The organism is Xanthomonas sp. WCS2018Noco2-27 (assembly GCF_031843525.1).
Classification (GTDB): domain Bacteria; phylum Pseudomonadota; class Gammaproteobacteria; order Xanthomonadales; family Xanthomonadaceae; genus Xanthomonas.
Genome location: NZ_JAVTIK010000019.1, coordinates 1 through 57,671 on the forward strand (window position 1 = coordinate 1; position 57,671 = coordinate 57,671).

Sequence of the window (57,671 nt, forward strand, 5' to 3'; positions counted from 1 at the left end):
GCATTGCGATTGCAGGCGTCCTTCTCCCGTGTGCGTGGGAAGGTGCCCCGAAGGGGCGGATGAGGGTTGCGGGCCTGAGCCCTCACCCCCAGCCCCTCTCCCGCGCGCGGGATGAGGCGAGCAAAAACTCAGGCGGCGCGCCGCAGCGACTCGGTCAGCGACTCGATGCTGGCGGCCTTGGGTTTGACCAGCCAGAACTTGCCGATGTAGTCGCGGAACTCGTCCAGGATCTGCTGCGCCCAGATGCTGCCGGTCAGCTCGCGGTGGCGGCTGATCAGGGTGTGCAGATGCTGGCGATGGTTCTCGAAGCCCTCGGCAGAGACGCGGTGGATGTCGATCAGCTCGTGGTTGTAGCGATCCACGAAGTCGCGTTCGATATCCAGCACGTAGGCCAGGCCGCCGGTGAAGCCGGCGCCGAAGTTCAGGCCTACCTTGCCCAGCACCAGCACCACGCCGTCGGTCATGTATTCGCAGCAATGGTCGCCGGCGCCTTCCACCACCGCCAGTGCGCCGGAGTTACGCACCGCAAAGCGCTCGCCGGCGCGGCCTGCGGCGAACAACTCGCCGCCGGTGGCGCCGTACAGGCAGGTGTTGCCGACGATCGGGGTGCTGCGCGCTTCGAAGCGCGCGCCACGCGGCGGACGCACCACCAGCCGGCCGCCGGCCATGCCCTTGCCGACGTAATCGTTGGCTTCGCCTTCCAGCTCCAGCTGCAGGCCGCCGGCGTTGAACGCGCCGAAGCTCTGCCCGGCGGTGCCGCGGAAGCGCAGGTTCAACGGCGCATCGCTCATGCCGTGATTGCCGTGCGCCCGCGCTATCGTGCCGGACAGGCGCGCACCGATCGAACGGTCGGTGTTGTGGATCAAGAAGCGATGGTCGCCGCCGGTCTTGTTGGCGATGGCATCGGCGAGCAGGCCGTCCATCTGCGTGGCCAGGCTGTCCGGCGACTCGTACAGGCGTTGGGCGGCGCAATGGCTGCCGTCGTAGCGCGCATGGGTGAGCAGGCGCGACAGATCGACCTTGACCCCTGCGCGCGGGGAGACCTCCAGCTGTTCCAGCAGATCGGTGCGGCCGACGATTTCATCCAGTGAACGCACGCCCAGGTACGACAACCACTGCCGCACTTCTTCGGCCAGCAGGCGGAAGAAGTGCTCCACGCGCTCCGGCAGACCGGTGAAGTAGTTCGCACGCAGGCGCTCGTCCTGGGTGGCCACGCCGGTGGCGCAGTTGTTGAGGTGACAGATGCGCAGGTATTTGCAGCCCAGCACGATCATCGGCGCGGTGCCGAAGCCGAAGCTGTCGGCGCCCAGCAGCGCGGCCTTGACCACGTCCAGGCCGGTCTTCAGGCCGCCATCGGTCTGCAGGATGGTGCGCTCGCGCAGGTCGTTGGCCACCAGCGCCTGGTGCGACTCGGCCACGCCCAGTTCCCACGGCACGCCGGCATAGCGGATCGAGCTGACCGGGCTGGCGCCGGTGCCGCCGTCATGGCCGGACACGGTGATCAGATCGGCGCCGGCCTTGACCACGCCGGCGGCAATCGTGCCGACGCCGGCATGCGCGACCAGCTTCACCGACACCAGCGCGGTCGGGTTGACCTGCTTGAGGTCGTAGATCAGCTGGGCCAGGTCTTCGATCGAATAGATGTCGTGATGCGGCGGCGGGCTGATCAGGCCGATGCCGGGCTTGGCGTAGCGCAGGCGGGCGATCAGCTCGTTGACCTTGTGGCCGGGCAGCTGGCCGCCTTCGCCGGGCTTGGCGCCCTGGGCGACCTTGATCTGCAGCACTTCGGCGTTGACCAGGTATTCCGGGGTCACGCCAAAGCGGCCGGAGGCCACCTGCTTGATCTTAGAGCGCTTCTCGGTGCCATAGCGGGCCGGGTCTTCGCCGCCTTCGCCGGAATTGCTGCGCCCGCCCAGGCGGTTCATCGCAATGGCCAGCGCTTCGTGCGCTTCGGGCGACAACGCGCCCAGGCTGATCGCGGCGGTGTCGAAGCGGCGCAACACATCTTCGGCCGGGGCCACCTCGTCCAGCGGGGTGGGGGTGTCGGCACGCTTGAGCTGGACCAGATCGCGCAGCGTGGAGGCCGGGCGCGAGTGCACCGCGTCCACGTATTTTTGCCAGTCGTCGGCATCGCCGGTACGGGTGGCGCGCTGCAGCGTCATGACCACGTCCGGGTTGTACATGTGGTACTCGCCGCCGTGCACGTACTTGAGCAGGCCGCCCACTTCCGGCTTGAGCTGGTCGTTCCAGGCGCGTGCGGTGAGCTCGCGCGCCTCGGTGTCCAGCCGCCCCAGATTGACGCCACCGATGCGTGCGGGGGTGTCGGCAAAGCACAGCTCCACCACGTCCGGGTCCAGCCCGACGATCTCGAACAGCTGCGCGCCACGGTAGCTGGCGATGGTGCAGATGCCCATCTTGGAGATGATCTTGGACAGGCCCTTGTAGATGCCCTTGCGGTAGCGGCGGCCGATCTGCGACTGCTCACCGCCCTTGCTCAGCTGCAGGATGCCGCGCCGGCCCAGGTCGAACAGGGTCTGGTAGGCCAGATACGGGTACACCGCGGTGGCGCCGAAGCCGAGCAGGCAGGCCATGTGGTGCGCATCGCGCGCGGTGCCGGTTTCGATGATCAGGTTGACGTCGCAGCGCAGGCCCACCTTGCACAGGTGGTGATGCACCGCGCCGGTGGCCAGCAGCGCATGCGCCATCGGCCGGTCCGGCACCGGGTAACGGTCGGACAGCAGCAGCATCACCGCGCCGTCGCGGGCGGCGGCTTCCACTTCCTGGCAGATGCGTTCCAGGCCGGCCTTCAGGCCTTCTTCGACGCTGTAGGACAGGTCGATCAGGCGATTGCGCGCGACGTACTGCTCCATCTTCAGCAGCTGGCGCAGCTTGCGCTGGCTGAGCACCGGCGAATTCAGGATGACGTGGTTCACCGTCTCCGCACCGGCGTGGAAGATGTTGGTCTCCTTGCCAAGCTGGGTGGTGAGCGACATCGCGATGCCTTCGCGCAGCGGGTCGATCGGCGGGTTGGTGACCTGCGCGAACGCCTGGCGGAAGTAGTCGTACAGCGGCCGGGTCTGGCGGCTGAGCACCGCCATCGGGGTGTCGTCGCCCATCGAGCCGGTGGCTTCCTGCTCGGTCTCGGCCAGCGGGCGCAGGATCTGCTCCACTTCCTCGGTGCTGAGCTGGAACAGCTTGTGGTAGCTGCGCAGGGTCTGCTCGCTGAAGGGTTCTTCCACCAGCGAGGGGTCGATCAGCTCGGTCTGCAGATAGGTCACGCCCTGCTGCAGCCACTGCTTGTACGGCGCACGCGCACGGTTGATGCGGTCGATGGCATCGGAATCGAGCAGGTCGCCGCGCTTGAGATCGATCGCCATCATCTCGCCCGGGCCCAGCTTGCCCTTGCGGGTGATGCGCTCGGCCGGCAGCTCCCACACGCCGGCCTCGGAGGCCACCAGGAAGTGGCGGTCGGAGGTCAGCATCCAGCGCGCGGGGCGCAGGCCGTTGCGGTCGAGCATGCAGGCGGCATAGCGGCTGTCGCAGGCCACGATGCCGGCCGGGCCGTCCCACGGCTCGGTGTTGAGGCCGTAGAACTCGTAGAACGCAGCCAGGTCGGCGTCCTTGAACTCCAGCGATTGGGTCGCTGGCGGCACCAGGATGCGCAGCGCCTGCAGCAGGTCCATGCCACCGGCGATCAGCAGCTCCAGCATGTTATCCAGGCTCTGCGAGTCCGAACCGTGCATGGAGATCACTGGATCGAACTCGCCGATATCGAAGCGCGGGGTCTGCCACACCTTGCTGCGCGCCTGCGCCCAGCGGCGGTTGCCCTCGATGGTGTTGATCTCGCCGTTGTGCGCGAGCAGGCGGAACGGATGCGCCAGCGGCCAGCGTGGCAGCGTGTTGGTGGAAAAGCGCTGGTGAAACACGATCGCGCTGGACGACAGATCGCTGCGCTGCAGGTCCGGGTAGAACGTGCTCAGCTTGTCCGGCAGCACCATGCCCTTGTAGCTGATGCCATTGGGCGAGAGCGTGGTGACGTAGAAGTTCTCCACCTCACGCAGCGCCTGCTCGGCGCGCCGGCGCGCCAGAAACAGCGCCAGGGTGAAGCCGTCTTCGGTCTGTTCGGCACCGGCATCGACAAACACCTGCTCGATGCGTGGCAGCGTGTCGCGCGCCAGCTGGCCGCACACGCTGTCGTCGGTGGGCACCACGCGCCAGCCGCGGAACTGCACGCCGGCAGTGTGCAGCTGCGCTTCCAGTTCGGTGCGACAGCGCGCTGCCTCGGCCTCGTCCAGCGGCAGGAACACCACACCGGCCGCATAGCGCGTGCCCAGCGGGATGCCGGCATCGCGGGCCAGCCCGCGCAGGAATGCATCGGGTTTGCGGATCAGCAGGCCGCAGCCATCGCCGGTGAGCCCGTCGGCGGCCACACCGCCGCGGTGGGTCATGCGCGAGAGCGCCGCAATCGCGGTGTCTACCAGCGAACGGGAAGGTTGGTCGTCCAGCTGGGCGACCATGCCAAAACCACAGGCGTCGCGTTCGTCGCGCGCGCTGTTGTAGAGACCGTAGTCGTTGAGCCCTTGGCGAGTGCGGGGGGCCATGTCTGCCTCTTTGCGATCTTGGGAGAGCGGCGACGACGTTGCACCGCTCGATCCGTGGAGCGTTTCGAAGAGGTCACCGGATGATCGACTAGACCACAGTTGATGCGGTGCCGCAATACACCGTTACAGCTGCAACGAGGCCTGTCGCAATCCCTTGTGCCAGCTGGCTTGGCGCCTGTCGGGCGACAGGCGCCAAGCCAGCCTCAAAGTGGCTAACAAAACGTAGCGAGCAGTCGTCAGGTGGGTGTGGACGGCGCGCTCAGAACCGGCGTGTACGCGTGGACCATGCCGCACCGAGCACCACCCGCGCCCGCCTGGCGGTGCGCACAGTAGGGTTGTTAGCTGCTCTTAGCCGCAACGCACCGCGGTGATGACGTTCTTGGCGTCCACTTCGAAATTGAGCCGTTCGCCGTTGAATTCCATCGTCACCATCTGGCCGGGCTTGAGCACGCGCACCGACTTGGCGCCGGCGTCGCTGCGGGCCTGCTCGCCCACCGCATCGGTGATGGGCTGGCCAACCAGCGACTGCACCTGGGTGGCGTCGCAACTGCCGATCGGCGGCGCTTCCGGCGCTGCATCCGGCACCGGCGCGGACGCTTGCTCGGCCGCCTGTTGTGCGTTGGCCGCGACGGCTTCCTGCTCATCGGGTTGCGGTTTGTTGCAGGCAGTCAATGCAGTCAGCACGACCAAGGTGCAAGCCAGACGGGCAATAGGCAGGACAGCGCGCATCGATGACTCCAGCAAAGGGGGGATGCCCAAGCATAAGCACAAAGTTGCGCCGCGGGCATCGCTTGCCCACACGGCGTTGTCGTTGCGTTGACGCGGCCTAGCGCTGCGCGGCCCAACAATCGGTGCCAGTCCTTCGATCCGTGCGCAATGAAAGCCAAACGTGTTCTTCGCAATGTCGCCGCCACGGCCAGTGCGGCCGGCACGCTCGCCACCGCCGCCACCGGTGCGGTCGTCGCCACGGCCGCCGTCGCCACCGTTGCCGCGGTGGCACAGGCCAAGGCCACCGCGCGGGCAGCGGGGCTGACCTATGTCAACGATCAGCAGCCAGGCATCAGCCGGCGCAAGGCGGGCAAGAGCTTCAGCTACCGCAGTGCCGACGGGCAGCGCATCGCCGATGCCGACACCTTGCAGCGCATCCGCGCGTTGGCCATTCCGCCGGCCTATACAGAGGTGTGGATCTGCGCCAAACCCAACGGTCACCTGCAGGCCACCGGGCGCGACGCGCGGCGGCGCAAGCAGTACCGCTATCACGCCGATTGGGCGCAGGTGCGTGGCGAAGGCAAGTTCGAGCGCGTGATCGCCTTCGGCACGGCACTGCCCAAACTGCGGCGGCGCTTGCGACGCGATCTGGCACTGCCCGGCTTTCCGCGTGAGAAGGTGCTGGCGATTGTGGTCGCGCTGCTGGCCGACACCTTGGTGCGCGTGGGCAATGCCGAATATGCGCGCAGCAATCGCTCGTACGGGCTGACCACGTTACGCAACCGCCACATGGAATTTTTGAAAGGCGGGCGTGCACGGCTCAAATTCCGCGGCAAGAGCGGCCAGGATCACGACATCGAAGTGGACGACAAGCACCTGGTCAAACTGATCCGGCAATGTCAGCAGCTGCCAGGGCAATCGCTGTTTCAGTATCGCGACGACGACGGCACCCTGCAGCCCGTGGATTCGGGCGAGGTCAACGACTATCTGCGCGAAGCGATGGGTGAGGATTTCACCGCCAAGGATTTCCGCACCTGGGGCGGCACGCTGGCCGCATTGCAACGCCTGGCGCGTTTGCCGCTGCCCGAGCGCAGCAGCGAACGCGCGCTCATGCAGGTGCAGAACGATGTCATCCGCGAGGTGGCCGATGCGCTGGGCAACACGCCATCGGTGTGTCGCAAGGCCTACATCGACCCCTGCGTGTTCGAAGGCTGGCGCGCCGGGCAACTGCAGGCGATGGCCAGCGGCGTGCGCGGCGAGCGTCAGTGGGAAGCGGCCACGCTGCGCTTTTTGACCGACTCGCGCAGCAAGCAACGCAAGGCCACCAAGTCGGGCAAGGCGGCCGCGCCGAAGCCCAATCCCAAGCCCAGCCGCCGTAAGCGTGCTGCGTGATGCTGCGGATCTTTGCGAGAGCGCTGGTGAGATCGTTGGGAGCCACAGGCTGCTCGCTGTGACTGGCAAGCTGCTGATCCAGCGCGTGAACGCGTACGCTGAGTTACCGCGCACGCATCGCGTTGGCGGCGATCAGTCGTCTGCAATCTGCTTTTCACGGCGTTGCGCCCAGGCATCGCGCACGAAGGTGTAATCGTCCACGGCATCGCGTCGCAGCGCGTCCATCGGCAGCATCCGTGCGCGGCCGTCGGCTAATTGCAGGCCCATCAGCGAATTGGCTACGCGCGCATTGTCCAGATAGTTGATTGGCGTCAGCTGTTGGTCGGCGACGCGACCAAAGGTATCGCGTACCGTGCCTGGCCCCAGGATCGGCATTACGAAGTAGCGCGAGTTGTCCCAGCCCCATGTCGCAAATACTTGTCCGACATCCTCGTTGTATTTGGGCATGCCGAAGCGGGTGGCCGGATCGAACAGCCCGGCCAAGCCAAGCGTGCTGTTGACCACGAACCGACCCAGCGACTGCGTCGCCTTGACCGGGCGGCCCTGCAACACCTGACTGACCGCAGTGCCCGGCTGACCGAAATTGGAAAACATGTTGCGGATCCCGGTCTTGACCGGCTTGGGTGTGACCTTGTCGTAGGCGACTGCGACGGGACGGAACAGCACCTTGTCGGCACCGTTGTTGAATGCGTGGATCTTGCGGTTGTAACCCTCCCACGGGTCGCGCACCGGTGCGGCACTGTAGAGCGCTTGTGCATCCTGCTCGGCGGCGGTGATGGGAGCGGCCGCTGCAGACACGGCGGGAGCTGCAAGTGCTGCATCCGGTGATGCCGGCGCTGCGTCGCCAACATCGCTATCGATGGGGCGATCGCTCGCCACCAGCTGTTGATCGGACGGGCCAGGCAGCGGCTGCGCAGCGGGCGGCATCACCAATGTTGCCGTCGACGCCGGGCCGATCGAGGTCCGCATCGATGTCTGCGGCGCGGCGGGGCGGCTCGCGCAGGCCGATAGCAACAGCAGCGTGCCGGCAGCCACCAGGTAACGGGGAATCGTCATTGCAGGGTCCTTGTGGGGTAAGTGATGCAAGGGAGAAGGGCACGACACAACCGCGACCAGCTGCGTGATCGCCCTAGGTCAGCAGGCGGCACATGCATGACCACAGCAACGGGCCGGCCCACAACACGGCGACTGCGCCGCCGGCAATGCCGGCCATCCAACGCAGCTGCGTCAGCCGCTGACGCCTGGCGTGGTGATGCTGCAGATCTGGCAGGTCCTGCCATGCCTGCCGATTGCTGGTGGGCGACGGCCGCCGTGAAACGGTGGAGGGGCGTTGGGAAATCATGCTGCGCTCCGAAGAGATGAGGCTGCAGTCGCTCGACACCGCATCGGCCTCCGACGAGCGGCCAGATGGATGCGATGGCGAGGTGGCGGTGCTGCAGCGAGGTTGCTGGAAGTGATCCTATGGATTCGCTGCGGATCACGTTTTAAGAGTTTTTTGATCGCTTGCCATTGGTAGGCATGCGTTCACGAATGCCTTCTGCGAGCTTGCGCCGGACGACTCGATCGGCTCCGGCACAGACGTGGCAGGTAACGCGTGGCGTGGTGTCGCGCATACGCCTCGATCTCCCGGATAGCACATGCTGGACATGCAGCGATGCGGGTGGACGACATGCATCACTGCACGGCATGCGTGTCATAGGCTTCGTCCGGCGTGCTGCCGATACATTGCAATGCGCTTTGCCCATCCACGTCAGTGCTCGTGAGCGCCGTGCAGCGCTAAATCGCACCCTAAGTACGCATGGCCATCAATGTCGGAGCATGCAAGGACACCGCGCGCAACCAGCGAAGCGGGCCGATGTCATCACCGCGGCGGAAAACGCCAGCCGACTAGACGTTCACCGACTTGGCGCGCGACTTCTTGCGTATCGAAAAGAACACCACACATTCCAATGCGACCAGCGCTGCGGCGATGACCATGCCGGTGATCAGCGGATCATGTCCGGTTCCGCGCAGGCAGAAGCCGACCAACAGAAAGCACAGGTTGTAGCCGGCAATTCCAAGTGCTGCGGCGAGCAGGAAGGTCCAGAAGCGCACCCGGATCACGCCTGCCGGCAAGGCCAGATAGATCCGTGCCACCGGGATCGCCTGACCGGCCAGCGTGACCCGGAAATCGTTGCGTCGGTAAGACAGCGCAAGGCGGTCGTAAGTAGCGATGCGCAGAAACACAAAACGGCCGTAGTTGCGTACCAGGGCGCGCACGCGATCGTTACCGAGCGCACGGCCGATCTCGTACCAACTGACCGTCGCCAGTACCGATCCGGCCACGCTGATAGCCCACACCGCCAGCAGCGCCGGCACGCTCTCGGCAGTCATGCCGACAACCATCAGCATCAGATAGGAGGGGATCACCGGGATGAATTTTTCGAGGTAGGACATCGCCAGCACGCCTGGCAGGCCGAAGCTCAACACCAGCGTTAATACGTCGTTGGTCTGCATGGTGGCCTAGCCTGTGTACGCACGGCGCTGCAGACGATAGGTCGTCGCTGGCGGGACGTTCCAATACGTGCGCCCGACCTTGACGGCCTCCAGATCGAGCGCATCGAGAATGTGCGCTGGCACAGAGCATTTGAAGCCGTAGGTAAACAGATACATGCGGCCGCCGGGTTTGAGATGCAGGAAGGCGCCACGCACGATGGCGGCCACCTGATGTGCCGGCATGTTCAAGAAGCCAAGGCCGCAGACCACTGCATCGACGCAGGCTCCATCGAAGCGAGGTACCGATTCAAGATCGGTGACATCCATCTGCAGCACTGACGCGTGCGGGAAGCGCTGCGTGAGCAGCGATGCAAACGTCTGGTTGTATTCGAGCAGGATGAGGTTCTTTTCGCGCACGCCCTTGTCGATCATCGCCCGGGTAAACGCACCGGTACCCGGACCAAGTTCCAGGACCCGCCCGGTACGCTCCGAGAGTTCGGAGGTGATGATGGAGGACAGTGCACGTCCGGAAGGAAGGATTGCCGCAACGGAGCAGGGGGCCGTGATCCATTCGCGAAGAAACGAAGCCATATACGAACGTGCCATCTATCCTCACAGCGTTGAAAGAGTTAGGCCAATCTGCGAAATGCAACAGTCACCCGATCGATGGATGACACGCAGTCGGCATCACAAGGCTAGGGCATCAATCTGTCCGCAGTCTGTCGTTGATGCCGAGCCGTGATGGAAAGTTCAGCCACGCATCAGCATCGACTACAACTCGGCAGCGATGCATCGTCGCAACCTTGCGCGGTAACGAACACCTCGCACGACCGACGATGGCTGCCGTTGGCTGAATGCACTGGGTAACGGTGGACTAAACACGACAGCAGACAGGCTATCGACAGAGAGCGCTGCCAGCATGCGCTGCAACCGACTCCTGCCTGTGCTGTCGCACTGCCGCCTCGATACGCGCCACATGCGATGCACGTTACCGCTGCATAACGACGTTTGAGAACACGATGAGACTTTCAGCCAACATCGCCTATGCGATGGCGTTGCTGGCGCTGGGTGGCTGCGCCAACCTGGCGCCGCAGTACGTGCGGCCGCCGCCACGGATCCCGCAACAGCAAACGACCTCCGAACATGGTTTCGCACCCACGGCGCCGAGCGAGGTGTTCGCCAGCCCACGCCTGCGCGATACCGTCGCGCTTGCACTGGAGCGCAATCAGGACCTGGCGCTTGCGATGCTCAATGTGCAACGCGCCAGGGCGAGCTACCGGTTGCGTGACGCCGAGACGCTGCCGACAGTGACACTGGACGGTAACGGCGTCGATGCCAGTCGTCAGCAAGGTCAACTTTCGGTATCGCTCGGGTTTGCCAGCTATGAGCTGGACTTCTTTGGACGTGTGAAAAATCTCAAAGAAGCGGCCTTGCAGGATGTTCTTCAGAGCGATGAGAATCGACGCAGTGCCTCGCTCAGCCTGATCGCCGAAGTGGCGACTGCATGGCTGAGACTGGATGCAGATCAGCAACGCTTTGCGTTGGTGAACAAGACCGCAGGGAATCTGCAACGGGTGTACGAGTTGACGCTGGCCCGTTACAACCAGGGTGCGATCAGCGGGCTGGAGTTGGCGCAGTCGGACACCGCGTTGGCGCAGATCGGCACCGAGCAGGCTGGTCTGGAAGCGCAGCTGCAGCAAGATCGCAATGCGCTGACCTTGCTGGTTGGTGCCGAGGTACCCGAGACGCTGTTGCCCGATGCCGACGCGCGTGGTCATGCAGCACTGTCGCTCAACGGTCCGTTGCCGGCAGGGGTTCCGTCGTCACTGCTGCTGCGTCGCCCCGATGTCATGGCCGCAGAGCATGCGCTGATCGGCGCCAATGCCGATATCGGGGTTGCGCGCGCTAGATTCTTTCCCCGCATTGCCCTGACCGGCAGCTACGGCAACACCAGTACGGCGTTGTCCACGCTGCTTGGCGGAGGTGGCTGGAACATCGCTGCCTCCGCAGCGGTGCCACTGTTCGATCACGGCGCCAACCGCGCCAACCTGAAGGTGACCGAGCTCGATACCCAAATCGCCCAGGCGCAGTATCAGAAGACGCTGCAGATCGCGTTCCGCGATGTGGCCGATGCGTTGGCCATCGGCGGGAGCATCGCTGCGCGACTGCAGGCGCAGACGCAACTGATCGACGCCGCAAGCAAGCAGGCGCGCATTGCCGCCGCCAGATACGAGCGCGGGCAGACCGGATTGGTCGACCTGCTGAATGCCGAGCGTGCGTTGTATGCGGCGCAGCAGGCCTTGCTGGACACCACCCTGTTACGCGACAGCAACCTGGTGACCGCCTATCGCGTGCTGGGTGGCGAATGGATGCAGGCAACCACGCGGGGAGGCAGCGCGCTATGAGCCGTTCGATGCTGTGGTTGCAGCGCCTAGGGCGCTACCGTTGGTGGTCGATTGTGGTGCTGTCGTTGTTCGTCGGCTGGCTGGTGAAGGTGCAGTTTTTTTCTCCACCGGTTGCACCGCAGGTGGCCAGCTCGGCGGTGGTGCTGGGGGATATCGAAGAGACCGTGCTGGCGACCGGCAGGATCAACGCCTCGCAGTTGGTGAGCGTTGGCGCGCAGGTCACCGGCCAGGTAGTGGCCCTGCACGTCAAACTTGGAGACTCGGTCAAGAAAGGGCAGCCGATCGCCGAGATCGACGCGTTGCCGCAGCAGAACGCGCTGCGCACCGCACAGGCGCAAGTGCGCAGCGCCGACGCCAGGTTGACGGCACGGTTGGCCAGCCTGCGTCAGGCCACCCTGGCGGACCGTCGCCAGCGCGCCTTGATGGCAGATGATGCGGTGGCCAGGGTCGATGCCGAGGCGGCAGAGGCCACACTGGCGACGGTGCGGGCAGACATCCAGGCCTTACGCGCGGAGCGGGAGCAAGCCACGATCGCGGCAAGCACCGCCGAGCTCAATCTGAGCTACACACGCGTGGTGGCGCCAATGGATGGCGAAGTGGTGGCCATCGTCACCGAGCAGGGACAAACGGTGAATGCCAACCAGAGCGCGCCGACCATCATCAAGCTCGCACGTCTGGACACCATGACCGTCAAGGCGCAGATCTCCGAAGCCGATGTCATCCGGGTATCGGCCGGGATGGGCGTCTATTTCACCTTGCTGGGCGAGCCCGACACTCGCTATCGCGCGGTGCTGTCTGCGTTGGAGCCGGGTCCGACCACGATCGCTAGCGATGCCTCCGGCGTCGTGGCGGGTCAGGCGACCAGTGCCGCGTCCAATGCGGTGTACTTCAATGGCATCTTCGATGTGCCCAATCCGCATCGCACCTTGCGCATCGATATGACCGCGCAGACCACGATCGTGTTGGCACGCGCACGCGCTGCACGCCTCATCCCGAGTGGTGCGCTGGGCGAGCGCACCGCCGACGGAAGCTATGTGGTCCACGTGCTGACCGCCGATGGCGGGCGGCAGATGCGCCGCATCCGTGTGGGGCTCAATAACCGCATCAACGCACAGGTGATCGCAGGCCTTGAGCTGGGCGAGAGGGTGATCACCAGCGATCTCGATACGCCTGCGCAGACGCCTTGATGTGTCGTCGCGTTGTCACGGGCAGGCGCTCATGCACCGCCTGCCCACATCCATCATTGGAGCCTGCGTCATGCCCGCACTGTTGCAAGTGAGCGCGCTTTGCAAAGAGTTTCCGTCTGCCGACGGCAGCGTTGCGATCCTGCGCGATGTCACGCTGCGCATCCACGCCGGGGAAATGGTCGCCATCATGGGGCCATCGGGCTCGGGCAAATCCACCTTGATGAACATCCTGGGCTGCCTGGATCGCCCGACGCGCGGCAGCTACCAGGTCGCCGGGCAGGACATTGGTCAACTGGATCCGGACAGCCTGGCGCGTCTGCGGCGTGCCCACTTCGGCTTCATTTTCCAGCGCTATCAGCTGCTGGGGGAGCTGGACGCGATCGGCAATGTCGAAATCCCTGCGATCTATAACGGGACCGCGGCCAGTGCGCGCCGCGCGCGCGCGCAGGCCTTGCTGGAGCGTCTGGGGCTGGGCACACGGCTGCACCACCGGCCGGGGCAGCTGTCTGGCGGGCAGCAACAACGCGTGTCGATCGCCCGCGCGCTGATGAATGGCGGCGAGGTCATTCTGGCCGACGAGCCGACCGGCGCATTGGATCAAGCCAGCGGCAAGGAGGTCATGACGGTACTGCAGGAGCTGCACGCGGCAGGTCACACCATCATCCTGGTCACGCATGACCCCGAGGTGGCGGCGCATGCGCAACGCATCATCGAGATCCGCGACGGCCAGATCGTGGCCGACCGCCAGCTGCGTCCGGCGACCCCTCGCACCGCGATCAAGGACGCCGTGGTCGCCGATAGAGCGGGGCGCCTGGCAGACCTGCTGGGGCGCTTTGCCGAAGCCGGCCAGATGGCGCTGCGCTCGATGTTCAACCATCGCCTGCGGACCTTGTTGACCATGCTGGGCATCATCATCGGCATCTCGTCGGTGGTATCGGTGGTTGCGCTTGGCGAAGGGTCGCGGCGGTCGATCCTTTCCGACATTGATGCGCTGGGCACCAATACGATCGAAGTGATGCCGGGGGCGAGCATCGGCGATCGTGCGGCCGATACGGTGCATACGCTGAGTGCCGACGATGCGGTCGCCATCGCCGGGCTGGAGTACGTGGACAGCGCCACGCCCTCGATCTCCACCAGCGCCGGCCTGCGCTATGGGCGCCACGATGTCGCCGCCAGCATCACCGGCGTCGGCGATCAGTTTTTTCGGGTGCGTGGCTACGCATTCGCGCAGGGGCGCGGGTTCGACGCGCATGCGATCCAGGCCAGGGCGCCGGAGGCGGTCATCGACCAGGCGACCCAACGTGCGCTGTTTCCAGGCAGCGCATCGGCGCTGGGCAAGGTGATTCTGGTGGGATCGGTGCCGCTGCGGGTCGTTGGCGTCACTGCCAGGCCGACCTCGGGGTTTGCCGGCGACACCTCGCTCAACGTGTGGCTGCCCTACACCACGGTGATGGCGCGCGTCTCCGGCGATGCACGCGTGCGCAGCCTGACGGTGCGTGTCTCGACGCAGGTGCCAAGCGCGGTGGCTGAGCGTGGCATCGACACGCTGCTGCTGCAACGGCATGGGCGCCGGGATTTCTTTCTGTCCAATTCCGACAGCGTGCGCAAGACCGTCGAACAGACCACACGCACCATCACGCTGCTGATTTCCTCCATCGCGCTGATTTCGTTGCTGGTCGGCGGCATCGGGGTGATGAACATCATGCTGGTGTCGGTGACCGAGCGGATTCAGGAGATTGGCGTGCGGATGGCGGTGGGTGCGCGTCAGTCCGACATCCTGCGCCAGTTCCTGATCGAAGCGACGCTGGTCTGTCTGGTCGGCGGCACCTTGGGCGTGGCGCTGGCACTGGGTGCGGGCGTCCTCGTCGGTTGGGTGAGCCCGAGTTTCGGAATGGTGTTCTCACAGTGGTCGATCATCGGCGCGTTCACCGTGTCCACAGCGATCGGCGTGGTATTCGGTTTTCTGCCGGCACGGCGTGCGGCACGCCTGGATCCGATCAAGGCGCTTGCGCGCAGCTGATGTGCGGTGCGGAGACGTGGATGAACAAGCCCCGTGGCGGTCATGTCCAGGCAAGACAGCGTAGGGATGCCGGCACTACACCGCCGCAGGAAACACCAGCCGGAAGCAGGCACCCGCTGCGGTGTCCGGGACCAGCAGGACGCTGCCGCCATGGTGCCGCATGATGGTTTGCACCAGGTCCAGTCCCAGGCCGGCGCCACGGCCGTCCTTGCTGTCGCGATGAAACGCCTCGAAGATGCGTTCGCGCTCGGAATCCTTGACCCCGCGTCCTTCGTCGGCGACATCCACCGTGCCTGCTGCCGAGACCCGGATCGTGATCGTTCCCTGACGCCCGCCATAGCTGATCGCATTCTGGATCAGGTTGGTGAGTGCGCGCTCGATGGACACTTCATCGCCATCGACGGGCACCACCGCAGCATCGGTCTCGAACGCCACCTGGTAGCCTGCGGCGAATGCCAGCGGCGCCAGATCGAGTACCACGCGTTCTGCGATCGTGGCCAGATTCAGACGCGAAAACACGATGGTGTCGGAGTCGAGCCGCTGGATGTCCAGCAGCTGCCCGGTCAATGCGCCGAGGCGGACGGCATCTTCCATCAGCCGCGTCCGCAAGGGGCTGGCCGGCAGCGCGGACAGGCGCGTGGTCAGAATCGCCACGGGGGTGCGCAGTTCGTGCGCGGCATCGGCGATGAACCGCTTGTGCTTGGCCAACGCAGTGTCCAGGCGCGCCAGGGCGTCGTTGATGGCCTGCACGAAGGGCGCCACTTCGGCCGGTACCTGATCAAGGCCCAGGCGCATGCCGGTGCGATGAAAATCGATCGATCTGGCCTCTTGCGCGGCCTTGTCCAGCCCCTTGAGGCCGCGCTTCACCGCAAGCGGCATCACCAGCATGGTGGACACCGAGACCAGCGCAATGATCAACAGGGTTTGCCACAGCACCGGCAAGGCCAGCCGCAGCAGTTCCCACGTGCTCACCGGCCCGCGTGCCCAGAATGCGATCTGCACCTGCCCGGCATCCGACTCCACCCAGGCCACGCTTGCACGCGTGTCGGTGGTGCTGGCACCGCCCACATCGAAGCTTGCCGACTCCACCAACGGCAATGCGGACAGCGCCGGCCGGATGGCCGCTGGCGGCGTTCCCTCCACAAGGCGCTGCCCGTGTTTGTCGGTGACGATGAACCACAACGTGGTCGACTTGGCACGCAGCTCGGACATGTCTGCGCTCGGGCGCATGTACAGCCGACCCGTGCGGTCGTGCGCGACCGACCGCGTGAGCGTTTCCAGGGTCTGCAACTCGTAGGTCAGGTTGCCGTTGGGAAACTCCATCGTGGCCTGGATGACCAGGACGAAGATGACGACTCCGGCCAGCGCGATCATGGCGGTCTGCGCGGCGGCCAGGCCACGCACCAGACGCCATCGCAACGACGGCGGCTTGTAGGTCATGCGCTCACACTCAACATGTAGCCCACGCCGCGCACCACATTGATCGCAAGCGCGCTACCCGCATCGGACAGCTTGCGGCGCAACCGCGAGACGTGGGTGTCCAGCGCATTCGGTTGCACGTCGTCGTCCATCGAGAACACCGCCTGCATCAGCGTGCCGCGCGGCACCATGCGTCCGACGCGCTTGAGCAATGCTTCAAGCACCAACAACTCCCTGCGCTTGAGATCCAGCGCCTCGCCGCCGATGCTGGCGGTGCGATTGACGAAGTCGTAGGACAGGTTGCCGGCAGTGACAATATCGGTCTGCAAATGCGCCGGCCGGCGGACCAGTGCGCGCAGCCGGGCCATCAGTTCTTCCACCGCGAAGGGCTTGGCAAGGTAATCGTCTGCGCCGATGTCCAGGCCGACCACGCGTTCGGACAACTCGGCCAGCGCGGTGAGCACCAGCACGGGGGTGACATTGCCCTGCTCGCGCAGGGTCTTGAGAAACTGCAAGCCATCGCCGTCGGGCAATTGCCGATCGAGAATCATCACGTCGAACGCGCCCAGTGCGGCCGCGCTGGCCGCCGCTGCCAAGGTCGGGGCGTGATCCACGATCATGTTGTACGTTGCCAGGACGTCGCGGATGGCAGACGCCATCTCGGGCTCATCCTCGATCAAAAGCACCTTCATGGTTGCGCTCCTGCCCCGGTGGATCGGTCCTTCTACACCCGCGACCTGTCGTGAACATGTCCCGGCATGCGACGCCCCAGCCTACCGCAGGACTTGGCACCTGCAGCGGGCGGGGGGCATGGCTGACTGGAGCGCAAGGCGGTGCAGCCGATCGACCGCAGTGGCGGGTTGCGGCCGGCGTTTTCGCCTACCTGCCTGCATATGTCCGCGTTCCTGGCGCAAGCGTGTCGGTTGTCGAGCGACTGCGACGGCACCGACAGGCACATTGCCAGGACGCAACTGCCCTGCCCGCGCACGACGCTGCCCAATCCAGCCGCCATCGCCTGCCGCTTAATGCAGAATTAAACCCACTCCAGGATGCTGTGGCCCCCTAGTGCCTACCGACCAGCACCGAATGAAGCTGCTCCTTGTCGAAGACGACGCCATGTTGGGCGACACCATCTGCGATGGCGCACAGCAGGGCGGGTGGGAGGTGGACCATGTCATGGATGCCGCTGGGGCGCAGGTGGCGCTGATCGATCATCCCTATGCGGCGGTGCTGCTGGATCTGGGGCTTCCTGGCGAGTCGGGGCTGTCGGTGCTGCGCGGCATGCGCGCCCGGTGCGACCCCACTCCGGTGTTGATCCTGACCGCACGCGGGCAGCTGAGTGAGCGCATCGTCGGTCTGGACGCCGGTGCCGACGATTACCTGGTCAAGCCGTTCCAGTTCGACGAGTTGTGGGCGCGCGTGCGGTCGGTCATTCGGCGCAGCCAGGGCAGCGTGGTGCCGATCTTCAGCTTCGGCGACGTGAAGGTGGACCGGAGCCGCCGCGCTGTGAGCAAGGCCGGTGTCGATGTGGTGTTGAGCGCACACGAATACCGCACCCTGCTGGCGTTGATCGAACGCCCCGGCCATGTGCTGACCCGCGACCGTCTGCAGGACCTGGTGTACGGGCCGACCAGCGAGCTGGAGAGCAATACCATCGCGGTGTTCATCCATCAGTTGCGGCGCAAGCTGGGCGAGGACCTGATCAGAACCGTGCACGGCCTGGGTTACGTGGTGGGGCAGCCGACCGGATGAGACCGCAATCCATCACTGCGCAATTGTTCATGGTGATCGTCAGCGTCATCGCCTTGTGCTGGGTCGCGGTCATCGCGCTGGTGCTCACGCTGCTCTCGCTCAATCTGAAGAGTACGTGGGACGAAAAGCTCGAAGCCATCGCCACGCAGATGCTGATCACCATTCCGGCCAAGAGCAGGTTCGACCAGAGGGCCGGCCCGGGCCTGCAATTGCCGGACACCTTCACCGGTGCGCGCGAACAGTTGGTGTTCCAGGTCTGGATCGACCGCACAACGATGGTGGCACGCACGCCTGGCGCGCCCGATTCGGCGCTGCAGCCATCGTTTACCGATGGGGCGGCCACCACCCTCATCCAGGGCGAACACTGGCGGGTGTACTCGGTCACCGACAGAACCGGCCGTGTCAGCGTGCAGGTCGGCAACCCGCAGAGCGTGGTGGATGCGGACCTGCGCCACGAGGCGTGGCACGCGCTCGCCTTGGCCACGGTGTTGGTGGTGGTGGCGGGCGTGGTGATGTGGTGCGTGGTGCGCCGCTCGCTGCAGCCGGTCAGAGCGCTGGGCAAGGCGTTGCGGCGGCGCAAGAGCCTGGACCTCGCCCCGTTGCCGTTGTCCAAACTCCCGCGCGAAATACATGCGCTGGTGGCGTCGTTCAATCATCTGCTCGAGCGGCTGGATGCGGCGATCGAAGGCGAACGCCGTTTTATCGGCGACGCCGCGCATGAGCTGCGCACGCCGCTGTCGGCACTGCAGGCGCAGGCCGAAATCGCACTGGGCGCGCAAGACCTGCAAACCAAGAATCAAGCACTACTGAAGCTGCTGCGCGTGGCCAAGCGCAGCACCCGCTTATCCGAGCAATTGCTGGATCTGGCGCGGTTGAACGCGGGGCGGAGCGCATCGATGCATCAACCGACCGAACTGAGCATGCTGGTGCATCACATCGCACAGGAATTCGAGGTCAATGCGCTACAGAACGGGCGCGCGTTGTATCTGGATATCCACAGCTGTGTCGTTGCGTGCAACGTGGACGACATCGGCATCCTGCTACGCAACCTGGTGGATAACGCAATGCGTTACACGCCGGAGGGCGGCAACATCCTGATCAGCTGCGGCTATGTCGCCGATGCGACAAGCGAAGACGGTGCAGAGACCGTCAGCGAGGTGTTTCTGCAGGTTGCCGACGATGGGCCCGGCGTCCCCGAATCGGAACGTGAGGCGATCTTCGTCCGCTTCCATCGCGTGGCCGGCACTCCGGTCCGCGGCAGCGGCATCGGGTTGTCGTTGGTCGCCGGTATCGCGGATCTGCACCAGGCACGTATCGAGACCGGGCCTGGTCTGAGCGGGCGTGGGTTTAGCGTGCGCATCGTCTTTCCAGGCAGCGCGACGGGCTGAGCACCCGCCCCCGGGCCGTGGGGAGCACTGTGTGCAAAGCGTCGATGCGCGTGCCGGATGCGTTGCGCGTGCACGCAGCTGCGGCGGCCGTGCTGTCGGCCGATGCAGGCCCGCGCATCGTCGACCGTGGCGCAAATCGGCTGGACGGTCCGCGTATCTGAAGCTGAACCTTTCGCGCAGCGGACTCGGTGCGCTTAAAGAATTCTTCAACGGACTAAAAGTTCTTTAACGGCGACTTGAAACGATGTCACCTAACCAGGGTTCGCTGGTGTTTGAGACTCGCTAGTCGCTGCGTCGTCGGTGCCAACGTCATCGCGTTGGCAGAGAGTGCGCGCAATGCCACACCTGGCCTGCACCCGGCCGCCTCTTGGCGCGATACCGCCGCATACATGCAAGCGCGCAGATGCATGTGCCGCGTGCTGGTGTGGCCCTTTCCCCTTTTTCTCAGATCGCGTAACCACCATGACCCCAACCGATACAACGGCCAGCGTGCGCACCAACGCTGCGGCATCCAAGCGCAAACGGCGACGTTTCGCTTTGCCGCTGATGTGGTGTCTGCTGGCCAGTGGTGCCATTGCCGCAGGCTGGGGCTGGTCCACGCGCGCCCGGCCGCAGCTCCAGAATCTTCCAATCACCGCGTTGTCGGTCACGGCCATCACGCCACGCCAGGTGGAGTGGCCACGCACGCTGTCGGCGACCGGGATCGTGGCGCCCTGGCAGGAGGCGGTGATCGGTTCGCAAAGTAACGGACTGCGGCTGGTGACGCTCAACGTGGCGGTCGGCGATGTGGTGACGCGCGGGCAGCTGCTGGCACGTTTTGATACCGCCACTCTGCTTGCGGCACGCGCAGAACTGCGTGCGGGCCTGGCCAAAGCACAGGCGGCTGCACACCAGGCCGATACCAATCGCACACGTGCCGTGCGCGTACAGGCGGCCGGGGCGATGAGCGACCAGGAAGTGCAGCGCTACGTGACTGAAGCGGTGACCGCCACCACCCAGATTGCGGTGGCGCAGGCGCAGCTGGATGCCAACCGGCTGCAGCTGCAGCAAGCCGACATCACCGCCCCCGACGACGGGTTGATCAGCGCGCAGAGCGCCACGCTGGGCGCGGTGGCCAGTAGCGGCCAGGAACTGTTTCGGCTGGTGCGGCAGGGGCGCCTGGAATGGCGCGGAGAGTTCACACCCGAGCAGATTGCGCGGATCGCCGTAGGCCAGGACGTCCGGCTGCGGTTGCCCGACGGCAGTGCCGCCGTGGCACGCGTGCGCCAGATCGCGCCGCTGCTGGATGCGCGCTCCCGGCTTGGCGTGGTGTATGCGGATATCCAGCCCGACCGCCTGCTGCGCGGCGGCATGTACGTCGACGGTGCGGTGGCGTTGCCGGCCAGCAGTGCACTGGTGGTGCCGGCGTCGAGTGTGGTGGTGCGTGATGGCCGCAGCCTGGTGTTCCGCATCATCGACAGCGGCGCCGAATCCAGGGTGCGCGCGCAAGCGGTGACGGTGGGGCGACGGGTCGGGACCGACGTCGAACTGCTGCAGCCGTGGAGCGGCGGCGAGCGCATCGTGGCGCAGGGGGCCGGGTTGCTTGCCGATGGCGACACGGTGTTGGTCAAGACCACGCCGGCCGGCCCGCTGGTCGGCATGCAGCTGATTCCACGTACGCCACGATGAACTTTGCTACCTGGTCGCTGCGCAATCCCATTCCCGCGGTGTTGCTGTTCTTCCTGCTGACCCTGGCGGGCGTCTACGGCTTTCGCAATCTCTCCATCCAGGCGTTGCCGGATATGGACCTGCCCACCGTCACTGTCGCCTTGACGCAGCCGGGGGCGGCACCGGCGCAGCTGGAAACCGAGGTGGCGCGCAAGGTGGAAGACTCCATCGCCACCGTCAGCGGCCTGCGCCATCTGCGTACCACCATCAGCGATGGACAGGTGCAGATCGTTGCCGAATTCCATCTAGAAAAATCGCTGTCCGATGCGTTGATCGAAACCAAGGATGCGGTCGACCGGGTGCGTTCGTCGTTGCCGCCGGAACTGTTGCAGCCTGCCATCAGTGCGGTGACCGAAACCGGCACGCCGATCCTGACCTATGCGGTGACATCGACAACGCTGGATGAGACCGCGTTGTCCTGGTTTGTCGACGATACCGTAAGCAAGGCGCTGCTGAAGGTGCCTGGCGTGGGCCGCGTGCAACGCCTGGGCGGCGTGCAGCGCGAGATCCGGGTGGAGGTGGATCCGGTGCAGATGACCGCACTGGGCGTGACCACGTCCGATGTGTCGCGCGCGCTGCAACAGACCCAGCAGGATTCCTCCGGCGGACGCGTGCAACTGGGCGGCGCCGAGCAATCGGTACGCACGCTGGCCGGCGTGCAGCAGGCCGCGCAATTGCCTGGCATGTCGATTGCGCTCGCAGCCGGCGGCAGCGTGCGCCTGGAGCAGATCGCGCGCGTACGCGATGGCATCGCCGACCGTCGGCAGGCTGCGCTGCTCGACGGTAAGCCGGTGATCGGGCTCAGCCTGTATCGCACCAAGGGCTTCGACGAGACCAAAATCGCCGAAGGCGTTGCGCAGGCGCTGCAGCAGTTGCAACACACCGACCCCTCGCTGCGCATCACCCCGGTCTCCGGCACCGTGGCCTACACCCTGGAGCAATTCGAAGGCTCGATGTCGATGCTGTACGAGGGCGCACTGCTGGCGGTGCTGGTGGTGTGGCTGTTCCTGCGCGACTGGCGCGCGACCCTGATCGCCGCATCGGCGCTGCCGTTGTCCATCCTGCCGGCGTTTGCGGTGATGTGGTGGCTGGACTACTCGCTCAATACGCTGACCTTGCTGGCCCTGGCAGTGGTGGTCGGCATCCTGGTCGACGACGCCATCGTCGAGATCGAAAACATCGAACGTCATCGGCGCATGGGCAAATCCGCGTTTCAGGCAACCGCCGATGCGGTCAACGAAATCGCCTTGGTGGTCATGGCCACCACCGCGACGCTGGTGGTGGTGTTTGTGCCGACCACGTTGATGGGCGGCATCCCGGGATTGTTCTTCAAACAGTTCGGCTGGACTGCGGTGATTGCGGTGGTTGCCTCGTTGATGGTGGCGCGGCTGATCACCCCAATCATGGCGGCCACCTTTCTTGGCGCGCGGCACAGCGATCCATCCGAGCCGGCGACCGGTGCGGTGACCGCGCGCTACCTGCAGATGGTGCAGTGGAGCCTGCGGCATCGCGCGGCGACGTTGGGCGCTGCCGGCGTGTTTCTGCTGCTGTCGCTGGCGTTGTTGCCGTTGCTGTCCAAAGGCCTGGTGCCACCCAGCGACCGCGGCTTCATCACCGTTAGCGTCGAGCTGGGACCGGAAAGCGACATCGGGCAGACCCGTCAGGTCACCGAGCGGGTGCGCGCGGCGGTCGGCCGCATCGACGGTGTCGGCGCGGTGTTCACCAGCATCGGCGGCACTGCGGGCGGGGGCGGTGCGCAAGTGGCCGAGGTCCGCAAGGCCGAGATGACCCTGGTGTTGTCGCCGCGCAAGACGCGTGCGGCGCAGGCGCAGATCGAGCGCGCGGTGCGGCGGGTGGTGGTCAACATCACCGGCGCACGCGTCACCGTGAGCGGCGGTGGGCCGGGCGAACACCTGTCGATGATTCTGACCAGCGAATCGGAAGATGCCCTCAATGCCACCGTCGCTGCGTTCGCAAGCCAATTGCGCTCGGCCGGCCTGTCGGGTGTGCGTACCACCGCAGGCCTGCAACGCCCGGAGCTGGTGGCGCGGCCGATCCAGCGCCAGACCGCCCGCTATGGGGTGAGCAGCGCCGATATCGGCCAGACCCTGCGCACCGCGACCAGCGGCGATTTCGAACCGCAACTTGCCAAGCTCAATCTGGACAACCGGCAGATCAATATCCGCGTGCAGGTTCCCGACCGGGTCAGTGCCGATCTGGAGGCGTTGTCCAACCTGCGCGTGCAATCGCGCAATGGGCTGGTGCCGTTGTCCAGCGTGGCGGTGTTGGCGATGGAGAGCGGGCCGACCGAGATCAATCGCTACGATCGCCAACGCTACGTCACGGTGAGCGCCGACCTGGGCGACATGCCGTTGAGCAAGGCGATGGCCTTGGCCACCACGCGCGCCGCCATCCAGCACCTGCCTGCGAACGTGTCGCTGATCCAGTCCGGCGATGCCGAAGTGGCGGCGGAATTGTCGTCCGGATTGCTGCTGGCGATCGCGATCGCCACCTTGTGCATGCTGTGCGTGCTGATCCTGCTGTTCAACGATTTCTTCCAACCGTTGACGATCCTGTCGGCCATTCCGCTCTCGCTCGGCGGCGCCTTCATTGCGCTGTTGTTGTGCGGCAGCGAGCTTGATGTGCCGTCGATGATCGGCCTGGTGATGCTGATGGGCATCGTCACCAAGAACTCGATTCTGTTGGTGGAATACGCGGTGATCGCGATCCGCGATGGCGCAGTGTCGGTCGACGTCGCCTTGCTCGATGCGTGCCACAAGCGCGCGCGCCCGATCGTGATGACCACCGTGGCCATGATCGCCGGCATGCTGCCGATTGCGTTGGGTTTTGGTGCCGATGCCAGTTTCCGCCAGCCGATGGCCATCGCGGTGATCGGGGGATTGATCAGTTCGACCCTGCTGTGCCTGGTGGTGGTGCCTGCGGTTTTCAGCTGCATCCACGATGGTCGAACATGGCTGCATCGGCGTTGGCGCGGCGCGTTTAGGCGGGTGGATGATGATCCGGGCGGCCAAGCGCGTGCGGCAGACTAAGCGCGGCTAACAAAACGACGGCGCGCTCCGCAGGTGGGCACAACCAGCGCTCGGTACGGCATGGACCACCCGTGCACTGCGGTTTCGGGCGCGCCACCCACGCCTAGCTGACGACTGCTTGCCAGCTTGCGTTTACCGCTCCAAGAAGCAACCGACGACGCAGCCGCCAGGCGGCCGCAGCCGGTGCGCGGAATCTGGTTGCCGTGTGCGTTGGCTGCGGTTGCTCAATGCCGTCCATCTCCGATCTGGCGGCCGTTCGCGCCGCTGTGTCAGCCACGCTGAAACGCGTCGCCACCCGTTTGGGTGACCAGCAGGCGGCCAGCGCTCGGCATCTGTGCGCTGGCGCCCGTACAAAGCAGCAACGTGAGGGCGGTGCGTCAACGGCCACCGACACCTCTCACGTCAGAGCCCAGGTGCTGCGCGGTGCGCTCCGCCAAGCGATGCGCACCGCCCGTGCTACGGCCAACCGATGCGCAGCGGGCGCGTTGCCCTCAGCCGCAATACACCGCAGTGATGTTGTTGGTCGGGCCGGTTTCGATGCTCAGGTGATCGCCGCCGCTTTCGCTGGCGCCCTGTGCGGGGTCGGCCAGACCGCTGGCGGTGGTGCCGCCGGTGGCGCGCTCGCCGCGCCGCACGCTGACCTGCAGGCTGTCGCTATCGACGCGCGCGCGCTCCACCGTCTGCGCCGCTGCGGCCAGACCCACGATGCCGCGGACCTTTTCGATATGGCATTGGCCGGAGATCGCGCCATCGATGGGTTGCACCTGCGCCACCTGATTGGAAGCGCAGGCCGAGAGCAACAGGACGGCAGCGAGCGGGGCGAGGGTGCGGATCATCGGGCGTCTCCAGCGAAAGAATGGCGCAAGCGTGAAGAACCCGTTGTTGGTGTGGCATGAAGGCCGCCCGCTGGGGCGCGGCGCCACAACGCAGGGCCGTGCGCTCCTGGACTGGCGGTTGGCGCCCAGCCTCCGGCTCGCTGAGCGAAGACACCCAGACCGCGTGACCGCCCCACTCGGAGCAGGCAGCCCAGGCGGTATGCCGGCCGCCATTTCGTCCGCGCGTACCAACGAGGCAAAGTTGTGCAGGCTGGATTACTTCGATTTTTGGACGATTCCACTCCAAATCTTCCGACTAGTCGATCAATAGGCGCATCTCTACGCTTTGCATCACCGGAGCAGCTGGCTCCACCACCGCAAAGGGATCTGTCATGAACGCACAACTGGCCACCACCTACGCCGATCAACCGCAGCACGAGACAAGCGTGCAGGCCACAACGCGTCCGGTGGTATTTCGCACCCGCGGCACCACCCGCGGCCCGATCACCCGGCTGATGAGCCCGGGCGATCTGGGGCAGCTGGTCAAGCCGTTCGTGTTCCTGGACCTGTTCACCGTCAAACCGTCGGTGGGAGGGGCACCGATGGGCATGCATCCGCATTCGGGCATTGCCACGCTCACCTACCTGATGGAGGGCGAGGTCGGCTACGAGGACAGCACCGGCAAGCAGGGCACGCTGCCTACCGGCGGTGTGGAATGGATGCGTGCCGGCAATGGCGTGTGGCACGACGGTGTGCCGGTCGGTCAGTCCTCGGCCAAGGGCTTCCAGCTTTGGGTCGCATTGCCTGCAGCCGAAGAAAACGCTCCGGCGCAAAGCCTGTATCTGTCGCCGGCCGATGTGCCGGTGGCCGGGCCGGTGCGTGTGCTGCTGGGTCGCTACGGCGAGCTGGAAAGCAAGATTCCGGCGCCGGCCGACATGACCTATCTGAGCGTGCAACTACAGGACGGGGAGCGCTGGCGTTACGTGCCGCCGGCCGGCCACAGCGTGGCCTGGATCGCGGTGCACACCGGGCAGCTGGACGCGGCCGAGAGCATCGGCAGCGGCCAGATAGCGGTGTTCAAGGATGCCGAGCAGGCCATCGATGTGGTGTCGGTCGGTGCGAGCTCCTTCGTGCTGGGGTCGGCGGTCAAGCACCCGCACGACCTGGTCATGGGCCACTACTCGGTGCACACCAGCACCGCCGCACTGGCGCAGGGCGAGGCGGAGATCCGCCGCATCGGCGAGCAATTGCGCGCCAAAGGCCGCCTGGCCTGAGTCGCGCGCATGCCGGGCAGCCGAGACGTGGCTGCCCGGCATGCGGCGTCAAACACGCAGCGCTTGCCAGGCAATACAGCGCATTACCGATCGTGCGGAAGGCAATGCGCCTTCAAAACCGCACGCCCGAGCCTTGGCGACAGGTCTTCAACGATGGCCTGCACCGCCCAACCGTCGATGTGTGCGCACCTCAGCCATGCATCGCCACCCATCACACCCCCACCTATCCAGCAAAGGCATTCCAATGGAACTGCTTCATCTCGATTCCAGCATCCTCGGCGACTATTCGGCGAGCCGTCAGCTCAGCGCACGCATCGTTGCCAAGCTGCAACAGCGCAACGGCGATGTCACCGTCACCCATCGCGATCTGGCCGCCAACCCGATCGCGCATCTGTCCGGCGCGCATCTGGCTGCGCAGCAGAATCCCACGGCCGATCAGACGCCGGAACTGGCCGCCGACCTGGCTAATGGTGCTGCGGTGCTGCAGGAATTTCTGGATGCCGACACCGTGGTGATCGGGGTGGCGCTGTACAACTTCAGCGTGCCGACCCAGCTCAAGGCCTGGATCGATCGCGTGCTGGTGGCCGGCAAGACCTTCCGCTATACGTCCGAAGGAGTGCTCGAAGGGCTAGCCGGCGACAAGCGGGTGATCCTGGCGGTGGCGCGCGGTGGGTTCTATGGCGCCGGCTCGCCGCTGGCGTCGTTGGAGCATGCCGAAACCTACATGCGCACCGCGCTGGGCTTCGTCGGCCTGCATCACCCGGAGGTCATCGTTGCCGAGGGTCTGGCCACCGGCAAGGAGGGACGTGAAGCGGGTCTTGCCGTTGCCCATCAGCAGATCGATGGGCTTGCTGCCTGAGCTGGCGCGACGCCGCAAGCGGCGTCGCTACTGCCCATGCGCCTACAGCGCATTCAATCGCACGGTCACGGCCTGGATAAACGCCGAGACCGCACGCGGCAGATGCCGTCGGCTTGGGTAGAGCGCGTGCAGGCCCTGACCGCGGCGTTGGAAATCCGGCAGCACCACGCTCAGGTGGCCCTGTTCGATATCCGGGCGCGTCAGTGCCTGCGGCAGTAGCGCGATGCCGAGCCCGGCCACGGCGGCCAGGCGCAAGGCGCGCGCGGTGGTGGCAGCAAACCGCGCCTGCACCTGCACCTGCTCGGCAAGCCCGGACGGCCCCATCAGCGTCCAGGTCATCTGCCCACTTGGGTGCGGGAAGCCGATGCCGTCGTGCTGCCGCAAGTCGTCCACCTGCAGCGGCCTGCCGCGCGCCTGCAGATAGTTTGGGCTGGCGACCAGCAGGTCGCTGTTGTCGGCCAGGATCTGGCGGCCGACATACCCCAGGTCCGGCAATGTGCCGCCACGGAAGGCCACATCGATGCGTTCGGCGATCAGGTCGGCCTTGGCATCGCTGAGCACGAATTCCAGACGCACGCGCGGATGCGCGGCGAGAAATTCGCCGACCCATTCGATGCGGAAAAAATCCAGAAAATCCGCGGGTGCCGCCACGCGCACCAGCCCGGCGGCTTCGTCGCCATCGGCCACCAGGCTCTGCCCGGCCGAGGTCAGCCCGTCCACCGCATCGGCGCAACGTTCGAAGAAGGCTTGCCCGGCGTCGGTCAAGGTCAGCTTGCGGGTGGAGCGCTGCATCAGGCGCGTCTCCAGCTGCGCTTCCAGCTGCTGCACGCGCCGGCTCACGCTGTTGGGGGCGGTGCCGAGCCTGCGCGCGGCTTCGGCAAAGCTGCCGCTGCGCACCACCTGCACGTACAGCGCGATGTCATTGAGATCGATCACCAGCGGCCTTGGCGCGTGTAAACGCGGAGTCTAAGCGTGGTGCCTGCGCGCAGTCGATCATGGCGGCGTCGGGTGCTGTATGCGGTAGCTCAGGTGCACTAGCGGTAAAGCGCGTCATACCTTGTTGCCCGCGCTCGGTTGATTGAGATTTTGACGCTGCGTCTAACGAAGCCAAGTTGCAAAATCTTGCTTGCTCAGATGTGGTGGAACGGTGCGGTAAGGCATGCGTAGAGCATTGGTGCTGCGTGCTTGCTGCGTGCTTGCTGCGGGGCCCTTACCCGCCCACCATCGCGGGACACGCTGCAAGTACGTCCTTGTAAGCTCTTACGCGGCATCCATGCCACGTAAGGTCCCGCGACGGTGGGCGGGCAAGGACCGGTCGAGATGGTCGGTGTGCATGTCTTCAACAAAGCAACCGACCAACTTTCTGGTGCGGTGTTTTCGCCGATTGCGGGACCGTGTGGCGGCATGGATGCCGCCACCGAGCCTACACGGACGTACTTGCGGCGTGTCCCGCGAGCGGTGAGGGCACCGCGCCCTCGAATAACTCAGCTTTTGACTGTATCCAAACGCCTGTACGACTCAAATCCTTGGCCGCTTTTGCATCTTGTGTCTCGATGGATTAGACATTTCGGATAGATCAGATGCAAAGCGAGTGATGTGCAGCTTGGTTGCAGGGCCCTTGCCCGTTCACCGTCGCGGGACACGCTGCAAATACGCCCATGTAAGTTCTTCTGCGGCATCAATGCCGCATAAATTCCCGCGATGGTGAGCGGGCAAGGACCAGTCGAAATGGTCGGTGTGCGTAGCGCAAGCAATGCAGGACTTACTTCTGATTGGTCAGCTATCGTGTCGCTCTGCGACACGCACCACCAAGCCCATGCAACTTGCGAGACGCTCAGCTTTTAGCGGGCGACCGACCAACTTTCTGGTGCGGCGTTCTCGCCGCTTGCGGGACACTTATTGCGTGCGCGTGAGCCCGTGACGCTGCAACAACTGTTGCAGGCGGTCCTGCACCCGCTGCAGATCGGCGTCGGCGGCCTCGTCCAGAATGTCCTGCGCCAGTGCATCGAACTGCGGCCAGAACTGGCTGGGGTCGCGCACCCGCTGCGGCCAGACCGACAGCATCTTGCCTAGCTCGGAAAGCTGATGATTGGTGTGGGTGCGTGTGTGCAGGCTCATGTCGCGTCTCCCGGCCAGTCCAGAGCCACAGCGTGGACCGCACCGTCGTCGATGAGAGTGAAAGCAAGCTCGGCCTGCAGCACGCCATCAATCTCCAGCCGTGCCGCGCCACCTGGGCGTTGGGTGACATCGATGACGTAGGTGCTGGCGCCGAAGCGATACCGCAGCTGGTAGCCCGGCCAGCCGGCCGGGATGCACGGCACGATGTGCATGCGTTCGCCATGCCGTTGCAGGCCGAGCAGCGATTCGGTCAGCAGCCGGTACATCCAGCCTGCCGCGCCGGTATACCAGCTCCAGCCACCGCGGCCGGCGTGCGGCGCCACCGCGTAGACATCGGCGGCCAGCACATACGGTTCGGCCTTGTAGCGTTGCACCGCCGCTGCATCGCGGGCATGGTGGATCGGGTTGATCATGCCGGCCAGTTGCCAGGCCCGCGCGCTGTCGCCCAGATGCGCGAAGGCCATCGTCGCCCACACCGCTGCATGGGTGTACTGGCCGCCGTTCTCGCGCACGCCGGGGACGTAGCCACGGATATAACCGGGGTCGTGTTCGGTGCGATCGAACGGCGGCATCAGCAGCTTGACGATGCCGGCGTCGGTGTCGACCAGATGCTGGTGCATCGCGTCCATCGCTTGCACACTGCGCGCCGGGTCCATCGCGCCGGATAGCACCGCCCAGCTCTGCGACAACGAATCGATACGGCATTCGTCCGAGTCACTTGCGCCCAGCGGGGTGCCATCGTCGAACCACGCACGCCGGTACCAGCCACCATCCCAGGCGTGCTGCTCCAGCGATGCGCGCAGAGCTTGTGCATGTGTGCGACAGGTCGCGGCGAATGCCGCATCGTCGCGCTGCGCGGCCACGTCTGCGAAACGCAGCAGCGTGTCGTAGAGGAAAAAGCCCAGCCACACGCTCTCGCCCTTGCCGTCCTTGCCGACCCGGTTCATGCCGTCGTTCCAATCGCCGCTGCCGATCAGCGGCAGGCCGCGTTCGCCCAGCCGGGTCATGCCACGTTGCAGGGCGAGCACGCTATGCGCATACAGCGACTGCATGTTGCCGGTGAGCTGGGGCAGGTCGTAATACGATTCTTCGTCGGGCTTGAGTTCGCGCCCGTCGATGAAACCCACGCGCTCGTCCAGCACGCTGGTATCGGCGGTGGTGTCCAGATAGCGGCACAGCGCCTGTGGCAACCACAGAAAATCGTCCGAACACTGGGTGCGCACCCCCCGGTTCTGCGGCGGGTGCCACCAATGCTGCACATCGCCCTGTACGAACTGATGCGCGGCGCAGCGCAGCAGATGCGCGCGGGTGAGGGCCGGCTGCGCGTGCACCATCGCCATGCTGTCCTGCAACTGATCGCGGAAGCCGAACGCGCCACCGGACTGGTAGTAGCCGCTGCGTGCCAGGAAGCGGCAGGCGATGGTCTGGTAGAGCAGCCAGCCATTGGCCAGCAGATCCACCGCCGCATCGGGCGTGCTCACCTGCACGGTGCCCAGAATCTGCTGCCAGTGCGCACGCACCGCCAGCAACGCGGTGTGCGCGGTGGCCACGCCACGGCTTTGACGTGCCAGCGTCACTGCGCTGGCGCGATCGGCGGCCGCACCAAGGCGGAACACCGTTTCGAAGGTCTGTTCGGCCGCCAGCGTCACCGGAATCTGGATCGCCGCGCACGGGTCCAGGCCGGCACCCACGCGCCCGGACAAGCGCTGCCGAGTGAGCGCGGCGGGTGCGGCCAGGCTGCCGTTGCGCCCGAGGAATTCGCTGCGGTCGGCGGTAATGCTGCGGCTGGGCGCATCGGCATCGAAGAACGCCACGCGCCCGTCGAACTCGGTGTTGTACGGGTTGCGCGCGGTCAGCACGCTGCTGCCCAGATCCACCTCGCTGACCACATGCAGTTGCGAGCGTGCGCGGATGTCGCCGAGCACCCATTCCACATACCCGGTGACGCTGAGCCGGCGCGGGCGCCCGGACAGATTCTTCAGCCGTAGATGGCTGAACTTGATCGGCCGCTCCACATCGACGAACACCCACAGCTCGCTGCCGATACCGTGTTCGATATGGCTGTAGACGCTATAGCCGAAGCCGTGGCGCACGGTATAGCGACCGTTGCCGCGGCATGGCAGTGCCATCGGCGACCACACCTCGCCGGTGTCATCGTCGCGCAGATAGAACGCTTCGCTGGAGGCATCGCCGACCGGGTCGTTATGCCACGGCGTGAGCCGGAATTCGTGCGCGTTCTCGGCCCAGCTGTAACCGGGGCTGCTGTCGCTGACCACGCTGCCGAACTGCGCATTGGCCATCACGTTGCACCACGGCGCCGGCGTGGCGGTGCCTTCGTCCAGGGTGATGCGGTATTCGCGGCCGTCGGCGGCGAATGCGCCCAGGCCGTTGTCGAACAGCACCGCTTCTTCGGCTGCGGCCTGCAGGGTGTGGTCCAGGTAAGCGGCGTGGGTGCTGGCCAACGCGTCGGCGCTGTCCAGTTGCTGGATCGGCTCCAGCAGCGGCGGGTGCGCACGTGCGCTGGGGTGGCGCTGCAGTTGCGCGTCCAGGGTACCGTTGGCATCGCTCAGGATCGCGCGTGCCACGGTCTGCAACAGCACGCGGTCTTCCTGCGAAATGTGTTCGATGGCGCGCACGAAAATACCGCCGGGGCGGTCGAGCACATTGGCTTCGGGATCGGCAGCGATCAGGCCCAGGATGGCGTCCTGCAACTGCTGGCGATAGCCGGCCTGGCTTTCGTTCCAGATCACCAGGTCCGCACGCAGGCCTTTCAGGCGCCAGTACGCATGCGCCTGCACCAGCTGGCGCGCCAGTTCGAGATTGTCCGGGTCGGTGATGCGCAACAGCACGATCGGCAGATCGCCGGAGATGGCGTGACTCCACAGCGCCGACTGGCCGCGGTGGTTGTGCAGCAGTACCTCGTTGTCGGCGCGCAGTTGCGGGTCGACGAACAGCACGCGCGCGGCCAGCCGCTCGTAGAGCATCGCATCGGCCAACGAAGCATTGATCTGCCGGCGCGTGACCTGACTCTGGGTCAGTGCCAGATCGAACACCCGGTCGGCCAGACGGCGGTCGCGGTACTTGTCGATCAACGCGGTGCAGGCGGTGCGTTGGGTGCCCACGCCGTAGACCATGTCGACCTGCGCTTGCTGATCGGGCGCCAGCGAAATACGGCAGCGGATCGCCACGATCGGGTCCAGCACCGAGCCGGCCGCGCCCGACAGCGCGGTCTGTTCGCTCAGGGCCGCCGGATTGCGGGTGCTGCGTCCCCGCCCGATGAACGCGGCGCGGTCGGTCTCGTAGGAGATCGTCGCCACATCGGCGTCGTGCACCGCCACCAGATGCAGCATCCACGGCTGCGCCTCGTCGTGCCCGCGCGGTCGGCGTGTGCACAGCAGGGCCTGTCGGTCGGCCAGGATCTCGGTCTGCACGAACAGGTTGCTGAAAGCCGGATGCGCCTCATCGGAGGCGGCCGGCGCCAGCACCACTTCGGCGTAGGTGGTGATCTCGATGACCCGCGTCTGCCGCGAGCGGTTGCGGATGCGCAAGCGGCGCAGTTCCACATCGTCCTCGGCGGAGATGGCGATTTCCAGATGGCTGTCGTACCGCTGGTGGCTGCCCTTGAACTCGGCCTTTGCATCGGAAAAGATCGCTTCGTAGCGCTCTACCGGCACGCAGGTCGGCTGGTGCGCGGCCGACCACACCGCGCCGCTGTCCACATCGCGCAGATAGCAGAACGTGCCCCAGTGATCGCGGGTGCCGTCCTCGCGCCAGCGGGTGACTGCCATGTCGCGTGCACGGCTGTAGCCACCGCCGGCGGAGGTCAACATGCCGTGGTAACGCCCGTTGGAGAGCAGTTGCAACGCCGGCTGCGCCAGGTTGGGATCGCGATGGATACGCAGCGCCATGCCCGCCTCGGTGGCGACCGGGCGTTCGGCTGCTTCGACCAGGCCTTTGACGTAGACGCCGGCACGCGGTGCGCGCTCCTGCAACAGCAACAACGTGGCCTGGAATTGCGGATCGGCGACAAAGCGTTGTTGCATCGGCGCATCGCGCAACACGTGATCCAGCGCCAGCAGCGCCATGCCCTGGTGATGCGACATGAACGAGCGCACCACGGCGTGTTGTTCGCCACGCGGCACCCGCGAGGGCGTGTAATCGATCGCCTCGTACAGACCGAAGCGGCCGCCGAAGCCCAGCGCCTGCAGTTGCTGCAGATTGCGGCAGGCCGCATCCGGTTCGACCATCAACGCCATCGCGCTGGCATAGGGCGCGATCACCAGATCCTGGCCCAGCCCGCGCTTGAGCCCCAGCCCGGGGACGCCGAACGCGCGGTATTGATAATTGCGCCGCGTATCGACCGTGTTGTAGCCCGATTCGGACACGCCCCACGGCACATCGCGCGCCGCGCCGTAGCGGATCTGCGCCTGCACCGCGCCGCGCATCGAGCGGCTCAGCAGCGTCTGCGGGTAGCTGGGCATCACCAGGTCGGGCATCAGGTACTCGAACATCGAGCCGCTCCACGACAACAGCGTCGGCTCGGCGCCGGTATCGGTCAGCGTGCGCCCAAGCGCGAACCAGCTGTCCTGCGGCAGCTTGCCCTGGGCGATCGCCACGAAGAGCCCTAAGCGCGCCTCCGAGGCCAGCAGGTCGTAATGGCCGCTATCCAGGCGGCGGTCGTCCACGTTGTAGCCGATCGACAACAACTGCTGGGCACGGTTGTAGAGAAAGCCGTAGTCCATCTGCGCCAGTTGCCCGGCGATATGCGCAAGCCGTTGCAGCTCCTGTACGCGCGTGGCGGCCCAGGTCTGCACCTGCGTCGGCTGGTCGCCGTCGGCCAGTTGCCGCAACGTGGCGATCGCCTGGGAGGCTTCTTCCGCTGTGTGTGGAGAGGGGCTGGCGAGTGCCGGCGCGCACTGGCTCACCTCGTCCAACGTCGCCTTGCAACAGTCCACCAGGCGCTGCGGCCAGGGCTCTTCGTCATCGCCCGTGCTCGGCATCGCCGCCAGAAGCGATTGGCTCTGTGCCAACAACAGCCGCAGGGCGGCATCGGCCTGGTGCAGGGTCGGCGTGGGCTGGTTGCGGATCGCCTGCACGCGCTGCGTCATCGCGCGCAGTGCAGCGGTGGCATCGTCGCTGCGCGGCGTCGCTTGCATGCTCAGCACGCCAAGCGTGTCGGCCAGCCCGTCGAACACCGCCATCGACACCGCCGGCGCATCCACCAGCGCCAGCAGCCCTTGCCGCAGCGTCAGCAGATGCCCGACCAGGTTGCCGCTATCGACGGTGGAGACATAGCGCGGTAGTAGCGGCGCCAGCGTTTCGGTGTCGTACCAGTTGTAGAAATGGCCGCGGTGACGCGGTAGCGATTCCAGCGTGGTCAGCGTGTCGGCCACGCGGGTCATCACGCCGGCTACGGTCAGGTAGCCCAGATCGTAGGCGGCCAGGTTGGCCAGCAACCCCAGCCCGATGTTGGTCGGCGAGGTGCGGTTGGCCACCACCGTGACCGGGTATTCCTGCACGTTGTCCGGCGGCAGCCAATGGTGCTGCGCGGTGCTATGGCTCTCGAAGAACGCCCAGGTACGCCGCGATAATCCGCCGAGGAAATCGCGCTGCTCCTGCGACAACTGCGCCACCGGCGCGGCGGGCTGTTCGCCCAGCCAGGCCATCAGCCAGGGCGCACCCAACCACGCCAGCCCCAGCGGCAGCGCCGCCCACAAGGCCGACGGCGACCACCACGCCACCGCCGCAACCACCAGCGCCGCACTGCAGGCGGCGCCGGCCATCAGGGGGTGTTCGGCATTGCCGCTGCGCGCGCTGCGTTCCACTTCGCTGGATGGCGCCCACTGCAACAGATGGCGATGGGTGATCGTCATCCGCAGTAGCGTGCGGGCGATGGCCGCCAGCTGCAGCCCTGCCTCGAACGGCAGGCAGGCCAGCACCACACCGGTGCGCAGCAGATGCTGGCGCAGCCCCACCCCCACCTGGCGCGCGTGATGACGCAGCCCCAGGCCTTCGGGTGGATGTGCCAGCGCATACAGCGCCGAACACAGCCCCGGCAGCAGCCACAGCACCAACAGCCAGAGCGTCCAACGCAGCGGTGTAGGCGAGCACAGCCAGCCGATCAGCAACAAGCCGAAAGCGGCCGGTGCCACCAGGCTGCGGCGCAGGTTGTCCAGCAGCTTGCCGCGCGACAACCACGACAGCGGATTGCGCGCGCGCCGGCCACCCCGGTCGGGCACCCAAGGCAGCAGCCACGGCAAGAGCTGCCAGTCGCCACGCACCCAGCGCGCGCGGCGCTTGGCATCGGTGGCATAGCGCTGCGGATGACGCTCGTACAGGCGCACGTCGCTGAGCAAACCGGCGCGTACATAGCAGCCTTCCAGCAGGTCGTGGCTGAGCACGCGGTTGTCGGGGAAGCGGCCGGCCAGCACTTGCTCGAAGGTGGCCACGGCATAGATGCCCTTGCCGATGAAGGAGCCTTCGCCGAACAGGTCCTGATACACGTCCGACACCACGCGCGTGTACGGGTCGATGCCCGGCTCGATGCCGAACATGCGTGCAAAGCGCGATTCGCCGCCCTCGCTCATGCCGGTGCCCAAGCCAGGCTGCAGGATGCCGTAACCGGCTTCGATGATCTGCCCGGACGCATCCATGCGCGGCACATTCAACGGATGCGACATCGCGCCGACCAATGCGCGCGCTGCATCCCGAGGCAGGTGGGTGTCGCTATCGAGCGTGATCACATAACGCACCTGCACCAGCGCGGCGACATCGCCTTGCACCTGCAGGAAGTCGTTGGCTGCCTGCAGCGGCGCATCTTCCGCGCAGAGCAGGCGGTTGAGTGCTTCCAGCTTGCCGCGCTTGCGCTCTGCGCCCATCCAGCAGCCCTCGTGGGCGTTCCACTCGCGTGCGCGATGCAGCAGGAAGAACCGATCGACATGCGCGTCGGCATACGCCGCGTTGAGCCGATCGATGTGTTGCGTCGCATGCGCCACCAGCGCCATGTCGGCAGGTAACAAGGCCTGCGCGGCATCGAGAAAATCGGTGAGCAGCGCGAAGTACAGCTGCTCGTCGCGGTTGGCCAGGTAATGCACCTCCAATGCGCCGACCAGCTCATCGATGGCATCGGCACTGGCCAGCATGCTCGGCATCACCACCAGCGTGCGGCAATCCGGTGGAATGCCCAGGCGGAGGTCCATGCGCGGCAACGGATGCGGGCGTACCCACAGCGTCGCCACCCAATTGACCAAGGCAATACCCAACTCGCTGGCGGCCAGTAGTGCGAGACCGGCGGTGGTCCACCACAGCGCCGCTGGCAGTGCGCTCACGCCCTGCAGCAAGAGGCCGGTCCATAGCAGGGCGATCAATGCGATCGGCAACAGATACACCGGCAGCGCAACGCGGCGTGCGCGCCGCCCGCGCGGCAATGGCGTCGGGCGCGCGGACGTGGATGGCGCGCGCAGCGCGGCACGCAACGTCGGCAGCCCCGCATCCACCAGGTAATAGCCCACATGGGCGGTCACCGGCGCGTCGGCGCTGGCCTGCGCGGCCAGCTGTACTACCGTCTGCGCCACCGCCGGTTCGTCGCAGTGCATGCGCTGGGCCAGGTGCTCCACCACATGCCGGTAGGCATCGCGGGTCTGAAAATCCATGCGCGCATAGACATCGGCCGGGTCGCTGCGCAGGTGCTGCTCCACCACACTCATGCTTTCGACGAATTCGCGCCAATCCATTTCATCCAGAAACCGCAGGCTGCCGATACTGTTGCTGATCGCCACCTGTTCGGCCGCCTGGCGTTGGCTTTCGGCATGCACCAGCCCCTCCACGCTCTGGCCTTCGCTGGCCAGCCATTGCTCCACCCAGGCACTGGCCATCGACAGCACCGGGCCGCGGCCCTGGATGCCGCGCGTCAACTCAGCGACGAACGCGCCAGTGGCCGGCGGTTGCGAGCGCGCCAGATCGGCCACCACCACCACCACATCCTTGGGCTGGGAGGCGGCAGTGGCGTTGAGCAAGGCCGCCCAGTCCGCGGCGAGGGCGTTGTCACGCCCGTCGTGCATGATGCCGTCGGCAATGCGGCGCACGTTGTCGAGCAATGCCAGCCGCAGCACGATTGGAATCGCCCACAGCTCGCCGAGTTTGAGCGGTGCCACCTGTTGATAGGCCGCAATGAAACGGCTCAGCGTGATCGCATCCACACGCCCGTCGCCATGCGCGACGACCTGCAGGCCCAACTCGTAGACCCGCGGCAGGCCGATTGCGGTGGCGGTGCGCAGACGCGGCAGTTGCCGGCTGTAGCCGGGCGGAAGATGCAGCCGCGCCAGGCGCATCTGCTCTTCGATCAGATAATAGTTGTCCAGCAACCACTCGCCGGCAGGATGCAATCGCACGCCATCGGCTGCCATCTCGGTCAGGCGCGATGCTGCACCGTCGAGCGCGCGTTGGTTGAACTTGAGCCCCGACAACAACAGCTCGCGTGCCGGCCCGGTGTAGAGCGCGTGCGAGGTTGCCAGCGCACGCGCCAGCGTTTCCATCTGCTCGTCGCCGAGCAAGGTAACGCCCGGTGCGACCGCATCACGGACCGGATGCGCTTGTAGTGATCGTGCTGGTTGGGTAATCGATTGCCACCAGAGAGAGAACGCAGACGCTTTCCGCTTTGGCGGCATGGAGACATTGCCTGTGCAGCATAAGTGCCGCTAGAGCCACGATCATGCGCGCTCGCGTTAGGCGACATGTGAAGGGGGATGCATGTGCAACGCGCGATGCCACGTGATGTCGGCGATCGATGTCGGCGCATGCGGCGCATGGCATCGTCGAATGCAGACGTGCAGCATGCGATCAAGCCAACGCGACAGTTGTGGGTGCGTGTGCATTTAGATTGGCAAATAAAACGTAGCGAGCAGTTACCAGATGGATGTGGACGGGGCGCTCATAACCGGCGTGTACGCGTGGTCCATGCCGCACCGAGCACAGGCCGCGCCTGCCTGGCGGTGCGCACAGTTACTTTGTTAGCTGCTCTTGGAGCGATGGATTGACTGCACCCACGATGGATCGAAGGCGTAGCAGCGACCAGCATGATTCGCTTGCTGCGCCGGGCATTCTGCAATCGGTGTGAGCACACGCCGCCAATGCGGCACGCTGTGCTTGCTGCCTGTGTCATCGTGCAGGCGTGCGGCATCTTCCTTTCTGCGTTCACAAGGCGTCACCCATGTTCCACACAACACACCGGTGGGTGCTGTGCCTGCTGCTGAGCAGTTTGAGCCTGCATGGCAATGCCGCGCCATCGCAATCGTCCATGAGCGTTGCCGGGTTGGAACAGCCGGCGCAGATTCGCGTCGATCGTTGGGGCGTGGCGCACATCTACGCCCGCACCGATAGCGACGCGTTCTTTGTGCAGGGATTCAACGTCGCGCGCGACCGCCTGTTTCAGCTCGACCTGCTGCGTCGCAAAGGGCTGGGCCAGCTTGCCGATGCCTTCGGGCCGGCCTATGTCGAACAGGACCGCGCCTCGCGGCTGTTTCTGTATCGCGGCGACATGCACGCCGAATGGGCCAGCTACGGCCCCGATGCACAGCGCGACGTCAGCCGATTCGTTGCCGGCATCAATGCCTACATCGCCTGGCTGGATGCGCATCCACAGGCGCTGCCGTACGAATTCCGCGCCTTCGCTTATCGACCGCAGACATGGTCGCCAGAAGACGTGCTGCGCATCCGCACCACCGGTTTGAGCCGCAACGTCAAAAGCGAGGTCGCCCGCGCCAAGGTCGCTTGCAAGGCTGCGCTAAGCGTCGACGCGATCCGGCTGAAACTGCAGCCGGCCTGGACCACGAAGGTGCCCGAAGGACTGGATCCCTGCCTTCCGGACGCGGTGTTGAAGGTCTACGAGCTGGCCACGCAAAGCCCCAGGCTGAGCGCCGATACCCACCCGCGCAGCGCCATCGCAGACACCGCAGCGCTACGCCCGGAAGAAGAGGCCGCTGCAGAAGGCAGCAACAATTGGGTGATTGCCCCGCACAAATCGGCCACCGGTCATGCGGTGCTGGCGGACGATCCGCACCGCGCGTACACCGTGCCCAGCCTGCGTTACTTCGTGCATCTCAACAGCCCTGGGCTGGACATCATCGGCGCCGGCGAGCCCACCGCGCCGGGCATCGCGATCGGCCACAACCGCAGCAGCGCTTTCGGCCTGACCATCTTCAACATCGATCAGGAAGATCTCGATGTCTACCGTTTGAACCCGGCCGATCACACGTCGTATTGGTATCAGGGCCATTGGGAGCCGATGCACACGCAGCACGCGTCCATTGCAGTGCGCGATGCTGCGTCGGTGCCGGTGGAGCTGCAATTCACCCGGCATGGGCCGGTGATCTATGTCGATGCGGACAAGCACATCGCCTACGCCATTCGCTCGGTCTGGAGCCAACCCGGTGCGGCACCGTACCTGGGGTCGCTGCGTTATCTGCGCAGCGCATCGTTCGAGCAGTTTAAGGACGCGCTCGCACACTGGGGCGCGCCATCGGTGAATCAGGTCTATGCCGACGTGCACGGCACCATCGGTTGGGCGACGGCCGGCATGACCCCGCGCCGCGAACATTCGGATGGGTTGCTGCCGGTTCCCGGCGATGGCCGCTACGAGTGGAGCGGCTTCTGGAACAGCGATATCTTGCCCTCATCGAAGAACCCCGCTTCCGGCTTCATCACCACCTCCAACGAGATGAATCTGCCGGCCGGCGATCCATCCCTGGCACGCAAGATCGGCTTCGAATGGGCCAACGACGCGCGGCACGCGCGCATCACCCAGGTGCTCGCGCAGTTGCCCAAGGTGGCCCTGCAGGATTCGCAGCAGTTGCAGAACGACCAGGTGTCGTTGCTGGCACAGCGGCTGGTGGTCTTGCTCCAACCGCTGCACGCGCAGGACCCGGCGACCAACGCGGCATTGGCGCTGCTGCGACCGTGGAACGGCGAGGTCAGCGCAACCTCTGCCGCTGCCGCGCTGGAAGAAGTGTGGTTCAGCAGTTATCTCGGCGCGGCTTACAAAGCGCTGGTCCTGCGCCCGGTGGAGGCAGCCACCTTCGGCATGCCCGACGCCGCGGTGCTGATGGACGCGCTGGAGCATCCGGGCGTTGCGTTCGGGTCCAACCCTGCCGCACGCCGCGACCAGTTGCTGCTGGAGTCGCTGCGCAGCGCATACCAGTCATTGGTCGACCAGCAAGGGCCGGATCCGGCGCAATGGCAGTGGGGCAAGCTGCACACCAACAGCGTTACCCATGCGATGAGCGCCGCGCTCGGCAGCGAACGCGCACGGCTGGATGTCGGCCCATTCCCCAAGGGCGGCAGCCCTTACACGCCCAATCAATCCAGTTACGACCCCAAAGATTTCCGCCAGACTATCGGCCCGTCCGCACGTCTGATCATCGACCTTGGCGACTGGGACAATTCGCGTGCGGTGAACTACCCCGGCCAATCCGGCGACCCGGCCAGCCCGCATTACCGCGATCTGGCGCCACTATGGCTGCAGGGCAAATATTTCCCGTTGCTGTACACGCGTGCAGCGGTCGACGCGGCAACCGAGCAAGTGTTCGATCTGGTGCCGGCGCGCGCACCGGCAAGCAGAGCCCGGTAGCACGCCCAGGCAGGCAAGCGCGGCGTTCTCTACACCGGCGCGGCGTCTGGAAACAGACCACTCAGCGCAGAAAACCCAACGGCCACAGCCTGTATCAGGGGGTGCTCAGGATTTGCTCAAGCCATGCCTGCACCGCGGCGGTGTCGTCGATGTTGCCGGTGAACGCGATATCCGGCTTCTGTGGCACGTTGTCGTTGCGTGGCCGTCCGTCGCGCGTCATGTAAGGCACGGCGATACCGCCATTGCCGCTTGGGAGCATGGCCGTCATCGGCGAGCCGGTGCGCGCATCGACGAAGGTTTCGGTGCCCACCTGCAGCACGCCTGGAAACTGCTTCAGCTCGTCGACAAATCCGATGCAGGCGCTGCCACAGTCGTAGTCGGTGAGCACCAGCACGCGCGCGTGCACGGGGTTGATCGGCCGTCGTTTTGGCTTGGCGATTCGTTCTGCATTGGCAGGCGCATGTAGCAACTGGTCCCCACGCGCCATTGCCGCCAGGGAGAGCTTGTTGTCTTCATCGTAGGTAATGCCGTCCGGCGGTGCAGCTGCTGGCGCGTCTGCGCCAGGGCTGGCGGGGGAAAACGTCGAGGTGTCGACCGACTGTTTGGTGAGCCGATAGACGGCCGAAATCTTCAGCCGCTCTCTTGCGTAATAGTTGGTGTAGTCGTTGCCATAGAGCGCTCGCAGCACACCCATGAACCACTCATAAGGTCCGCCCACGTTGCCGCGGACGTCCAAGACGATTACCGACTTGTCGCGTAGCGATGGAGCCGTGCGGTACAACGCCTGGAATTGATCCGATTGCTGTCTGTTCGCCGGCGAAAAATTGCCAAGCCGGACCCATGCCCCGTTCGCACCGAATGGCGTGACAGCGACGTCCGTGCCGAGGTCGGGCTTGATCACCGACATCAGCTTCGTCAGGTCGCTTTGCGGCAGGGATTTCCAATCGAGGACGACGCTGCGCCCATCGATGGTGCAATGTTCCGGACGTTTGAGGAATGGGCTTTTCCGATACCGAAACATGATCGGCGCAGTGCGCGCATGCGTCGACTCCAACCCGGGGATGATGTTTTCCGGGATCATGTGCTCGTAGAGCGCAATGCGCTCTGACCATTGGCGCATCGGCTGTCCGTCGCAGGCGGTGATTTCCGAGCCATCTGCCACGCTTCCGTCCGAGCCGGCGACCAGGAAGCGGCCACCCTGGTACCTGGCAAGGAAGCCCGGCCATTGATACGTCTTTGCCTGCAGCTGCATCCACACATAGGCATGGGCGTCGTTGAAGGTCGAAAAGAAATGCGCGAGTGTTTGACGATAGCCTTCGAAGTTGGTGACGTGTTGGATATCGGCATCGGCCTGTTGACGCGCCTTGGCCATCGTGGCCTCAAATGCTGCAGGATCTGGATACACCGCCAGGATTGATTGGTTCTTGAACCATTGCAGTGAAAAGTCTACGTCTTTGTCAGCCATCGCTGCCCAGCCTTGCAGGGGCTTTTGCGGTGTGAGCGACGCTTGATCGGCGGCCAGGCAAGATGCAGCGGCCAGCAACGCTGTCGATAAGAGGCTGGCTAGCACTGCGCGTTGAACGCGACGTTGCCGTTGGGGAGTACGCGATGGCCCACCGATGGTGACGGTCATGTTTTGGTACCTGAACTGGAAAAGGTACACAGGCTTAAGCAATCGGCATGCCAAGCGCTGTGGCCGCACACCCTGAGGTTTTTCGATCTGCAGAAGTGTCCGCGGACGTCCGTTTCTCTGTTCGGTCGTCCACCGCGTTGGTCTTTGACGCGACACACGCTTCCAACAGAGGCTTGTACGCAACAAGCGCGGAATATCCGCGCTTGCTGGCAACTTGGGTTTAAACCCGCGCAGTGGACTCGCGCACGAAGTCTTCATAGGTGCGCAGCGGGCGGCCCAGGATCGCCTGCAAGTTTTCCACCGTGCCGTCTGCTGCCTGCATGCCGAATTTCTGGATGCCGGCCATCATCAGGCGCATGTCGTATGCCAGCCAGGAGGGGCCATACGCAGCCATCTGTGCTTCGAATGCCGCCACGTCGTCGCCGGCGTAGGCGATCTCGCGACCGAGTGCTGAACTCCAGGTCTTCGCGACGGAAGCGCCGGTCACGGCATGCGGGCCGACCAGCTCCAGCGTGACGCGCTCAAGTGCTGCAGGTGCGCGGTCGCGTCGCAGCAACTCGATCACCGCGATGTCTGCAATGTCGCGCGCATCGATCATGGCAATACCGGTCGCGCCGATCGGCATCGGATAGACGCCGTAGCCTTCGATGGTCTTCTGAATCATCGCCTCGTTCTGCATGAAGTACGCCGGACGCAGAATCGTCGCAGGAATATTCAGGCTTTCAATCATGCGCTCGACCGTGTGCTTGCCAGTAAAGTGCGGCACGTTGGTGAATTTGTCGGCATGGATCACCGACAAGTAAACGATGCGTTCGATGCCTGCTTCCTGGGCAAGATTCAATGCGATCAGCGCCTGCGTCACCTCGTCCGGTGTCACTGCATTCAACAGGAACAAGGTGCGTGCCGACGACAGTGCCGCGCGCATCGATGCAACGTCGGTGAGGTCTGCCACAACCTCGGTGACGCCGGCTGGAAAGGCGCGCTTGCCGGTCTGGCGCACCAGCGCGTGGACCTGTGCGCCGGCATCGGCCAGACCCTGGACGACGAGGGAACCGATGGTGCCGGTGGCACCGCTAACGAGAATGCTCATGTGAGTCTCCTGCTGTGGATGGATGGGTAGATGGGTGAGTTAGTGCGACATGTCCGCCACGACCTTGCCGGCTCGCGAAGCGGTGCGATTGCGTTCGATTGCTGAGGGGATCTCGGCGAAACCGACGACCTCGCCGACCTTGGATGTCAGCGCGCCGCTGGCCACTTGTGCGGCCAGGGTTTCCAGCAGCGCGACGTCCGGGGTGTTCATGAACCACAGGCCACGGCGGCCACGCGGTGTGCGGGCCAGGATGTCTGGCGAGGTGGTGCCGATGATCGCGCCGTGCGGCGCGAGCACTTGCCACGAGCGGTCCAGGACATCGCCGCCGACGTAGTCCAGCACCAGGTCGATGTCGCCAACGAGGTCTTCAAAGCGCTGCGATCGATAGTCGATGACCTGGTCCGCGCCGAGGCTGCGCACGTAGTCGATGTGCTCGGTGGATGCGCTTGCGAACACCTGCGCCCCTGCACGCTTGGCGTACTGCACCGCATAGCCGCCCAGCCCGCCTGCTGCGCCATGGATCAGGATCCGCTGGCCTGCCACGAGCGGGCCTGCGTGGTGCAGGCTCTTCCAGGCGGCCACCGCAGCAACCGGCATGGCAGCGGCATGCACATCGTCCAGGCCATCGGGAGTGCGTGCGAGTTTGGTCTGGTCTACCGCAATGAACTCGGCAAACGCGCCGAGCGCGCCCATCGCGCCCATGACCCGGTCACCGACCTGAAAGCGCGTGGCACCGGGCCCGACGGCCTCGACCACACCGGCCAGTTCGGCGCCCAGCACCGCCGGCAAGGGCAGCGTAAAGACCTCCCGCACCAAGCCTGCGCGGACTTTCCAGTCGATGCCGTTGATGCCGGCGGCGCGGATGCGCACCAGCACCTGGCCGGCTGCGGCGTGGGGTATTGCAATGGTGGCCACTTCGGCGGCATCGGCGCCGCCGTAGGCCCGGATGACGACTGCGCGTTGCGTGGTGCTCATGACAGTTGCTCGTCTGGCGTTGCGATGAGCAAACTGTATGGCGTTGCGTAAGTAATACGAAGACGCCAATATATAGACGCCTGGTTTCAAATATGGAACACCATGGATCTGAATGCACTGATCGATTTCGCGCTGGTCGCAGCGAACCAGGGCCTGGGAAAGGCCAGCCGTGCGAGTGGTCGGTCGAAGGCGACCCTGTCCCGTCGCATCGCCGAGCTCGAGGAGCAACTGGGGGTGCGCTTGGTCGAGCGCAGCGCCCGTGGCCTCCGGCTCACAGAGGCCGGACAGTTGCTGATGGAGCGCACCGAGGTCCCGCTGAGCGAGGTGGCCGAGGCCATGGCGGCTGCGCGCGAAGGGCTTTCAACGCCGCGCGGCCGCCTGCGTGTGGCGTCTCCGGTGCTGTTCTCGCAACTGGCGATGGGGCGTATCGGCGCAGAGTTCTGTGCGGCTTACCCGGAGATCACGCTGGAGGTGGTGGCAGAGGACCGCACGGTCGACCTGGTGGAAGAACAGTTCGATGTGGCCATCCGCATCAACCCCAGCCCGGACAGCAGCCTGGTCGGTCGCTGTTTTGCCAAAGATCGGCTGGTTGTGGTCGCAGCGCCGAGCATCGCCATGCCCACCAGCAGCGCGGTCGTGCCAATTGCCGCTGTCGTAATGTCGAGCTTCCAACCGACCACATGGGCTCTGGATGACGGGCGCCTGGTCCTGGAACCCATTCCACGGCTGAGGTTTTCCTCGTTCCTGATGGTCCGCGATGCGGCGCTTGCAGGCGGCGGCGTGGCGTTGATTCCGCAGTCGATCGCATGGAATCAACTCGCCCGCGGTGAGTTGGTGCAGTGGGGCACGATCTCCGGCGTGGAGCCGGCATTGTGGGTATTGCACACGTCCAGACGGTTGGCGGCACCCAAGGTGCGTGCCTTCGTGGACTTCATCTGCGACAGATATCCCGATGTATCGCTGGTGCTGAAGGGCTAGGGCGGCTGCATCTGGCTGCGCCGGCCAGTGTGTGCCGGCTGGCCGACGGAGCGTCCAGGCGAGAGGCGGACATCACCCCAACGTGGCGCCGCCGCGCTTCAAACACCACCACCGAAGCGTTCGATCAACAGATCGGTCAGGACACGAATCTTGCGCGCAGGATGCGCGGCCGGCGCCCGCACGACGTAAAGCCCGGCCTCGGGAGACGGGTACCTGGTCATGACCCGGACCAGCGCGCCGGAGGCAAGATGCTCGGCCACGAGAAAATCCGGCAGTGCCGCGATCCCGAGCCCGGCAAGCGCAGCGGCCGCGATCGCAGTGCCGTTGTCGGCCTTGAAGCGCCCGCGTGGATGGATCGTCACCAGCTTGTCGCCGTCCATGAACCGCCAGCTTTCCGTGCCTTGCAGCAGCGCCTCGTGCGTCAGCAGCGCCTGTGGCGTGTCAGGTTCGCCATGTTTGCGCAGGTACGCGGGAGTGGCCATCAAGCTACCGCGCATCGGCGCCACGCGGCGCGCGACCAGATTCGAATCGGCGAGATATCCCAACCGAATCGCACAGTCGAAACCGTCGGCGACGATGTCGATAAAGCGGTCGCTGTAGCAGGCATGGACCTGCAACGCCGGATGCCGGCTGGCCAGCTCGGCAAGCACCGGCGCCAAGTGGGTGGGGCCGAACGTCAGCGGCGCAGCGATACGCAGGCGGCCACGCAGATCGCCCGCGGGCAAGATGGTCTCGCGCGCCACGTCCATTTCGGCACACATCCGCGCGGCATGCTCGCGAAACGTCGCGCCTGCCTCGGTGACGGCAGCGCCCCGCGTGGTGCGTGCGAGCAGTTGGATCCCCAAAGCGTCCTCGAGCCGGATCAGACGGCGGCTAACGATGGACTTGGCAACGCCCAGGCGCCTGGCTGCTGGCGAGACCCCGCCCGCATCTGCCACCTCGACGAACGTCCGCAGGTCTTCGAACTCCATGGCGTCCCTGTTTCTGCGACACGGCATGTCGCTTTGCGTGGCTAGCTTAGCTGCATTCGGAACGCCACAGTGGGCTCACGGGCGCCAGGCAAGACGCTCTGACCGGGAACGCCATTCGCGCCCACCCGGCCCTCAACCAACTCCGCCTCGCCCACATCCTTTCCAGAGAGACACTTCATGCACACCTCGTCCATTCCCAACCAGCCCAGCGCCGGGCGATTCATTCGCGGCCTTTCCTGGACCCTGCGCATCTTCGCCGCCGTGGCGTTCTTCGCTGCGGGTGCGGCCAAGCTGGCCGGCGTTCCGATGATGGTCGAGGTGTTCGATCACATCGGCCTCGGTCAGTGGTTCCGCATCGTCACTGGTGCGATCGAAATCATCGGGGCAATCGCATTGCTGCTACCGACAACGTTTGCGCTCAGCGGTGCACTGCTTGCGGCCATGATGTTGGTGGCGACCGGTGTGCATCTGTTCGTCATCGGCGGCAGCCCGGTGCCGGCGATCTTCCTGATGGTGGTGACCGCGACAATCGCCTGGTTGCATCGCGCCCGCATCGCCGCCGTGCTGCGCTCGACGCGTTCGGCTTGATCGGGGCCTGCCATGCGTACTCTCTCATTACAGCCTTCGTTCCCCGCCACAGAAGCGCCCGCTGCCGCGCCGCGCGCCATCGTCCACCGCATACGCGGCAACAGCTCCGGCGGCCCCATCACCCGGCTCATGAGTCCGTCCGATCTTGGGCAGGTGCTGAAGCCGTTTGTGTTCCTCGACATCTTCGATGCGCAGGGTTCGGTCATCCATACGATGTCGGGCATGCCGCTGCATCCGCATTCGGGCATCGCCACCGTCACGGTCCTTACCGAAGGCAGCATGCATTACCACGACCAGACAACCGGTCGCGGCACCATTGCCTATGGCGGAGTGGAATGGATGCGTGCCGGAATGGGCGTATGGCATGGCAAGGAAATGGTGCCGCCAGCCGATGCTTCCCGCATCCAAGGATTTCAATTATGGCTGGCACTGCCTGAAGCCGTGGAGCTGGCGGAGCCGCAAAGCCATTACATCGAAGCGCAGCACATGGCCAAGGCCGGCCCCGCGCATGTGGTGATCGGTCGCTACGAGGGCGCGCAGAGTCCGGTCGATGCGCCTGACGGCATCAATTACCTATTGGTCACCTTGAAACCCGGCGAACGCTGGACCTACCACCCGCCCGCCGGTCATTTGGTCGGGTGGTTGGCAGTGGCCAGCGGCACCCTTGATGCCGGTGAACTGCTGCAACGCGGCGACATGGTGGTCTTTGCCGATAACGGCGCGCCCATCGTGCTCGAAGCGAGTGGCAACAGCGATGCAGTCTTCGTGCTCGGCTCGGCCGTTCCACATCCGCACCCACTGCACCTTGGCTATTACTCGGTGCACACCACTGCACAAGCGCTCGCCATCGGTGAAGAGCGCATCCGCACGCTGGGGAAACAGATGCAGGCAGCAGGCGACCGCACGACTGCTTCCGGCACGACGCCGGTGTTCAAGTAAACGCGATGCTCAAGGGCATGCGGCACGACGCGCCTTTACTGCTGGCAATGAGTAAAGGCGTCATTGTTTGAAGGGACATCGGCACGTTTCCGACGCGGGGCTTCAATCGATGCTGTGTGGTGGTTGTCCCTGCGTCGGGTAACCCTGTGCCCATCAGACACCGTTTCACACTGACGTTGCGGACAGCAACGCTGATGCCTGCTTCTGCAAAGACTCTGCAGACATCGACTCCCGCCTTTTGATACATGCCAGGCGCCTCGAGCCGTTGATGCCGCTACCCGCCGTCGTCGGCGCTTGAACGACAACGTCTGGATCAAACGTTCCTTGGTCGGTTGATCGCGTCGCACCTCACCACAGGCAGGTCATCGCCACTGGGGTGCCAAGGGTCACGAGCGGCGCTGCGGCCTGACCACCGCTTCGGAAGCGCGTATATCAATGGGGTGTTGAAGGCACTGCGATAGCCCAAGTGCTTCGACTGCTACACCCGGTAAGCATCGACTAATCGGAGCACTTGGCGTCTATCGCGGTGTTTCCACATCAGCCTTACCGACAGCAGCAAAGCGATAAGCGGCCTCTGCTTCTGAAGTAATCATCCGTACGACCCCCTGCCATCCGACCTATTGACGACAGCTGTAGTCAGGCCTACGTTAGCGACATCTGTAGTCATGGGGCACGAGATGAGCGCTAAGACCATCGGGGACCAGGAGCTGGCCCTGCTGCAACACATCGAGGAACAACGGCACGCCAGTGTGGGCGAGGTCGCTGCCGCGTTCGGCGAGCCGCGTGGGCTGGCGCGCTCGACCGTGCTGACCATGATGGAGCGACTGCGCGCCAAAGGCTTTCTGCGCCGCAAGCAGGTGGACGGCATGTACCGCTACAGCGCCACCAGCGGGCAGGACGCGGTGGTGCGCACGGCGGTGGGGCAGTTCGTGGAAAACACCTTGCAGGGCTCGGTGTCGCCGTTCGTGGCGTGGATGTCGCAGCGCGCCGAGGTCAGCGATACCGAGCTGGCCGAACTCGAAGCATTGGTCGCCAAGCTGCAATCGCAGCGCAAGGAGAGCTGAGTCATGCAGAGCCTGTTCGAACTGGTGGTGCAGCGGCTGGCGATGACCAGCCTGCAATCGGCCGCGTTGGTGGCGGTGGTGTGGCTGCTGTGCAAGGCCATGCCGCGCTTGCCGGCGTCCACCCAATGCTGGCTGTGGTGGATGGTGGGGCTGCAGGCAGTGCTGGGCTTGTTTCTGGCACCGGTCGAGCTGGCGGTGTTGCCGGCCGCCGCACCGGTGGCGCAGGCAGTTGGGGACGCGGTCACGGCGCTGCCCAATGCATCGCCGTCGCTGTGGGTCCGCTGGGTGATGGCAGCCTGGTTGGCCGGTGTGCTGGTGATGCTGGCGCGCAGCGCAATGGCCTGGTGGATCAGCCGCCGTCAGGTGCAATCCACCGAGCCGTGTACCGATCGCGCACTGCTGGCGGCCCTGCAACTGGCCGCCGATGCGCACGGCTTGCGCCACGCACCGCCATTGCGCCTGAGCGCACACATCGATTCGCCGCAACTCATCGGCCTGTGGCGGCCGGTGCTGTTGTTGCCGTCGCGTCGCCTGGCCAGCATCAGCGACGATGAGCTGGACATGGCGCTGACCCACGAGCTGGTGCATCTACGTCGGAATGACTTGTTGTGGGGGCTGCTGCCGGCATTGGCGCAGCATCTGTTCTTCTTCCATCCGCTGCTGCATCTGGCCGCGCGCGAATACGCCATCGCCCGCGAAGCCGCCTGCGATGCGGCGGTGGTTGCCGGTCACGTGCGCTGCCGTCACGACTATGGCCGCCTGCTGGTCAGCCTTGGGGTCTCCGCAGCGCCGGTGGCTGGGGTGTCCAGTGCGTCGCCGAGTTTTCTGAGCCTCAAGCGCCGTTTGATCATGTTGCAAAACACCAACGCCACACCGGGCTGGGGCGCGCGTGCGCTGGTCGCGGTGGCGGTCCTGGGCGTGGCACCGCTGCGTCTGGTCGCCATGCCCGCGCCGCTGCCGTCGCCTTCGCTGCAGCCGGTCGTGGTCATCGCCAGCGCATCGCCGGCGATGTCGCACGGCACGCACAGTACCGATGGCGCTGCGCCACTGCAGCTGCAGGCCGCGCCTGCGGCACCGGCCGCACCTGCAGCACCGGCAAACGGCGTGTTGGCGGGTGTGCTGGATGCGCCGGGCGCGCAAGACACTTGGCAGATGGACACCACCGGCTGGGATGCCGACGCACAGCAAAGCGTACGCGACGCCATCGATGAGGCCACACGCAGCGCGAAGGCTGCCGAGGTGGAGGCACGGGCCGCCGCACAGCAAGCCATCGAAGCGAGCGATATGCATGCACAGATGCGCCAGGACGAGCTGCAGGCGGCGCAGGACGCATTGGTAGAAGCACGCGAGCAACTGGAGTCGCTCGGCCCCGAGCTGGAGCAGGCCAAGCAGGACGCGCAGCAGCAGGTGCGTGAAGCGGCGCAGCAGATCCGCGAGGTGGCGTTGCAACAACGCAACGCGCAATACGCCTATGTTGCCGCCGCCCGCCAGGCCGCCGAGTTGAGCCGCCATCAGGCCGAAGCGGACAAGGAAGCCGCACGCCAGGACCGCCTTAACGCCGCGCGTGCCCAACACTCCGCGGCCGGCACGGACCAAGACAACTAGAGACCTGCACCACAGCACAGCGCGCATTGCCATGGCAGTGCGCGGCAGTAGATCCAACGCGTAGCGCACGACCCAAGCGTGAGGTATGGCCTGCAGTCGCCAGGCGGGCGGCGCCGTGCCTGGAATGCATGGTGCTGGTGATCGTTGATTACTGATTACTGATTACTGATTACTGATTGCTCTGCGCCGGCGGCGGCCGGCATGTCAGCACCGCACAGCTTGCCGCCGTGCCTGACGACGGTACCAGCGGTTGGTCTGTCCACAGGCAGTGCAGGCGTTCCATCACCGCTCCATCCGATTGAGCGTTTCATCCAGCGCGACCACTGCAGTGATCGCGCACAGCACCAGACGCCGCACCCCACTCACGCGGGTCAGGCCACGCGCCCGCTCATCGACTCAGCACGTCTCGACGCAACCAGCGTCGGCAACGCCGTGGCCGTCTGTTCGCTGTTGCCCCATCCGCCTGACCGCTACCGGCCGGCGGCACCCACATCCCCAAGGAGATCGCACATGCATCAGATTACGTTCCCACAGCACCGTCTGCGCTGCGCCTTGCTGCTTGCTCTAGGCGCGCTCGCTGCGCCCATGCTGATGGCAGCACAGGCAGCACAGGCAGCACAGGCAGCACAGGCAGCACAGGCAGCACCGGCAGCAACAACAGCAACAACAGCAACAACAGCAACAACAGCAGCCAGAGCAACATTACCGGCAGTAGCAGCCAACGCAGCCCCGATGCCGTTACCGCCCGCACCGCCTGCGCCGGCCCATCGCGCTACGCCACGCGCTGCTTCGACCTTCGCGTCCGCTGCTGCGCCGGTCGCCCCTTCGGCGCCATCGGCCTCTGCCACGTCCGTGGCAACGCAAGCACCGGCCGCACCTGCACAGCCCGCGCATCCATACGCGCCTCTCGCTCCACCCACTGCGCCGATCTCTCCCGCAGTGATGCCCAGATCAACGCCTGCGCTTTCGACGCCACGCCTAAGGCACGTCGCATCCGGCGCGCGATCGACCAAAGCCACTTGCGGCAGCAACGCGCAGGACATCCCGGACGATGGCGATGCCTATGTGCTGCTGCAGGGCGAGCGCCATCTCATGCACGGCACCACCGACGATCTGCAGACCGCACATCGGTACACCAATGCCAATGGCTGGGTGCTGTGGTTCCGGGCCAACGGCGTGCAATACGTCGTGCGCGATCCGGGCCTGCTGCATCGGCTGCGCACCGGCTATGCACGCAGCCTGCAACTGCGCGCGGCCCAGGACAGTGTGCAAGCGCGTCAGCAAGCGCTTGCCGCGCAACTCGCCGCCGTCGCCGCTGGTACGCCTGGGTCTATGGCAACAGCGACGCAACCGGAGCAGGGCGCTACCGGCGATACGCAGGCGCTGGCGGAGCAGCAGCGCCTGTTGACGCAACAGCAGGCCGTGCTGGCTAGAAAGCAGGCCGGCGCCACGCGGCTCGCCACCCGCCAGGCACTGAGCATTCTGCGCGAAGCACTTGCCAGTGGCCGGGCAACGCGGGTGACTGGCTAGTAATGCGAACCGGCGTGGACGCAGCCTTGCTGTACAGCTGCGGTCTTCGACGACGTAAAGCGTATTGCTGCGGGCAGTGCATCACGCCTGCAACGCCACTGTTTACGGGCGGCACGAGTAAGGGCAAGCAGTGTTTGTTGGGCCACCAGCAACGACATGTGCAAGCAACGCCAACCCTGCATTCGCTTCGCCTCTGCAGCTCTGCAATCGGCGGCACCGCAATACGACGCGACGCGCAGCAGCGCATCACACGAAAGATTTGCCCAACCTCATCCACACAAGGAGATTCCCATGCTGCACCTAACCCCCGCATCGGCGCGCGCTGGCTTGATGACCCTCTTGGCGCTTGCGCTCAGCAGCGCGCTGACGCCATGTCTGGCCGCACCATCAGATGATCAGCCAGAAACTGCGCCGGCATACGGTACGCAAACACCGGTCATTGCATTGGCCCCGGTCGCTGCAATTGCCGCGACCGCGATGCCCACTGCGCCGCACGCACCGGCAGCGCCGGCGACATCCATGCGCACGCCGGCCAGCGACGTGACCACGTATGGCCATCTCACCCTGTCAGATCATCCCGACCAGGACGCGTACGTGCTGATCCAAGACGGCGAGGCGCTCATGCACGGCTCCACCGACGATCTGGCCCGCGCGCGTCGCCTGGCTGGCAGCACGGGCGCACTGCTGTGGTTTCGTAACGGTGGCAAGAGCTACGTGGTGCGCGATCCGGCCACCCTGCAGCGCATCCGCGTGCTGTACGCACCGGTCAGCCAGCTCGGCGAAGCCCAAGGTGCGCTGGGCGAGCGGCAGGGCCAGCTGGGCGAGCAGCAAGCGGCGTTGGGAATGCAGATGGCTGCCGTGGCGGCACGTGATGCGGCCGCTGCCGTTGCGCAGGCGCGTGCGTCGCTTGCACGCGACAGCGCTGCGGCGCGGCCGGCCACGTCCACGACGCAGCAGGCCAACGCCGCCAGGCAGCGCAGCACGCAGCAGCAGATCGAGGCATTGGCCACGCAACAGCAAGCGCTCGCTGCGCAGCAGGCCGATCTGGCCACGCAACAGGCCGCGGCAAGCGCGCGTGCAGACGGCCAGGCGCGGCACGCCATGCGTGAGGCCATCCGCAACGGCCTGGCAAGCCCTGTGACGCGTTGATCGCGATGGCCGCGGTTCGCCGATACTGCAGGGCATTGGCGGAAGTGCGAGCGGGCGATGACGTACCGGGTGGTGGTGTTGGGTGGCTATGGGCACTTCGGTGCGCGCATCGTGCGGGCGCTGGCCGCCTTGCCACACCTGCATGTCATTGCCGCCGGGCGCCATCCCGGCGCGATCGCTGCGACCTGGCCCGACGCCGCGCCTGGCCGTATTTCCGCATGCCGGCTGGATAGTACTGCCGACGATTTCGCCATGCGCCTGGCCGCTACCGCGGCCGATGTGGTGGTGCACACCGCCGGGCCATTCCAGGGCCAGGACTATGCGGTGGCGCGCAGCTGTCTGCAGGCCGGCATGCACTACATCGACCTGGCCGACGGCCGCGCGTTCGTGCGCGATTTTCCGGACGCGTTGCACGACCTGGCACAGCACGCTGGCCGCGTGGCGATCAGCGGTGCCAGCACCTTGCCCGCACTGTCCAGTGCAGTGATCGACGCATTGCTGCCGCGCTTGTCGACCCTGCACGCCATTGGCATGGTGATCGCGCCCGCACAGGGCACGCCGCTGGGGCTGGCCACCGTGCGTGCAGCGCTGTCGTACTGCGGCACGCCGTTTACGTGGTGGAGCGAGGGCCGTTGGCAGACCGTGGTGGGCTGGGCATCGCCGCAGCGGGTGCAGTTTGCACAGCTGGCACCGCGACTGGCATCGCCCTGCGATGTGCCCGATCACGACCTGCTGCCGCAGCGCTACCCCGGCGTGCGCAGCGTGCAATTCCGCGCCGCGCTGGAGGTACCGTTTCTGCAGCGCTGCCTGGCCGCGCTGGCCTGGTTACGCCAGCGCGGTGTGCCGGTGCCGATACCGCGTCTGGCGCCAGCGTTCGCACGCGCAGGGCGCTGGTTCGACCGCTTCGGCACCGACCTGGGCGGCATGCGCGTGGAGCTGGCCGGCGAGCGCGATGGACAGCCGCTCACCGTGCGTTGGGACCTCACCGCAGCGATGCTGCATGGCCCGGAAATCCCCTGTTTCGCCGCGATCCTGCTGGTGCGCAAACTTGCCGCGGGGCAGGTGCTGCCAAGCGGCGCCCACGCCTGCATGGGGCTGCTGACCCTGGCCGACTTCGAGCAGGAATTCGCCGCCTGGCAGATGCACACAGACGTGGTGGAGACGCGTCCGTAGGTGCGGGTGCGGTTGCACGCCACACAGTGAATCGTAGCGACAGCACGCCGCTGTGCGGCGGCGGTGCAGATCTGCACACATCCATGTAAGTCACGATCGCGTCATCGGCACGTGCAATTGCGGATGCGCTCTGGACGCCGCGTCTGCTTCCACCCGCACTTGTTGTGAAAGCAGACCGAGCGCGGGAATGCGTGGCACAGCCGCGCTATCGCATCTTCAGATCCATGGCTATCAGTGCAAACGCGTAATGCCGGACGTGCAAGAAATTGGCCGTTGCACTGCGTCTCGTAGAGCTGCTGACAAAAAACCATTGTGCTCATCACCAGCTGAGTGCAGCTGGTGCGCGGTGCACCACCCGTACATCCAGTTCTGAGCGCTTTCTCCAAATACACCATACGGCTGTTCGCTACGTTTTATCAGCCGCTCTCAGGCACCACCCACGGAGGACTGGCGAGATCGCACACCTCACTCCAATTCCGAATCCCCACTCCCGAATCCCAGCCCTCACACCTCCCGAAACGCCTCCATATCGGCAAACGTACAAAAGTGAAAGCGCGGGATCGTGATCTGGCCCGCTGCCGCAAGTCGCTTGAGCCAGTCACCCACTGCAGCGCGATAGGCAGCCTGCTCTGCGCTATCGAGCGTCTCGCACAGGTAGGCCAGCGAAAGATGAAACTGGAAGTTGATGTAGTCCGGGCGCTGTAAGCGGGTCAGCGTCATCAGTGCCTGGCGCGCAGTTTCCAGGCGCTGTGCGGTCTGTGCATCGGCAGGTTGCAGCGGGATGAGCAGATTGTCGTTGTTGCCGGTCTTTGCCGCAGCCGGATTCACCACAAAGCGGCACGCACCCAACGGCGCGGCAGTGCGTTGCGCCAGCCGCGCAAGAACATCGGCATTGATCTCGCTCAACGCCACATCGCGCGCCAAATCGCTTGGCCAGGGCCCGCGTGCGCGGTCGATTTCGTTGACCCCGCCCAGCAGGGTCACGTGATAACTGCTGGGCGGCAGCAGCGCGAACTTGTTCGCGAAGCGGTGCCCGGGCAGTTCGCGGTAGATGTCCAGCACGCGGTCGAAGCTGTCGTAGCCATCGCCCTGTTGTTCGAGGTGGCCAACGAAGGTATTGCCGGCAAATGCCATCGGCCGACGGGAGCGCAGGAACTTGCGCCCCACATCCGGCGGTGGCGCGGCGCTCAGTGCGGGCAGGGCGGAGCCCAGCAACGAGGCACCAGCGGCGGCTGCCACCAGGCGACGTCGGCTGATCCGTGTATCCAGCAATGAAACCATGCGGCCAATCCTTCAAGTTCAGGGTCAACCCACAACGTGCGCAATAAACCCGGCCACATCGCAGTGCGTTGGTGTGCGTCGATGACAGCTCCTGCGGCGCGCTGATGAACCGACAACTGCGCACAGCGCAGCACGGCAGCGAACTCGCAGGCTGCGCATCCGTCAGTGGTTAGGTCTGCAGAACGCTGGAAACCAGCGCTGCGGACGGAACCTCAACTGCACTGTAAGACCGCCGAAAAAAACGAATATGACAGCGCCCCACCTTTCACATCGAAAAGGCGGCCTTCTTCGCAAAGACGGCCAAGCGTTCGGGTCGCCGCTTTTGCGTGGCTTGAATGCCGAAACACCTCATCTTGCCCATCGCGCACACGCTGCGGAAAGACAGACCGCCGGCCATCGCACAACGATTCGTCGCACACCTGCGCATGCTGCTCGCTGCGCTCCGCAACAACGCGAAAGCAGCCGCACCGCGATGAGAAGTAACGGGGCAGGGCACTTTTGTCGCCGGATCGTGATCACCAGCGCACCGCATCACTGATATCCAGATCTGACCCGCCAGCACCGCCCGGGCTCGCCGCAGACCGCTACACCGACTCCATCAACGGAATCACGTCTCTGTCCTGTGCCTCCACCGCCACCAGCCGCTGCATCAACAACGACAACGTCACCACGTCCTGGTGGTTGTGCTCGGCCACGCGGCGCAGGTTGCGCGCGCTGCCGCCGCGTAGATAGCTCAGCCACGCGGCCGGGGCTTCGGAGCCGGGCAGATCGTCTTCGCGCACCACGCGCAGCAGCTGCCGCTCGATGGTGGACAGCTTGCAGTTCTCCCAGGTGCCGCGATACCGGCGGCGGGTAGGGAACAACAGATCCACATGATCCAATGCAGAAATCGGGTCGCCACGCCGCGCCAGCCGGTACCGCGTCTTCAACAGCGGCGCGTCGTAGCAGCGGCCGTTGTAGCTGGAGAGCACCGTCTGTGGCGTGAGCCAGGTGCAGAACAGCTCCAGCATGGCGCTCTCTGCGGCCATGGTGGACATCATCAGCTGGCGCACGCGCAGGCCGCTGCCTTGCGCGGCATCGGTGCACCACTGCGCAACCCCGATCATGAAGGCGCGCGTGCCGGTGCCGCCGGCCAGGCCGGTGGTTTCGGTGTCGAAGAACAGCACGTGCTCCGGCTGCAGCGCATCCTCGCGTTTGGCGAAGGCCAGCGAGAGCGGTTCGCATGGAATCGGCTGCGGCAGGAACGCTTCGATCAGATGCAATCCCGGTGCGATCTCGTCGCCGGGCAGGTGCCGATCGGTGGACGGCGTGCGCACCGGCGTGTGCGCCGACACCGCACGTTCGCGCAGGCCGATCATCTTGCGCAAGCCGGCGATATCGGTGCGTCGCTGCGGTGCCGGGTTGGATGTAGACACCGCAGGTGCTGCGCGCACAGCCGGCACGCGCGCGGCCGTATCGGCCGCCGCGCCTGCCGGCTTGTGACGCACATCGTGGTCCACCCAGGCAAACGCCGAGCTATCGCGCGCAGGTGCCGCAACCGGCTGCTGCAACGCGCGGCGTGCCATTGCCGGTGTGGTGTGCGGGGGACGCGGTGCACTGACAGCACTTCCGCTGCCGGGCTGCGCGCTTGGTGCAACAGTCTCGCGCGGCAAAGCGCGCGACGCAGAAGCAGCGGGACCCGGCGCAGGCTGGCGCTGCGCGCGTGTCGGCATCAGCGCCTCCTGCGTGCGCGGCGCAGGCGTCAGCCCACCGACCTGACGGCGTAGCAAACGCAGGCGGTCTGCGCTGACGCCGGCATCGCTGCCAGCCACCGGCATTGCCGGGGCACGCGTCGGCGCCGCCGCTGCATGCATAACAGGTGCGGCTTCCATGCGCACATCACCCGCAACAGCCGTATCACCG

At 65.5% G+C, this 57,671-nt stretch carries 37 protein-coding genes and 3 other RNA genes (1 of these 40 running past the window's edge); 20 read left to right on the forward strand and 20 right to left on the reverse strand.

Translation table 11 applies throughout. The features are described 5' to 3' along the window. Positions 1-128 precede the first annotated feature (128 nt). From gltB to RQH86_RS20915, 3 genes are all read right to left on the reverse strand, one after another. Positions 129-4,601, reverse strand: coding sequence for a glutamate synthase large subunit (gene gltB / locus RQH86_RS20905; RefSeq protein ID WP_311238160.1), 4,473 nt, complete (start codon positions 4,599-4,601; stop codon positions 129-131). 210 nt (positions 4,602-4,811) lie between these two features. Then, positions 4,812-4,888, reverse strand: a non-coding RNA gene (locus RQH86_RS20910) — sX9 sRNA. Positions 4,889-4,949: 61 nt separating this feature from the next. Beyond that, the gene (locus RQH86_RS20915; protein WP_115514798.1) at positions 4,950-5,330 is read right to left on the reverse strand and encodes an I78 family peptidase inhibitor; all 381 of its coding nucleotides are present in this window, start codon (positions 5,328-5,330) and stop codon (positions 4,950-4,952) included. A 57-nt stretch (positions 5,331-5,387) separates the two neighbouring features. On the opposite strand from RQH86_RS20915, the gene RQH86_RS20920 reads away from it, so the two are divergent. Beyond that, positions 5,388-6,701, forward strand: a complete 1,314-nt coding sequence (locus RQH86_RS20920; RefSeq protein WP_311238181.1) for a DNA topoisomerase IB — start codon at positions 5,388-5,390, stop codon at positions 6,699-6,701. Between the two features lie 132 nt (positions 6,702-6,833). Here RQH86_RS20920 and RQH86_RS20925 read toward each other — a convergent pair whose 3' ends face one another. The 4 genes from RQH86_RS20925 to RQH86_RS20940 all read right to left on the reverse strand — a co-directional run bounded on the left by RQH86_RS20925 (position 6,834) and on the right by RQH86_RS20940 (position 9,767). Then, positions 6,834-7,757 (reverse strand): VacJ family lipoprotein, encoded by a 924-nt coding sequence (locus RQH86_RS20925; RefSeq protein WP_311238159.1) that lies wholly within the window; start codon positions 7,755-7,757, stop codon positions 6,834-6,836. Positions 7,758-7,830: 73 nt separating this feature from the next. Next, positions 7,831-8,043 (reverse strand): hypothetical protein, encoded by a 213-nt coding sequence (locus RQH86_RS20930; RefSeq protein ID WP_115584238.1) that lies wholly within the window; start codon positions 8,041-8,043, stop codon positions 7,831-7,833. Between the two features lie 545 nt (positions 8,044-8,588). Then, on the reverse strand, positions 8,589-9,197 hold the full coding sequence (locus RQH86_RS20935; protein WP_115560784.1) for a VTT domain-containing protein: 609 nt from the start codon (positions 9,195-9,197) through the stop codon (positions 8,589-8,591). 6 nt (positions 9,198-9,203) lie between these two features. Then, on the reverse strand, positions 9,204-9,767 hold the full coding sequence (locus tag RQH86_RS20940; RefSeq protein ID WP_238155840.1) for a methyltransferase domain-containing protein: 564 nt from the start codon (positions 9,765-9,767) through the stop codon (positions 9,204-9,206). A gap of 428 nt (positions 9,768-10,195) precedes the next feature. On the opposite strand from RQH86_RS20940, the gene RQH86_RS20945 reads away from it, so the two are divergent. The 3 genes from RQH86_RS20945 (at position 10,196) to RQH86_RS20955 (ending at position 14,788) form a co-directional block, all read left to right on the forward strand. Beyond that, complete coding sequence (locus tag RQH86_RS20945) at positions 10,196-11,581, forward strand: efflux transporter outer membrane subunit (protein ID WP_311238158.1); 1,386 nt, start codon at positions 10,196-10,198, stop codon at positions 11,579-11,581. Then, on the forward strand, positions 11,578-12,768 hold the full coding sequence (locus RQH86_RS20950; RefSeq protein WP_311238157.1) for an efflux RND transporter periplasmic adaptor subunit: 1,191 nt from the start codon (positions 11,578-11,580) through the stop codon (positions 12,766-12,768). The genes RQH86_RS20945 and RQH86_RS20950 overlap by 4 nt, the downstream gene beginning before the upstream one ends. A gap of 70 nt (positions 12,769-12,838) precedes the next feature. Further along, positions 12,839-14,788 (forward strand): MacB family efflux pump subunit, encoded by a 1,950-nt coding sequence (locus RQH86_RS20955; protein WP_311238156.1) that lies wholly within the window; start codon positions 12,839-12,841, stop codon positions 14,786-14,788. 75 nt (positions 14,789-14,863) lie between these two features. Here RQH86_RS20955 and RQH86_RS20960 read toward each other — a convergent pair whose 3' ends face one another. Together RQH86_RS20960 and RQH86_RS20965 are read right to left on the reverse strand one after the other, a co-directional pair. Then, a complete protein-coding gene (locus tag RQH86_RS20960) occupies positions 14,864-16,228 on the reverse strand; it encodes a HAMP domain-containing sensor histidine kinase (protein WP_311238155.1) in 1,365 nt (454 codons plus the stop codon). Next, positions 16,225-16,899, reverse strand: coding sequence for a response regulator transcription factor (locus RQH86_RS20965; RefSeq protein ID WP_055852661.1), 675 nt, complete (start codon positions 16,897-16,899; stop codon positions 16,225-16,227). Before RQH86_RS20965 ends, RQH86_RS20960 begins: the two co-directional genes overlap by 4 nt. Before the next feature lie 394 nt (positions 16,900-17,293). Between RQH86_RS20965 and RQH86_RS20970 the strand changes: the two genes are divergently transcribed. The 5 genes from RQH86_RS20970 to RQH86_RS20990 all read left to right on the forward strand — a co-directional run bounded on the left by RQH86_RS20970 (position 17,294) and on the right by RQH86_RS20990 (position 24,241). After that, complete coding sequence (locus RQH86_RS20970) at positions 17,294-17,959, forward strand: response regulator transcription factor (RefSeq protein ID WP_311238154.1); 666 nt, start codon at positions 17,294-17,296, stop codon at positions 17,957-17,959. After that, positions 17,956-19,347 (forward strand): ATP-binding protein, encoded by a 1,392-nt coding sequence (locus RQH86_RS20975; RefSeq protein ID WP_311238153.1) that lies wholly within the window; start codon positions 17,956-17,958, stop codon positions 19,345-19,347. Before RQH86_RS20970 ends, RQH86_RS20975 begins: the two co-directional genes overlap by 4 nt. A gap of 462 nt (positions 19,348-19,809) precedes the next feature. Then, entirely contained in the window at positions 19,810-21,015 is a 1,206-nt protein-coding gene (locus RQH86_RS20980; protein WP_311238152.1) for an efflux RND transporter periplasmic adaptor subunit, read from the forward strand. Continuing rightward, positions 21,012-24,104 carry an efflux RND transporter permease subunit gene (locus RQH86_RS20985; protein ID WP_311238151.1) on the forward strand — a complete coding sequence of 1,031 codons (3,093 nt, stop codon included), beginning with the start codon at positions 21,012-21,014 and terminating at the stop codon, positions 24,102-24,104. Before RQH86_RS20980 ends, RQH86_RS20985 begins: the two co-directional genes overlap by 4 nt. Positions 24,105-24,164: 60 nt before the next feature. Beyond that, a non-coding RNA gene (locus RQH86_RS20990) (sX9 sRNA) lies at positions 24,165-24,241 on the forward strand. Positions 24,242-24,595: 354 nt separating this feature from the next. On the opposite strand, the gene RQH86_RS20995 is transcribed toward RQH86_RS20990, so the two are convergent. Continuing rightward, a complete protein-coding gene (locus RQH86_RS20995; RefSeq protein WP_055852673.1) occupies positions 24,596-24,940 on the reverse strand; it encodes a hypothetical protein in 345 nt (114 codons plus the stop codon). Positions 24,941-25,311: 371 nt separating this feature from the next. Between RQH86_RS20995 and RQH86_RS21000 the strand changes: the two genes are divergently transcribed. Both RQH86_RS21000 and RQH86_RS21005 read left to right on the forward strand, forming a co-directional pair. Next, positions 25,312-26,193, forward strand: coding sequence for a pirin family protein (locus tag RQH86_RS21000; protein WP_311238150.1), 882 nt, complete (start codon positions 25,312-25,314; stop codon positions 26,191-26,193). Between the two features lie 244 nt (positions 26,194-26,437). Further along, on the forward strand, positions 26,438-27,052 hold the full coding sequence (locus RQH86_RS21005) for an FMN-dependent NADH-azoreductase (RefSeq protein WP_311238149.1): 615 nt from the start codon (positions 26,438-26,440) through the stop codon (positions 27,050-27,052). A gap of 42 nt (positions 27,053-27,094) precedes the next feature. Here RQH86_RS21005 and RQH86_RS21010 read toward each other — a convergent pair whose 3' ends face one another. From RQH86_RS21010 to RQH86_RS21025, 4 genes are all read right to left on the reverse strand, one after another. Further along, the gene (locus RQH86_RS21010; protein ID WP_311238148.1) at positions 27,095-27,988 is read right to left on the reverse strand and encodes a LysR family transcriptional regulator; all 894 of its coding nucleotides are present in this window, start codon (positions 27,986-27,988) and stop codon (positions 27,095-27,097) included. 960 nt (positions 27,989-28,948) lie between these two features. Then, on the reverse strand, positions 28,949-29,170 hold the full coding sequence (locus RQH86_RS21015) for a hypothetical protein (RefSeq protein ID WP_055852685.1): 222 nt from the start codon (positions 29,168-29,170) through the stop codon (positions 28,949-28,951). Further along, positions 29,167-37,704 carry a glucoamylase family protein gene (locus tag RQH86_RS21020; protein ID WP_311238180.1) on the reverse strand — a complete coding sequence of 2,846 codons (8,538 nt, stop codon included), beginning with the start codon at positions 37,702-37,704 and terminating at the stop codon, positions 29,167-29,169. Before RQH86_RS21020 ends, RQH86_RS21015 begins: the two co-directional genes overlap by 4 nt. Before the next feature lie 346 nt (positions 37,705-38,050). Then, a non-coding RNA gene (locus tag RQH86_RS21025) (sX9 sRNA) lies at positions 38,051-38,127 on the reverse strand. A 251-nt stretch (positions 38,128-38,378) separates the two neighbouring features. Here RQH86_RS21025 and RQH86_RS21030 point away from each other — a divergent pair. After that, a complete protein-coding gene (locus tag RQH86_RS21030) occupies positions 38,379-40,793 on the forward strand; it encodes a penicillin acylase family protein (RefSeq protein ID WP_311238147.1) in 2,415 nt (804 codons plus the stop codon). A gap of 94 nt (positions 40,794-40,887) precedes the next feature. Here the strand turns inward: RQH86_RS21030 and RQH86_RS21035 are convergent, their stop codons facing one another. The 3 genes from RQH86_RS21035 to RQH86_RS21045 form a co-directional block, all read right to left on the reverse strand. Beyond that, positions 40,888-42,426 (reverse strand): S41 family peptidase, encoded by a 1,539-nt coding sequence (locus tag RQH86_RS21035; protein WP_311238146.1) that lies wholly within the window; start codon positions 42,424-42,426, stop codon positions 40,888-40,890. 220 nt (positions 42,427-42,646) lie between these two features. Beyond that, the gene (locus tag RQH86_RS21040; RefSeq protein WP_311238145.1) at positions 42,647-43,516 is read right to left on the reverse strand and encodes an NmrA/HSCARG family protein; all 870 of its coding nucleotides are present in this window, start codon (positions 43,514-43,516) and stop codon (positions 42,647-42,649) included. A 39-nt stretch (positions 43,517-43,555) separates the two neighbouring features. After that, positions 43,556-44,491: an NADP-dependent oxidoreductase gene (locus RQH86_RS21045; RefSeq protein ID WP_311238144.1), complete on the reverse strand. Its 936-nt coding sequence runs from the start codon at positions 44,489-44,491 to the stop codon at positions 43,556-43,558. 102 nt (positions 44,492-44,593) lie between these two features. Here RQH86_RS21045 and RQH86_RS21050 point away from each other — a divergent pair, with 102 nt between their 5' ends. Beyond that, positions 44,594-45,469 carry a LysR family transcriptional regulator gene (locus RQH86_RS21050; RefSeq protein WP_311238143.1) on the forward strand — a complete coding sequence of 292 codons (876 nt, stop codon included), beginning with the start codon at positions 44,594-44,596 and terminating at the stop codon, positions 45,467-45,469. Positions 45,470-45,567: 98 nt separating this feature from the next. Here the strand turns inward: RQH86_RS21050 and RQH86_RS21055 are convergent, their stop codons facing one another. Next, complete coding sequence (locus RQH86_RS21055) at positions 45,568-46,440, reverse strand: LysR family transcriptional regulator (RefSeq protein ID WP_311238142.1); 873 nt, start codon at positions 46,438-46,440, stop codon at positions 45,568-45,570. Positions 46,441-46,617: 177 nt separating this feature from the next. Here RQH86_RS21055 and RQH86_RS21060 point away from each other — a divergent pair, with 177 nt between their 5' ends. From RQH86_RS21060 to RQH86_RS21090, 7 genes are all read left to right on the forward strand, one after another. Beyond that, a complete protein-coding gene (locus RQH86_RS21060) occupies positions 46,618-47,028 on the forward strand; it encodes a DoxX family protein (RefSeq protein ID WP_311238141.1) in 411 nt (136 codons plus the stop codon). A 129-nt stretch (positions 47,029-47,157) separates the two neighbouring features. Further along, complete coding sequence (locus RQH86_RS21065) at positions 47,158-47,967, forward strand: pirin family protein (protein ID WP_311238140.1); 810 nt, start codon at positions 47,158-47,160, stop codon at positions 47,965-47,967. 677 nt (positions 47,968-48,644) lie between these two features. Continuing rightward, complete coding sequence (locus tag RQH86_RS21070; protein ID WP_055852713.1) at positions 48,645-49,031, forward strand: BlaI/MecI/CopY family transcriptional regulator; 387 nt, start codon at positions 48,645-48,647, stop codon at positions 49,029-49,031. 3 nt (positions 49,032-49,034) lie between these two features. Continuing rightward, positions 49,035-50,636 (forward strand): M56 family metallopeptidase, encoded by a 1,602-nt coding sequence (locus tag RQH86_RS21075; protein WP_311238139.1) that lies wholly within the window; start codon positions 49,035-49,037, stop codon positions 50,634-50,636. Positions 50,637-51,728: 1,092 nt separating this feature from the next. Next, positions 51,729-52,166 carry a hypothetical protein gene (locus RQH86_RS21080; RefSeq protein ID WP_311238138.1) on the forward strand — a complete coding sequence of 146 codons (438 nt, stop codon included), beginning with the start codon at positions 51,729-51,731 and terminating at the stop codon, positions 52,164-52,166. A 519-nt stretch (positions 52,167-52,685) separates the two neighbouring features. Further along, entirely contained in the window at positions 52,686-53,315 is a 630-nt protein-coding gene (locus RQH86_RS21085) for a hypothetical protein (protein ID WP_311238137.1), read from the forward strand. Positions 53,316-53,372: 57 nt separating this feature from the next. Beyond that, positions 53,373-54,488, forward strand: coding sequence for a saccharopine dehydrogenase NADP-binding domain-containing protein (locus RQH86_RS21090; protein WP_311238136.1), 1,116 nt, complete (start codon positions 53,373-53,375; stop codon positions 54,486-54,488). Between the two features lie 504 nt (positions 54,489-54,992). On the opposite strand, the gene RQH86_RS21095 is transcribed toward RQH86_RS21090, so the two are convergent. Further along, complete coding sequence (locus RQH86_RS21095; RefSeq protein WP_311238135.1) at positions 54,993-55,769, reverse strand: DUF1868 domain-containing protein; 777 nt, start codon at positions 55,767-55,769, stop codon at positions 54,993-54,995. Between the two features lie 584 nt (positions 55,770-56,353). Further along, on the reverse strand, positions 56,354-57,671 hold the 3' portion of the coding sequence (locus RQH86_RS21100; protein ID WP_311238134.1) for a ribonuclease H-like domain-containing protein. Its footprint extends 233 nt past the window's final position; 1,318 of the gene's 1,551 nt are visible here — the last part of the coding sequence; the start codon falls outside the window, past its right edge; the stop codon is at positions 56,354-56,356.

What these genes read in the sequence shown, in the direction of transcription:
- RQH86_RS21035 (WP_311238146.1), bottom strand. Translation starts at nt 42,426, where the DNA reads ATGACCGTCACCATCGGTGGGCCATCGCGTACTCCCCAACGGCAACGT.
- RQH86_RS21070 (WP_055852713.1), top strand. Translation starts at nt 48,645, where the DNA reads ATGAGCGCTAAGACCATCGGGGACCAGGAGCTGGCCCTGCTGCAACAC.
- RQH86_RS21005 (WP_311238149.1), top strand. Translation starts at nt 26,438, where the DNA reads ATGGAACTGCTTCATCTCGATTCCAGCATCCTCGGCGACTATTCGGCG.
- RQH86_RS21000 (WP_311238150.1), top strand. Translation starts at nt 25,312, where the DNA reads ATGAACGCACAACTGGCCACCACCTACGCCGATCAACCGCAGCACGAG.
- RQH86_RS20940 (WP_238155840.1), bottom strand. Translation starts at nt 9,767, where the DNA reads ATGGCTTCGTTTCTTCGCGAATGGATCACGGCCCCCTGCTCCGTTGCG.
- RQH86_RS21055 (WP_311238142.1), bottom strand. Translation starts at nt 46,440, where the DNA reads ATGGAGTTCGAAGACCTGCGGACGTTCGTCGAGGTGGCAGATGCGGGC.
- RQH86_RS20965 (WP_055852661.1), bottom strand. Translation starts at nt 16,899, where the DNA reads ATGAAGGTGCTTTTGATCGAGGATGAGCCCGAGATGGCGTCTGCCATC.
- RQH86_RS21020 (WP_311238180.1), bottom strand. Translation starts at nt 37,704, where the DNA reads ATGGAAACGCTGGCGCGTGCGCTGGCAACCTCGCACGCGCTCTACACC.
- gltB (WP_311238160.1), bottom strand. Translation starts at nt 4,601, where the DNA reads ATGGCCCCCCGCACTCGCCAAGGGCTCAACGACTACGGTCTCTACAAC.
- RQH86_RS20955 (WP_311238156.1), top strand. Translation starts at nt 12,839, where the DNA reads ATGCCCGCACTGTTGCAAGTGAGCGCGCTTTGCAAAGAGTTTCCGTCT.
- RQH86_RS20960 (WP_311238155.1), bottom strand. Translation starts at nt 16,228, where the DNA reads ATGACCTACAAGCCGCCGTCGTTGCGATGGCGTCTGGTGCGTGGCCTG.
- RQH86_RS21065 (WP_311238140.1), top strand. Translation starts at nt 47,158, where the DNA reads ATGAGTCCGTCCGATCTTGGGCAGGTGCTGAAGCCGTTTGTGTTCCTC.
- RQH86_RS20950 (WP_311238157.1), top strand. Translation starts at nt 11,578, where the DNA reads ATGAGCCGTTCGATGCTGTGGTTGCAGCGCCTAGGGCGCTACCGTTGG.
- RQH86_RS20970 (WP_311238154.1), top strand. Translation starts at nt 17,294, where the DNA reads ATGAAGCTGCTCCTTGTCGAAGACGACGCCATGTTGGGCGACACCATC.
- RQH86_RS20945 (WP_311238158.1), top strand. Translation starts at nt 10,196, where the DNA reads ATGAGACTTTCAGCCAACATCGCCTATGCGATGGCGTTGCTGGCGCTG.
- RQH86_RS21095 (WP_311238135.1), bottom strand. Translation starts at nt 55,769, where the DNA reads ATGGTTTCATTGCTGGATACACGGATCAGCCGACGTCGCCTGGTGGCA.
- RQH86_RS20975 (WP_311238153.1), top strand. Translation starts at nt 17,956, where the DNA reads ATGAGACCGCAATCCATCACTGCGCAATTGTTCATGGTGATCGTCAGC.
- RQH86_RS21015 (WP_055852685.1), bottom strand. Translation starts at nt 29,170, where the DNA reads ATGAGCCTGCACACACGCACCCACACCAATCATCAGCTTTCCGAGCTA.
- RQH86_RS20930 (WP_115584238.1), bottom strand. Translation starts at nt 8,043, where the DNA reads ATGATTTCCCAACGCCCCTCCACCGTTTCACGGCGGCCGTCGCCCACC.
- RQH86_RS21060 (WP_311238141.1), top strand. Translation starts at nt 46,618, where the DNA reads ATGCACACCTCGTCCATTCCCAACCAGCCCAGCGCCGGGCGATTCATT.
- RQH86_RS20985 (WP_311238151.1), top strand. Translation starts at nt 21,012, where the DNA reads ATGAACTTTGCTACCTGGTCGCTGCGCAATCCCATTCCCGCGGTGTTG.
- RQH86_RS20995 (WP_055852673.1), bottom strand. Translation starts at nt 24,940, where the DNA reads ATGATCCGCACCCTCGCCCCGCTCGCTGCCGTCCTGTTGCTCTCGGCC.
- RQH86_RS21075 (WP_311238139.1), top strand. Translation starts at nt 49,035, where the DNA reads ATGCAGAGCCTGTTCGAACTGGTGGTGCAGCGGCTGGCGATGACCAGC.
- RQH86_RS21045 (WP_311238144.1), bottom strand. Translation starts at nt 44,491, where the DNA reads ATGAGCACCACGCAACGCGCAGTCGTCATCCGGGCCTACGGCGGCGCC.
- RQH86_RS20915 (WP_115514798.1), bottom strand. Translation starts at nt 5,330, where the DNA reads ATGCGCGCTGTCCTGCCTATTGCCCGTCTGGCTTGCACCTTGGTCGTG.
- RQH86_RS20935 (WP_115560784.1), bottom strand. Translation starts at nt 9,197, where the DNA reads ATGCAGACCAACGACGTATTAACGCTGGTGTTGAGCTTCGGCCTGCCA.
- RQH86_RS21090 (WP_311238136.1), top strand. Translation starts at nt 53,373, where the DNA reads ATGACGTACCGGGTGGTGGTGTTGGGTGGCTATGGGCACTTCGGTGCG.
- RQH86_RS20925 (WP_311238159.1), bottom strand. Translation starts at nt 7,757, where the DNA reads ATGACGATTCCCCGTTACCTGGTGGCTGCCGGCACGCTGCTGTTGCTA.
- RQH86_RS21050 (WP_311238143.1), top strand. Translation starts at nt 44,594, where the DNA reads ATGGATCTGAATGCACTGATCGATTTCGCGCTGGTCGCAGCGAACCAG.
- RQH86_RS21080 (WP_311238138.1), top strand. Translation starts at nt 51,729, where the DNA reads ATGCACGGCACCACCGACGATCTGCAGACCGCACATCGGTACACCAAT.
- RQH86_RS20980 (WP_311238152.1), top strand. Translation starts at nt 19,810, where the DNA reads ATGACCCCAACCGATACAACGGCCAGCGTGCGCACCAACGCTGCGGCA.
- RQH86_RS21040 (WP_311238145.1), bottom strand. Translation starts at nt 43,516, where the DNA reads ATGAGCATTCTCGTTAGCGGTGCCACCGGCACCATCGGTTCCCTCGTC.
- RQH86_RS21030 (WP_311238147.1), top strand. Translation starts at nt 38,379, where the DNA reads ATGTTCCACACAACACACCGGTGGGTGCTGTGCCTGCTGCTGAGCAGT.
- RQH86_RS21085 (WP_311238137.1), top strand. Translation starts at nt 52,686, where the DNA reads ATGCGCACGCCGGCCAGCGACGTGACCACGTATGGCCATCTCACCCTG.